Annotated in this window: 57 protein-coding genes, 1 tRNA gene and 1 other RNA gene (1 of these 59 running past the window's edge); 27 read left to right on the top strand and 32 right to left on the bottom strand. The window is 66.0% G+C overall.

Features of this window, described 5'->3' with window-relative positions; translation table 11 throughout:
- A partial coding sequence (locus tag V9E98_16225; protein MEI2718510.1) for a glycoside hydrolase family 3 N-terminal domain-containing protein occupies positions 1-935 on the bottom strand: 935 nt, incomplete at its 3' end.
- A 172-nt stretch (positions 936-1,107) separates the two neighbouring features.
- Positions 1,108-2,178 (bottom strand): patatin-like phospholipase family protein, encoded by a 1,071-nt coding sequence (locus V9E98_16220; GenBank protein ID MEI2718509.1) that lies wholly within the window; start codon positions 2,176-2,178, stop codon positions 1,108-1,110.
- 320 nt (positions 2,179-2,498) lie between these two features.
- On the opposite strand from V9E98_16220, the gene V9E98_16215 reads away from it, so the two are divergent.
- Positions 2,499-2,768, top strand: coding sequence for an acyl-CoA dehydrogenase family protein (locus V9E98_16215; protein ID MEI2718508.1), 270 nt, complete (start codon positions 2,499-2,501; stop codon positions 2,766-2,768).
- 987 nt (positions 2,769-3,755) lie between these two features.
- On the opposite strand, the gene V9E98_16210 is transcribed toward V9E98_16215, so the two are convergent.
- The 3 genes from V9E98_16210 to V9E98_16200 form a co-directional block, all read right to left on the bottom strand.
- On the bottom strand, positions 3,756-4,298 hold the full coding sequence (locus V9E98_16210; protein ID MEI2718507.1) for a DUF222 domain-containing protein: 543 nt from the start codon (positions 4,296-4,298) through the stop codon (positions 3,756-3,758).
- 2 nt (positions 4,299-4,300) lie between these two features.
- On the bottom strand, positions 4,301-4,792 hold the full coding sequence (locus tag V9E98_16205) for a hypothetical protein (GenBank protein ID MEI2718506.1): 492 nt from the start codon (positions 4,790-4,792) through the stop codon (positions 4,301-4,303).
- 337 nt (positions 4,793-5,129) lie between these two features.
- Positions 5,130-5,813: a biotin transporter BioY gene (locus V9E98_16200; protein MEI2718505.1), complete on the bottom strand. Its 684-nt coding sequence runs from the start codon at positions 5,811-5,813 to the stop codon at positions 5,130-5,132.
- 464 nt (positions 5,814-6,277) lie between these two features.
- Here V9E98_16200 and V9E98_16195 point away from each other — a divergent pair, with 464 nt between their 5' ends.
- On the top strand, positions 6,278-6,769 hold the full coding sequence (locus tag V9E98_16195; protein MEI2718504.1) for a DUF3145 domain-containing protein: 492 nt from the start codon (positions 6,278-6,280) through the stop codon (positions 6,767-6,769).
- 37 nt (positions 6,770-6,806) lie between these two features.
- On the opposite strand, the gene V9E98_16190 is transcribed toward V9E98_16195, so the two are convergent.
- Together V9E98_16190 and aceE are read right to left on the bottom strand one after the other, a co-directional pair.
- The gene (locus V9E98_16190) at positions 6,807-7,937 is read right to left on the bottom strand and encodes a VIT1/CCC1 transporter family protein (GenBank protein MEI2718503.1); all 1,131 of its coding nucleotides are present in this window, start codon (positions 7,935-7,937) and stop codon (positions 6,807-6,809) included.
- An 84-nt stretch (positions 7,938-8,021) separates the two neighbouring features.
- Complete coding sequence (gene aceE / locus V9E98_16185) at positions 8,022-10,727, bottom strand: pyruvate dehydrogenase (acetyl-transferring), homodimeric type (protein MEI2718502.1); 2,706 nt, start codon at positions 10,725-10,727, stop codon at positions 8,022-8,024.
- 246 nt (positions 10,728-10,973) lie between these two features.
- Between aceE and V9E98_16180 the strand changes: the two genes are divergently transcribed.
- Together V9E98_16180 and V9E98_16175 are read left to right on the top strand one after the other, a co-directional pair.
- Positions 10,974-11,369 carry a DUF3052 family protein gene (locus V9E98_16180; protein ID MEI2718501.1) on the top strand — a complete coding sequence of 132 codons (396 nt, stop codon included), beginning with the start codon at positions 10,974-10,976 and terminating at the stop codon, positions 11,367-11,369.
- A 58-nt stretch (positions 11,370-11,427) separates the two neighbouring features.
- Positions 11,428-11,501 (top strand) — tRNA-Val (locus tag V9E98_16175).
- Positions 11,502-11,698: 197 nt separating this feature from the next.
- Here the strand turns inward: V9E98_16175 and V9E98_16170 are convergent.
- Genes V9E98_16170 through V9E98_16155 form a run of 4 tightly spaced genes read right to left on the bottom strand, consistent with a single transcriptional unit; the run spans position 11,699 to position 14,158 of the window.
- The gene (locus V9E98_16170) at positions 11,699-12,832 is read right to left on the bottom strand and encodes a cysteine desulfurase family protein (GenBank protein ID MEI2718500.1); all 1,134 of its coding nucleotides are present in this window, start codon (positions 12,830-12,832) and stop codon (positions 11,699-11,701) included.
- Positions 12,829-13,059 (bottom strand): hypothetical protein, encoded by a 231-nt coding sequence (locus V9E98_16165; protein ID MEI2718499.1) that lies wholly within the window; start codon positions 13,057-13,059, stop codon positions 12,829-12,831. Before V9E98_16165 ends, V9E98_16170 begins: the two co-directional genes overlap by 4 nt.
- The gene (locus V9E98_16160; GenBank protein ID MEI2718498.1) at positions 13,059-13,409 is read right to left on the bottom strand and encodes a DsrE family protein; all 351 of its coding nucleotides are present in this window, start codon (positions 13,407-13,409) and stop codon (positions 13,059-13,061) included. Before V9E98_16160 ends, V9E98_16165 begins: the two co-directional genes overlap by 1 nt.
- Positions 13,406-14,158: a PIG-L deacetylase family protein gene (locus V9E98_16155; protein MEI2718497.1), complete on the bottom strand. Its 753-nt coding sequence runs from the start codon at positions 14,156-14,158 to the stop codon at positions 13,406-13,408. The genes V9E98_16160 and V9E98_16155 overlap by 4 nt, the downstream gene beginning before the upstream one ends.
- 91 nt (positions 14,159-14,249) lie before the next feature.
- On the opposite strand from V9E98_16155, the gene V9E98_16150 reads away from it, so the two are divergent.
- The 4 genes from V9E98_16150 (at position 14,250) to V9E98_16135 (ending at position 17,886) form a co-directional block, all read left to right on the top strand.
- A complete protein-coding gene (locus V9E98_16150; protein ID MEI2718496.1) occupies positions 14,250-14,921 on the top strand; it encodes a metalloregulator ArsR/SmtB family transcription factor in 672 nt (223 codons plus the stop codon).
- A complete protein-coding gene (locus V9E98_16145; GenBank protein MEI2718495.1) occupies positions 14,918-15,709 on the top strand; it encodes a nucleoside phosphorylase in 792 nt (263 codons plus the stop codon). The genes V9E98_16150 and V9E98_16145 overlap by 4 nt, the downstream gene beginning before the upstream one ends.
- Before the next feature lie 153 nt (positions 15,710-15,862).
- Entirely contained in the window at positions 15,863-17,275 is a 1,413-nt protein-coding gene (locus tag V9E98_16140) for a hypothetical protein (protein MEI2718494.1), read from the top strand.
- A gap of 239 nt (positions 17,276-17,514) precedes the next feature.
- Positions 17,515-17,886 carry a carboxymuconolactone decarboxylase family protein gene (locus V9E98_16135; protein ID MEI2718493.1) on the top strand — a complete coding sequence of 124 codons (372 nt, stop codon included), beginning with the start codon at positions 17,515-17,517 and terminating at the stop codon, positions 17,884-17,886.
- 20 nt (positions 17,887-17,906) lie between these two features.
- Here the strand turns inward: V9E98_16135 and V9E98_16130 are convergent, their stop codons facing one another.
- Entirely contained in the window at positions 17,907-18,482 is a 576-nt protein-coding gene (locus V9E98_16130; GenBank protein MEI2718492.1) for a MarR family winged helix-turn-helix transcriptional regulator, read from the bottom strand.
- Positions 18,483-18,584: 102 nt separating this feature from the next.
- Here V9E98_16130 and V9E98_16125 point away from each other — a divergent pair, with 102 nt between their 5' ends.
- From V9E98_16125 to V9E98_16110, 4 genes are all read left to right on the top strand, one after another.
- Positions 18,585-20,975, top strand: a complete 2,391-nt coding sequence (locus V9E98_16125; protein ID MEI2718491.1) for an MMPL family transporter — start codon at positions 18,585-18,587, stop codon at positions 20,973-20,975.
- A 122-nt stretch (positions 20,976-21,097) separates the two neighbouring features.
- Complete coding sequence (locus V9E98_16120) at positions 21,098-21,631, top strand: hypothetical protein (protein MEI2718490.1); 534 nt, start codon at positions 21,098-21,100, stop codon at positions 21,629-21,631.
- Positions 21,632-21,815: 184 nt separating this feature from the next.
- The gene (locus V9E98_16115; GenBank protein ID MEI2718489.1) at positions 21,816-22,769 is read left to right on the top strand and encodes a DUF4436 family protein; all 954 of its coding nucleotides are present in this window, start codon (positions 21,816-21,818) and stop codon (positions 22,767-22,769) included.
- 119 nt (positions 22,770-22,888) lie between these two features.
- The gene (locus tag V9E98_16110; GenBank protein MEI2718488.1) at positions 22,889-24,031 is read left to right on the top strand and encodes a serine hydrolase domain-containing protein; all 1,143 of its coding nucleotides are present in this window, start codon (positions 22,889-22,891) and stop codon (positions 24,029-24,031) included.
- Positions 24,032-24,044: 13 nt separating this feature from the next.
- Here the strand turns inward: V9E98_16110 and V9E98_16105 are convergent, their stop codons facing one another.
- Complete coding sequence (locus V9E98_16105; protein MEI2718487.1) at positions 24,045-25,538, bottom strand: AAA family ATPase; 1,494 nt, start codon at positions 25,536-25,538, stop codon at positions 24,045-24,047.
- Positions 25,539-25,629: 91 nt separating this feature from the next.
- On the opposite strand from V9E98_16105, the gene V9E98_16100 reads away from it, so the two are divergent.
- Positions 25,630-28,293 carry an alpha-glucosidase gene (locus V9E98_16100; GenBank protein MEI2718486.1) on the top strand — a complete coding sequence of 888 codons (2,664 nt, stop codon included), beginning with the start codon at positions 25,630-25,632 and terminating at the stop codon, positions 28,291-28,293.
- A gap of 51 nt (positions 28,294-28,344) precedes the next feature.
- Here V9E98_16100 and V9E98_16095 read toward each other — a convergent pair whose 3' ends face one another.
- On the bottom strand, positions 28,345-28,686 hold the full coding sequence (locus tag V9E98_16095) for a cupin domain-containing protein (GenBank protein MEI2718485.1): 342 nt from the start codon (positions 28,684-28,686) through the stop codon (positions 28,345-28,347).
- Positions 28,687-28,798: 112 nt separating this feature from the next.
- On the opposite strand from V9E98_16095, the gene V9E98_16090 reads away from it, so the two are divergent.
- A complete protein-coding gene (locus V9E98_16090) occupies positions 28,799-30,772 on the top strand; it encodes a right-handed parallel beta-helix repeat-containing protein (GenBank protein MEI2718484.1) in 1,974 nt (657 codons plus the stop codon).
- Positions 30,773-30,862: 90 nt separating this feature from the next.
- Positions 30,863-31,606, top strand: a complete 744-nt coding sequence (locus V9E98_16085) for a hypothetical protein (GenBank protein MEI2718483.1) — start codon at positions 30,863-30,865, stop codon at positions 31,604-31,606.
- A gap of 62 nt (positions 31,607-31,668) precedes the next feature.
- Here the strand turns inward: V9E98_16085 and V9E98_16080 are convergent, their stop codons facing one another.
- Together V9E98_16080 and V9E98_16075 are read right to left on the bottom strand one after the other, a co-directional pair.
- A complete protein-coding gene (locus V9E98_16080; protein MEI2718482.1) occupies positions 31,669-32,247 on the bottom strand; it encodes a DUF4190 domain-containing protein in 579 nt (192 codons plus the stop codon).
- Between the two features lie 3 nt (positions 32,248-32,250).
- Positions 32,251-33,609, bottom strand: a complete 1,359-nt coding sequence (locus tag V9E98_16075) for a patatin-like phospholipase family protein (GenBank protein ID MEI2718481.1) — start codon at positions 33,607-33,609, stop codon at positions 32,251-32,253.
- A gap of 241 nt (positions 33,610-33,850) precedes the next feature.
- Between V9E98_16075 and V9E98_16070 the strand changes: the two genes are divergently transcribed.
- Positions 33,851-34,660 (top strand): polysaccharide deacetylase family protein, encoded by an 810-nt coding sequence (locus tag V9E98_16070; GenBank protein ID MEI2718480.1) that lies wholly within the window; start codon positions 33,851-33,853, stop codon positions 34,658-34,660.
- A 67-nt stretch (positions 34,661-34,727) separates the two neighbouring features.
- On the opposite strand, the gene V9E98_16065 is transcribed toward V9E98_16070, so the two are convergent.
- From V9E98_16065 to V9E98_16055, 3 genes are read right to left on the bottom strand one after another with little or no spacing between them, the layout of a single operon-like run.
- Complete coding sequence (locus V9E98_16065; protein MEI2718479.1) at positions 34,728-35,693, bottom strand: DUF4349 domain-containing protein; 966 nt, start codon at positions 35,691-35,693, stop codon at positions 34,728-34,730.
- A 16-nt stretch (positions 35,694-35,709) separates the two neighbouring features.
- Complete coding sequence (locus tag V9E98_16060) at positions 35,710-36,222, bottom strand: hypothetical protein (protein ID MEI2718478.1); 513 nt, start codon at positions 36,220-36,222, stop codon at positions 35,710-35,712.
- Positions 36,219-37,046: a DUF2786 domain-containing protein gene (locus V9E98_16055; protein MEI2718477.1), complete on the bottom strand. Its 828-nt coding sequence runs from the start codon at positions 37,044-37,046 to the stop codon at positions 36,219-36,221. The genes V9E98_16060 and V9E98_16055 overlap by 4 nt, the downstream gene beginning before the upstream one ends.
- A 51-nt stretch (positions 37,047-37,097) precedes the next feature.
- On the opposite strand from V9E98_16055, the gene V9E98_16050 reads away from it, so the two are divergent.
- The 4 genes from V9E98_16050 to V9E98_16035 all read left to right on the top strand — a co-directional run bounded on the left by V9E98_16050 (position 37,098) and on the right by V9E98_16035 (position 38,972).
- Positions 37,098-37,349 (top strand): Nif3-like dinuclear metal center hexameric protein, encoded by a 252-nt coding sequence (locus V9E98_16050; protein MEI2718476.1) that lies wholly within the window; start codon positions 37,098-37,100, stop codon positions 37,347-37,349.
- Positions 37,350-37,555: 206 nt separating this feature from the next.
- A complete protein-coding gene (locus tag V9E98_16045) occupies positions 37,556-37,939 on the top strand; it encodes a hypothetical protein (GenBank protein MEI2718475.1) in 384 nt (127 codons plus the stop codon).
- On the top strand, positions 37,923-38,258 hold the full coding sequence (locus V9E98_16040) for a Nif3-like dinuclear metal center hexameric protein (GenBank protein MEI2718474.1): 336 nt from the start codon (positions 37,923-37,925) through the stop codon (positions 38,256-38,258). Before V9E98_16045 ends, V9E98_16040 begins: the two co-directional genes overlap by 17 nt.
- 30 nt (positions 38,259-38,288) lie before the next feature.
- Positions 38,289-38,972, top strand: coding sequence for a C4-type zinc ribbon domain-containing protein (locus V9E98_16035; GenBank protein ID MEI2718473.1), 684 nt, complete (start codon positions 38,289-38,291; stop codon positions 38,970-38,972).
- A 169-nt stretch (positions 38,973-39,141) separates the two neighbouring features.
- On the opposite strand, the gene V9E98_16030 is transcribed toward V9E98_16035, so the two are convergent.
- Complete coding sequence (locus V9E98_16030) at positions 39,142-39,390, bottom strand: hypothetical protein (protein MEI2718472.1); 249 nt, start codon at positions 39,388-39,390, stop codon at positions 39,142-39,144.
- 208 nt (positions 39,391-39,598) lie between these two features.
- Here V9E98_16030 and V9E98_16025 point away from each other — a divergent pair, with 208 nt between their 5' ends.
- On the top strand, positions 39,599-40,447 hold the full coding sequence (locus V9E98_16025) for a hypothetical protein (protein MEI2718471.1): 849 nt from the start codon (positions 39,599-39,601) through the stop codon (positions 40,445-40,447).
- 199 nt (positions 40,448-40,646) lie between these two features.
- On the opposite strand, the gene V9E98_16020 is transcribed toward V9E98_16025, so the two are convergent.
- The 4 genes from V9E98_16020 to V9E98_16005 all read right to left on the bottom strand — a co-directional run bounded on the left by V9E98_16020 (position 40,647) and on the right by V9E98_16005 (position 42,440).
- The gene (locus V9E98_16020; GenBank protein MEI2718470.1) at positions 40,647-41,054 is read right to left on the bottom strand and encodes a hypothetical protein; all 408 of its coding nucleotides are present in this window, start codon (positions 41,052-41,054) and stop codon (positions 40,647-40,649) included.
- A 166-nt stretch (positions 41,055-41,220) separates the two neighbouring features.
- Positions 41,221-41,598 carry a hypothetical protein gene (locus tag V9E98_16015; protein ID MEI2718469.1) on the bottom strand — a complete coding sequence of 126 codons (378 nt, stop codon included), beginning with the start codon at positions 41,596-41,598 and terminating at the stop codon, positions 41,221-41,223.
- Positions 41,531-42,118: a hypothetical protein gene (locus V9E98_16010; GenBank protein ID MEI2718468.1), complete on the bottom strand. Its 588-nt coding sequence runs from the start codon at positions 42,116-42,118 to the stop codon at positions 41,531-41,533. Before V9E98_16010 ends, V9E98_16015 begins: the two co-directional genes overlap by 68 nt.
- Positions 42,084-42,440, bottom strand: a complete 357-nt coding sequence (locus V9E98_16005; protein ID MEI2718467.1) for a phage tail tip lysozyme — start codon at positions 42,438-42,440, stop codon at positions 42,084-42,086. Before V9E98_16005 ends, V9E98_16010 begins: the two co-directional genes overlap by 35 nt.
- 247 nt (positions 42,441-42,687) lie before the next feature.
- On the opposite strand from V9E98_16005, the gene V9E98_16000 reads away from it, so the two are divergent.
- Together V9E98_16000 and V9E98_15995 are read left to right on the top strand one after the other, a co-directional pair.
- A complete protein-coding gene (locus V9E98_16000; GenBank protein ID MEI2718466.1) occupies positions 42,688-43,302 on the top strand; it encodes an L-threonylcarbamoyladenylate synthase in 615 nt (204 codons plus the stop codon).
- Positions 43,303-43,430: 128 nt separating this feature from the next.
- On the top strand, positions 43,431-44,321 hold the full coding sequence (locus tag V9E98_15995) for a hypothetical protein (GenBank protein ID MEI2718465.1): 891 nt from the start codon (positions 43,431-43,433) through the stop codon (positions 44,319-44,321).
- A gap of 73 nt (positions 44,322-44,394) precedes the next feature.
- Here V9E98_15995 and V9E98_15990 read toward each other — a convergent pair whose 3' ends face one another.
- Positions 44,395-46,596, bottom strand: coding sequence for a PAS domain S-box protein (locus V9E98_15990; GenBank protein ID MEI2718464.1), 2,202 nt, complete (start codon positions 46,594-46,596; stop codon positions 44,395-44,397).
- A 1,280-nt stretch (positions 46,597-47,876) separates the two neighbouring features.
- Between V9E98_15990 and V9E98_15985 the strand changes: the two genes are divergently transcribed.
- A complete protein-coding gene (locus tag V9E98_15985; protein ID MEI2718463.1) occupies positions 47,877-49,076 on the top strand; it encodes a hypothetical protein in 1,200 nt (399 codons plus the stop codon).
- Positions 49,077-49,158: 82 nt separating this feature from the next.
- Here the strand turns inward: V9E98_15985 and rnpB are convergent.
- The 6 genes from rnpB to map all read right to left on the bottom strand — a co-directional run bounded on the left by rnpB (position 49,159) and on the right by map (position 53,773).
- Positions 49,159-49,526, bottom strand: an RNA gene (rnpB, locus tag V9E98_15980) — RNase P RNA component class A.
- Between the two features lie 43 nt (positions 49,527-49,569).
- The gene (locus tag V9E98_15975; protein MEI2718462.1) at positions 49,570-49,884 is read right to left on the bottom strand and encodes a molybdopterin dinucleotide binding domain-containing protein; all 315 of its coding nucleotides are present in this window, start codon (positions 49,882-49,884) and stop codon (positions 49,570-49,572) included.
- A 5-nt stretch (positions 49,885-49,889) separates the two neighbouring features.
- Positions 49,890-50,267: a hypothetical protein gene (locus V9E98_15970; protein ID MEI2718461.1), complete on the bottom strand. Its 378-nt coding sequence runs from the start codon at positions 50,265-50,267 to the stop codon at positions 49,890-49,892.
- The gene (locus V9E98_15965) at positions 50,264-51,319 is read right to left on the bottom strand and encodes a molybdopterin-dependent oxidoreductase (protein MEI2718460.1); all 1,056 of its coding nucleotides are present in this window, start codon (positions 51,317-51,319) and stop codon (positions 50,264-50,266) included. Before V9E98_15965 ends, V9E98_15970 begins: the two co-directional genes overlap by 4 nt.
- Before the next feature lie 451 nt (positions 51,320-51,770).
- Positions 51,771-52,553 carry an ROK family protein gene (locus V9E98_15960; GenBank protein MEI2718459.1) on the bottom strand — a complete coding sequence of 261 codons (783 nt, stop codon included), beginning with the start codon at positions 52,551-52,553 and terminating at the stop codon, positions 51,771-51,773.
- Between the two features lie 347 nt (positions 52,554-52,900).
- Positions 52,901-53,773, bottom strand: coding sequence for a type I methionyl aminopeptidase (gene map / locus V9E98_15955; protein MEI2718458.1), 873 nt, complete (start codon positions 53,771-53,773; stop codon positions 52,901-52,903).
- A 39-nt stretch (positions 53,774-53,812) separates the two neighbouring features.
- Here map and V9E98_15950 point away from each other — a divergent pair, with 39 nt between their 5' ends.
- From V9E98_15950 to npdG, 3 genes are read left to right on the top strand one after another with little or no spacing between them, the layout of a single operon-like run.
- On the top strand, positions 53,813-54,079 hold the full coding sequence (locus V9E98_15950; protein MEI2718457.1) for a hypothetical protein: 267 nt from the start codon (positions 53,813-53,815) through the stop codon (positions 54,077-54,079).
- A gap of 26 nt (positions 54,080-54,105) precedes the next feature.
- Positions 54,106-55,248, top strand: coding sequence for a CaiB/BaiF CoA-transferase family protein (locus tag V9E98_15945; protein ID MEI2718456.1), 1,143 nt, complete (start codon positions 54,106-54,108; stop codon positions 55,246-55,248).
- 24 nt (positions 55,249-55,272) lie between these two features.
- A complete protein-coding gene (gene npdG, locus V9E98_15940) occupies positions 55,273-55,947 on the top strand; it encodes an NADPH-dependent F420 reductase (protein MEI2718455.1) in 675 nt (224 codons plus the stop codon).
- Positions 55,948-55,988: 41 nt separating this feature from the next.
- Here npdG and panB read toward each other — a convergent pair whose 3' ends face one another.
- On the bottom strand, positions 55,989-56,372 hold the 3' end of the coding sequence (panB, locus tag V9E98_15935) for a 3-methyl-2-oxobutanoate hydroxymethyltransferase (protein ID MEI2718454.1). Its footprint extends 459 nt past the window's final position; 384 of the gene's 843 nt are visible here — the last part of the coding sequence; the start codon falls outside the window, past its right edge; its stop codon occupies positions 55,989-55,991.

Here is a 56,372-nt window from a genome sequence, read left to right as displayed (position 1 = left end):
TTCAGGTCAGCGAGTCCTTCAGCGCCCTGATGCGATCTGAGGACTGCAGCAGTTGATCCCGATCGAGCGTTCCGCGGTCGATCGCGCGCTTGACGGCCTTGACGACTCCGATCGGATCGGTCGAGCAGGTCATCGCCCAGTCGACACCGGCACGCAAGGAGGCGACGGTGGCCTGGGCCTCGGTCAGCCCCCGCGCGGACGATGCCGCCGCCGATGGACAGAGAGTCGGTGATGATGACCGTGTCGGGTCCGGCCTGGCCGCGGAGCACGGAGATCGCCTTGCGCGACTGCGTGGCGGGAACACCGTTCGGCGTCAGGCCCCGCGACTGCACGTGCGCGACCATCACGGCGGGAACACCCGCGGCGAAGGCGTCCTCGAAGGGCACCATGTCGGCGCGCTCCTCAGTTGGGCGCGGGTCGCGGACGCGGGCCGCGAACTGGTGGGTGTCACGGGCATGGCCGTGGCCCGGCCAATGCTTGACGACCGGAGCGACCCCCGACTCTCTGCACAGACCACGAGCACCACGCCATGACGTCCTTGCCCACATGGCTCGGACTGGACCCGAAGGATCGCCCCAGATCGTCTGTTTCATGTAGGAGCCGGGCACCCGCAGATCAGCGACAGGAGCCAGACTCATCAGCACTCCCAGTTGCGCCATTCCACGACCGTATTTCGCAGCCACACGCTGCAGTTTGGCCACCGGCCAGTTGCCCATGGTCTCCGCCGACGGCAATGGGCGGATCACGGAGTCGAGCCGCTGTACTGAACCGCCCTCCTCGTCGGAGGCGATCAGGGGCTCATGCCCCTGCGGCGCCGCGCGTTCCACACGCGTCAACTGCCGCCGCAAGTCGCTGGGGGCGTCGTTGCCGAGTAGGACGATGTCCCGGCCATACCTTCCTTCGCCATCCGGCGTTGCATGCCGGCGTTCGCGCATGCTCGGTGCACCCGAACAGGACGTCGGCTGCCAGGGTCCGGTTGCGGACGCCTGCTCAGTCCCCGGCTTGCTCATCGACTGTCACAGTGGCGGACCCCGAGAGATCGCCCCGACACCGCACCGATCGACTCCCCGTGCGCCGCCGCGACCCCGGGCAGGAGCACGGCGACCGTCAATCCCGCTGCGGCGGCTGTGGTGATGCGCATGGCTTGGCCCTTCCTTCTGCGGTCCTTCTGCGGTCCTTCTGCGGCTCCCTGCGATTGTCCCCCGGAATCCGGGGTGCTCCGACCCAGTCACGTGTTCGGCGACTCATCAGCCCGGACGACTGCTCCCGGATGACTCGGGCGGCGAGTTCGCACGCGGCGAGACCGACGGCGGGCCGCTTGGCCAGGTCCATCGAGTTCAGCCCCATCAAATGGCGCAGATGAGAGTCGGGCTGAAACACGACTACGGGGGTGCCATGACGGGTGACCGCGGCGATCTCACGGTCAAGCTGGCGCCGCAGCGGTGACCGCGGGATGTTGCCCAACTCGAGTGCGAACGGATCGGTTGTGCTCAGCGGGGCGGAGACGAGGATCAGGTCCAGTGGGGGGCCGTCGGGCAGGGGCCCCGCGAGCAGGTCCAAGTTGCACACCGAATGCGCACCGCCGTCCACGTATCGCTCACCGTCGATATCGATCGGGCTGAAGTACCCGGGAATCGCGCACGAGGCACTGACCGCCAGCGGCACCGTCGTGACAGCATCTCGCCCGAACACTGTGCGCTGGCCGCTTCCCAGATTCACTGCGGTGATCCACATGGGTCGCTGCGGCCATTCCTCGAACAGCGGCCCGAATCCAGGGTTGACCTCATCGACCGAGATGGTGCCGGTCGGCAGAAGGAGCCGCGAGCGCCACCCCAGGGGGAACCTCAGAGGATTGCCCACAACAGCGCGAAGCAGCCGAGGGGAGGCAGGTCGCAATGGTCCGCGGCGACGTCGCGGTGGTTGCGGGATCGACCCGATGCGGTCGAGCACCCGAGAGGCTTCGGCTGAAACCGGGCGCCCCGATACTCGGTTGAGGTACTCCGCCGGGGGGAAGCCGGCACGCAGCAGTGCTGCGGACGTGGAGCCCGCGGAGGTGCCGACGATGACCTCCGCGTCGCGGGCGTCCCACCCCTGTTGGGCCAGTGCGGTGAGCACACCCGCGTGGAAGGCGGTTCCGGTGATCCCGCCGCCGCCGAGTACGAGTCCGATCCGAGGCACCCGCCCAGCCTGACACGTTGGCAGGCATGGGATCGTATGAGGGCACGCGAGCCGGAGGAGAGTCCAGTGCCCGATTTCCGTTTGTCATCCGAGCACGAGGATCTGCGCAAGACCGTCGAAGCAGTTCGCCCACGACGTCGTGGCTCCGGTCATCGGCGACTTCTACGAACGTGAGCGAGTTCCCCTACGACATCGTCGCGCCAGATGGGCGAGATGGGGCTGTTCGGCCTGCCGTTCCCCGAGGAGTACGGCGGCATGGGCGGCGACTACTTCGCGCTGTGCCTGGCCATCGAGGAGCTGGCCCGGGTCGACTCAGTCGCGTGGCGATCACGCTGGAGGCCGGAGTGTCGCTCGGGGCGATGCCGATCTACCGGTTCGGCACCGAGGAGCAGAAGCGGCAGTGGCTCCCGCGCTCTGACCTCGGGCCGGATGCTGGCGGCGTTCGGCCTCACCGAGCCCGAGCGGCGGCATCCGACGCGGGGGCAACCCGCACGACCGCCACGCTCGACGGCGATCGAGTGGGTCATCAACGGCACCAAGGCGTTCATCACCAACTCGGGCACCGACATCACCGGGCTTGGTCACCGTGACCGCCGTCACCGGGATCGACGAGCGACGGCCGCAAGGAGATCTCCGCCATCATCGTGCCGTCGGGTACGCCGGGCTTCACCGTCGGCGCCCGAGTACTCGAAGGTCGGCTGGAACGCCTCCGACACCCGCGAGCTGTCGTTCGCCGACGTCCGCGTGCCTGCGGCGAACCTGGTGGGGGAGCGCGGGCCGCGGCTACGCCCAGTTCCTGCGGATCCTCGACGAGGGGCGCATCGCCATCGCGGCGCTGGCCGTGGGCCTGTCACAGGGGTGCGTCGACGAACAGTGTCCAGTACGCCAACAGCCGCCAGGCGTTCGGTCGCACGATCGGCAACAACCAGTCGATCGCGTTCAAGATCGCCGACATGGAGACGCGCACCCACGTCGGCGCGCCTGTCGTACTACGAGGCGGCGGCCCGGCTGCTCGCCGGGGAGCCCTTCAAACATGAGGCGGCGATCGCCGAAGCTCTTCGCCACCGAGCGCAGCGATGGACCAACGCCCGCGAGGCCACGCAGATCTTCGGCGGCATACGGATTCATGAACGAGTACCCGGTGGCCCGGTTCTACCGCGACAGCGAAGATTCTCGAGATCGGCGAGGGCACGTCAGCGAGGTGCAGCGAATGCTCATCGCGCGCCAGCTCGGAGTCAACTGAGGGTCAGGCGACTCGTCGTCGCCATCTGTGTCTAGGCGTTGCCTCGACCGTCCAGTAAGGATCGCCTGGCCCGGGGTTCTGGGTCCGGATCAAGAGCCACCTGCCCAGATCAACTTGTCTGTGATGGCTCCAACACAACAAACACATGTTGTCCAAATCCGTGCCCCCACCTTCACTCCACGGGGTCACGTGGTGGGTCTGACACTCCGCGGCCGGGCGTTGACAAAGGAGGCAGCCAACGTCTCGCAGTGCCAGGGCGATTCGCTGCGCCTTGGTCGCGAGCCTCGTGTCTCGCCCCACCGCCAGCGGAACAGCAGGCGCGCCGACCAACGCGTCACTGATCGGGCCCCCGACCACCGCTCGGTCGTCGAGTAGGGCGCCGGTCGAGGGTGCCGTGGCACAACGCGAACCGGGTGGCGGCGTCCCCCAGGGTGGCCGCCGAGGTCGGCGTGGTGCCCAGTGCTCCCGGGGCATTGGCCGTGGTCACCAGATCGGTGAGGTCGACACCTGCGGCCCGGGCATGGCCGGCGGCGACGCGTTCGGCTTCGTGGATGCCCAGCGTGATGGTGGCACCAACAGGTAATCCCGAAGTCGAGGCGGGGACGTCTCCGTGCGCCGCCGCGGCGTTGATCAGGGTGACCAGGGCATCGGCACGGCGCTGTCCCCGGGTGAGCCCGTCTCCCTCGGTCCGCAGCGACTCGGCCACCGCGTTCAGTGCAGCTTGGATGGCCGCTCCCTCCAGTGCCGGCACTTGACCGTTGATCGTGGTGACGCCGTTCAGATCGGCGAACACCAGGTAGCGGCGGTCATGGTCACGCTGCTCAGCAGCGTCACGATCGTCTGGCCGGAGCAGGTCCACCGCTCGGTTCACCGCCATCTTCAGATGCCGCGAGACGACAGCCGGGGCAACGACGGCAATAGGGCCTTGACCACCTGCTCCACCTGGTGGGGAGCTAGCGCCCGGGTACCACGCGCGATCGCAGCCACCGCCTCGACGGAGACGCGCCCGCACTGCCATAACTCCATCAATGGCGGGTGGTTGTGCGCGAACCGGGCAGCGGTGACCATGGAGTCAGCCGCTGGGCCCGACCACGTGCACTCGTTCTGCAGGGTGGTGCGGGCCGTGGTGGGCAAGACGTCAGCTATCTGGGCGGCGCGGGTGCGCCGGGCGATCTCGGCATCCAACAGATGTTTGACCCGGGCCAAGACAGTCAGCGAATCGGCCAAGCCGACGCCGCCCGCCAGATCCGCCAGCACCGGCATCTCACCCAGCTCGACCGCAAGTTCGGCGAATCGGCGGACTGCCGGAGGAACGTGCTCTGCCCCCCGCAACATCCCTGCCAATCGGTCCGCCGCCGATATTTCGCTCATCCGAATCGCCCCCCGGACGTTGCTCACCCTGGGCCTATTCGAACATATGTTCGATACCGAATGGGGAGTTGTCCACCGGCAATTCAAGCGTGTCGCACCGTGATTCGCGGCCGGATGGTGGCGTGGTGCGGGGCGGGATAGTGGTGATTCCGAGGCGGGAGAGCCGAGTCCGCGCGCTGGGTGAGACCGATCCGCACGCGTGGCGCCCCCCGACGTGGGCGCTGGGCGAGTCCGCTACGGGCGCTGACCCAGCCCGAGGCGCGAGCTCCACCCCCAAACAGAACGGTGGCCCCCGAAACGCAGTCCGAGGGCCACCGTCGAGGCTCAGGCTGTCAGGTCAGTCGGTGGTCGACTTCTCGTCGTTGGTCTCAGCCACGCTCGTCGTGACTCCGTCGGTCAGGTCGACGGAATCCGCCGCAGCCTTGGCCTTGCGGCGCGGTGGGGCGAGGTCGCGGCGCACCAGCTGGCTCCACACCAGCGGGAACAGGCCGGCGGCCAAGGCGATCTTGAGGGCATCGCCGAGCAGGAACGGGGTCATGCCCATCTCGAGTGCTGACGCCCACGAAGTGGCCAGGCTGAACTTCAGCCAGGTCACCCCGACGCCGTAGATGATCACGTTGCCAAGGACCATGGCCAAGGCGGTATCCAAGACTGTACGGGTCCAGCCGCGTTCGGCGAGGAAGCCGACCAGTCCGGCGGCCACGATGAAGCCCAGGATGTAGCCGAAGGACGGCATCGCGAAGCCGCTCGCACCCGCGGCGAACCACGGGACGCCCACCAGGCCCGCCACGCTGTACAGCAGCATCGACAAGATGCCGCGGATCGAACCCAGCGCAGCCCCAGCGAGCAGGACGGCGAAAGTCTGGCCGGTGAGCGGCACCGGAGTGAACGGCAAAGGGATCGCGATCTGCGCCGCGATTCCGACGAATGCCGCACCACCGATCACGAGCAGTACGTCGCGGGTGATCGAGCGGGGCAGGACGTCGGCCAGTACCCGGGGGGCCGGGGTCGTGACAGCCATGTGTTCTCCAACTTCCGTGGGGGTATCGGTGATCCGATAGCCGGGGCCGGTGGCCCCACTGTAATTGCCTGGCCGGTCGCCCGGGGACAGGTCGTTGTGTTTTCGATTGTTCCGGACAGGTGGCACGCCGCGATGGCCGGGTCCCGCACGGTGCGTGGAGGGTCGGCGGGGAGTACCCCTGGGGGCCGCCTGTCGCCCGTTGGGAAGGCTCTTGGAAGACCTGCTGGGAAGCTCTTGGAAGACCTGCTGGGAAGCTCTTGGAAGAGTTGTCCAACCCAGTGACGCTTGTGGATTCGTGCGCTAAAGTGACAACGGTGTCACTGGGAAGTGACACACACAATTCGACTCAAGACTCTCGGGCCGACAGGCCGCAGACCTTCGTGAGGACGCTGGGGAAGGCGAATCTCGATGCGAAGGAGGCCATCATGTCGAGCGCCGTGGTGCCCCGGCACCCGTCAGACACCATGCCGACACGGGGCGTGGTCTTCATCCATGCCTGCCCTCGGGCGCTGAGCCCCCATGTCGAGTGGGCGATCTCCCAGGTCCTGGGTGTCGAAGTGTCCATCGAATGGACCGGGCAGCCGGTCTCACCCGGCTCGGTCCGCGGTGAACTGTCCTGGCAGGCGGCAGCAGGTACGGGTGCCGCGCTGGCCAGCGCTTTGGTGGGCTTCGCCCCCCTGCGCTTCGAGGTGACGGAAGAACCGACGACCGGCCGCGAGGGCGAGCGTTTCGCCGTGACTCCCGGCCTGGGCATGTTCCGCGGCACGATCGGCATCCACGGCGACATCATGCTCAGCGAGGACCGGATCCGAAGCGCCATGGCCGACACCGCTGGACCCGAGGAATTGGTCGGTCGTCTGCGTCATCTGCTCGGCGCCGAATGGGACGAGGAACTCGAGCCCTTCCGCTATGCCGGCGAGGGCGCCACGGTCCGCTGGTTGCACCGCGTCGGGTGATGCCCGGCGCGGGAGTCAGCCCAGCCTGCCGCCGCCCTTAACCCAGCCCGGTTCCCACGAGTTTGCCCAGGATGTATGTCACCGCCGCGGCCCCGGCGCCGACAGCGAACTGGCGCAGCGCGGAGCGGATCACTCCCAGCCTCGACAACTGACCGACGGTGCCGCCGACGACGAGCAGGGCGATACTGCCGAGAACGATCGCGATGATCAGTGCCGCGGTGCCGCCGGTGATCAGATAGGGAATCACAGGCACGATGGCGCCGACCGCGAAGGCACCGAAACTCGAGGCTGCCACTTTGACCGGCGAGCCGAGTTCGTCAGGATCCAGCCCCAACTCCTCGCGGGCCAATGTGTCCAGTGCGACGTCGGGGTCGGCCATGATGCGCTCGGCGGTCACGCGGGCGGTCTGCGGATCAAGCCCCTTGGCTCGGTAGATCAGCTCGAGCTCACGCTGCTCCTCCAACGGCTTCTCGCGCAACTCAGAGGCTTCCAGCGCCAACTCGCGACGAAAGACGTCGCGTTGGCTGGCCACCGACACGTACTCGCCCGCCGCCATGGAGAACGCGCCCGCCAGCAGGCCCGCGACACCGGCCAGCAACACCGTTCCGCGCTCAAGCCCTGAGCCCGCGAAGCCCATGACGAGGGCAGTGTTGGACACCAGGCCGTCGCTGACGCCGAAGACGGCGGCACGCAGAGACCCGGACTTGTCGGTGCGGTGCCATGACTCGGCGCGGTTCAAGCTCTCACGCACCTCGTTCGGTGACCGGGTCTTCTGCCGGTCGGACCGCAACTGCCGCAGCACCCGTTCGTGGACCCGCTCGTCATCGGCCATGCCCGCCAGGGCCTCGGGCTCGTCGTCGTACACACCTTGCGCGTCACGTTCGGCCTGTTCGAGATCAGGGAGCACGGCATCGAGGGACAGCGTTCGGGCCCGCTGCAGCAAAGCGGCGTCGGACGGTTCGAGAGTCGTGTCGTCCGGGGGAACCTCGACACCGCGTTCGGTCAGGAGGGCGAGCCAGTGGTCCGCATGCTTCTGCTCGATGTCCGCCAATTCGAGCAGTGCGCTGCGGCGGTCGCCACTGGTCAACTCGGCCAGCGAGCGGTACATGTTGCGCGCGGCGCGCTCGGAACTCAGGTACTGCAGGAATCGATCGGTGTCCTTGGCCACGCCGCCATTGTCCACTGTCGGCCGCGCGGTGTCGGGACCCCAACCTCCGCGCCGCGATGACGTCGAGAGTCCCGACTCGGCGGATCAGCCGCTGCCCTCTGTGTTGCCGGCGTCGGCCGCGCTCGGATCCTCCAGCCGATACCGCTGGATGGCCTGCGGGACGACAGCCGGATCGATCTCGCCGCGACGGGCGAGTTCCGCCAGTGTCTGAACGGTGATCGACTGCGCATCGACCAGGAAGTGCCGTCGCAATGCGCCACGGGTGTCGGACTGTCCCCAGCCGTCGGTGCCCAGGGACACGAAGTCGCTCGGCACCCACGGCAGGATCTGATCCTGCACTGCTCTCATGAAATCCGACACGGCCACTACCGGGCCCGCTTGACCCGTGAGCCGCTGGGTCACGTAGGGAGTGCGTCGGGGTTGGTCGGGGTGGAGCAGGTTGTGCCGGTCGCAGTCCAATCCGTCGCGCCGCAACTCATTCCACGAGGTCACCGACCACACGTCGGCGGCCACGCCCCATTCGGTGGCGAGCAGGCGCTGCGCATCCAGGGCCCACGGCACCCCGACACCGCTGGCGAGCACCTGCGCGCGAGGTCCGGGCAGGTTCGGTGCCCCGGAGATGTGGTGCATGCCGCGCAGAATGCCATCGACATCCACACCGTCGGGTTCCGCGGGTTGTGCGATGGGTTCGTTGTAGACGGTCAGGTAGTAGAAGACGTTCTCCGGTGTTTCACCGAACATGCGGCGAAGTCCGTCCCGCACGATGTGGCCCAGTTCGTAGGCGTATGCCGGGTCGTAAGCAACGACGGCGGGATTCGTCGAAGCCAACAGCAGCGAGTGTCCGTCCTGATGTTGCAGACCCTCGCCGTTGAGGGTGGTCCGGCCCGCAGTGGCGCCGAGGATGAACCCTCGTGCCATTTGATCCAGGCCCACCCAGAACGAGTCCCCGGTTCGCTGGAACCCGAACATCGAATAGAAGATGTAGACCGGGATCATCGGTTCGCCGTGTGTCGAATACGAAGTCCCCGCCGCCAGGAAGGACCCGACCGACCCTGCCTCGTTGATGCCCTCGTGCAGGATCTGGCCGTCGGTGGCTTCCTTGTAGGACAGCATCAACTCCCGATCCACCGCCGTGTAGGTCTGCCCGTGCGGCGAGTAGATCTTCGCCGTCGGGAACAGGCTGTCCATGCCGAAGGTGCGGGCCTCGTCCGGAATGATGGGCACGAATCGTCGGCCCATCTCGCTGGTCCGCATCAAGTCCTTCAGCAGGCGGACGAAGGCCATCGTGGTGGCGACCTGCTGCTTGCCCGATCCCCGTTTCACGACATCGAAGGTCGACTCGGGAGGCTGGGGGAGCGACCCGCGACTGTGGCGTCGCACCGGTACGGGTCCTCCGAGCGCTGCCCGCCGTTCCTGCATGTACCGGATGTGCTCGTGGTCGGGTCCCGGGGTGTAGTAGGGGGGTTCGTAGGCGTCGAGCTGTGAGTCCGGGATGTCGATGGACAGCCGGTCGCGGAACACCCGCAGGTCCTCCATGGTGAGCTTCTTCATCTGGTGGGTGGAGTTGCGGCCCTCGAAGTGTGATCCGAGGCTCCACCCTTTGATGGTCTTGGCCAGGATCACTGTCGGTCGCCCGCTGTGGGAGATCGCAGCCGAGTAGGCGGCATACAGCTTCTGGTAGTCGTGACCACCGCGCTGCAGCGACCAGATCTGATCATCCGTCCAGTCGCTGACCAGGGCAGCGGTGCGCGGGTCCCGGCCGAAGAAGTGCTCGCGGATGTAGGCCCCATCCTCGGCCTTGTAGGTCTGGAAATCGCCGTCGGGGGTGACATTCATCAGCTTGACGAGGGCGCCTTCGTTGTCGCGAGCCAGGAGTTGGTCCCAGGCCCGACCCCAGACGACCTTGAGGACATGCCAGCCAGCGCCACGGAAGAACGACTCGAGCTCCTGGATGATCTTGCCGTTGCCCCGCACGGGTCCGTCGAGGCGCTGCAGGTTGCAGTTGACCACGAACGTGAGGTTGTCGAGTCCCTCGCGCGCAGCCAGACCGATCGCCCCCAAGGTCTCCGGCTCGTCCGTCTCCCCGTCCCCGAGAAAGGCCCACACATGCTGATCTGACGTGTCTTTGATGCCACGGTCCCGCAGGTACCGGTTGAAGCGTGCCTGATAGATGGCATCGAGAGGTCCGAGTCCCATCGACACGGTCGGGAACTGCCAGAAGTCGGGCATGAGTCGGGGGTGCGGGTAGGAGGGCAGCCCTCCGCCGGGATGGGACAACTCTTGGCGGAAACCGTCCAACTGGTGCGCGGTCAGGCGTCCTTCGAGGAATGCCCGGGCGTAGAAGCCGGGAGAGGCGTGCCCTTGGAAGAAGATCTGGTCGCCTCCGCCGGGGTGGTCCTGGCCGCGGAAGAAGTGATTAAAACCGACCTCATACAGCGACGCCGAAGACGCGTAGGACGAGATGTGGCCACCAACACCGATGCCAGGTCGCTGCGCGCGGTGCACCATGATGGCGGCGTTCCACCGGATGTAGGCGCGGATTCGCTTCTCGATCGCCTGGTCGCCGGGGAACTGCGGCTCCCGCTCCGGCGGAATCGTGTTGATGTAGTCGGTGCTGCGCAGCGTGGGGATCCCGATGTTCCGCTCGGAGGCCCGCCGGAGCAGCGACAGCATGAGGAACCGGGCTCGGTCGGGGCCGACGGTGTCGATCAGGCCGTCGAACGACTCCAGCCATTCGCGCGTTTCCTCGGGATCCATGTCCACGTACTGGCTCGGCAAGCCGGCCGCCATCAGTGCCGGAAGGTCGGATGAGGAGTTCACCTGAGCCCCTTCGATCGGTGATGACCCACCCTATTGCGCCTGGCGTTCGACGGCGTGGTGAGGAGCGGATAACGGTTCCCCAGTCGATCAACGGTCCGCGAAGACCCCTTTCGGGGGGTGGACCGGACGAAACTGGTTGCGAAGTCGCACCCGGTGGTAGTGAACTACCACCATGCTGCACAGCGCCTTCGCAGCCCATCGTTGGGCGGGGGACCAGTGACCACGACGCGTTCCGATCGGGCCTTGGGTATCGAGCAGGGCACCGTCATCCAGATGGTGGGGTGGGACGACGACTGCGATCAACGGCTGATCGATAGTGTCACCGACGCTGCCGGCGCCCCACCCGTCGACGACGACTACGACGATGTTGTGGACGTTGTGGTGCTCTGGTGGCGCGATGATGACGGCGATCTGGTCGATGGCCTGCTGGACGCGATCGCGATGCTCGCGGAGAAGGGGGCCATCTGGCTGGTGACTCCCAAGCCCGGCCGCGACGGCCACGTCGAGCCTGAAGAGATCTCGGAGGCTGCTCCCACGGCCGGACTGAGGGTGACGGCCAACATCAGCGCTGCACCTGATTGGAACGGCACTCGACTGGTGCCACGGAGCTGAACATCCGATCCTCCGCGTGGCGGATGTGAACTGCGGATGCCGTAATCTCGACACGTCCGGGCGCATAGCTCAGTTGGTCAGAGCGCCTGCCTTACAAGCAGGATGTCGGGAGTTCAAGTCTCTCTGCGCCCACCTGCGCCGAAGACCCTCATTCACAACGGTTTCGGGGCCATCCCGCCGTACGACCATTGCCGCCAGGAAGCCTGCCGACAGGTCCGCATTTCGTGCGTAGTCAGGCGTAACCGTGCTTGTCCCTCCGCCGCGACTCTCCCCCCGTTGTCCCCCCTCGGTGCCGTGAACGTGAAGGAGCGAACTGTCGTGAATGTCTGTCAGGGTCGCGCTTCGTGGAATGCCTGGGTCAGGTTCCGTACGACCTGGACGATGTCTTGTGCAGTGTTGCCATGGCCGAGGGACAGGCGAACGGTGCCCATGGCGTCGGTGTGTGCGATGCCCATGGCGGTGAGGACGGCGGAGGGGCGCTCTGTCCCGGAGTGGCACGCCGAACCGGTCGACGCGGCGATGTGGGGGGCACGGGCCAGGACGTCGGCTCCGAGGACGCCGGGGAAGCTGACGGACAGCGTGTTGGGCAGGGAATCAACCGGCGTGTGCCGGGTGAGTCCGGGGATGCTCCCCGACAGGTCCTTCCAGAGTTCGTTCCGCAGGACGCGGTAGTGGTGGGCCCGTTGCTCGATGTCGGTGGCGGCGGCATCGGCGGCGGTGCCGAGGGCGACGATGCTGGCGACGTTCTCGGTGCCGGGGCGGATGCCCCGTTCCTGTGAGGCGCCGAGCAGGACTGGCCGGATCGGGGTGCCGCGTCGGATGTAGAGGGCACCGACGCCTTTGGGAGCGTTGACCTTGTGGCCCGCGATGGACAGCAAGTCGACGTTGAGGTCGTCGACGTGCACGGGGATCTTGCCGATGGCCTGGGCGGCGTCGGTGTGCATGAGTGCCCCTGCGGCGTGGGCGGCTTCGCCTGCCTCGGCGATGGGCAGCATTGCGCCGGTCTCGTTTTGGGCGAGCATGAGCGTGACGAGTGCGACGTCCGGGGTCATCGCGGCGGGCAGGATCGATGGGTCGATACTGCCTTCGCGGGTGACGGGCAGGCGGTCGATGGTCCAGCCCTGGGCCTCCATGCGGCGCAGGGGTGCCACGGTGGCGGGGTGCTCGACGGCCGAGGTGACGACTGTTCGCCGTGACGTGGTGAGCGCCTGGGTGGTTCCCCGGATGGCGAGGTTGTTGGCTTCGGTGCCGCCGGAGGTGAACACGATCTCGTCGGGGTGGCACCCGATCAGGTCGGCGAGTTGCCCACGTGCGGTGTCGACCGCCGCCCGTGCCCGGCGTCCGTGTGCGTGGTCGCTGGACGGGTTGCCGTACTCCTCACGCAGGTACGGCAGCATCGCGTCGACGACGCTGGGCAGCAGCGGTGTGGTCGCGTTGTGGTCCAGGTAGATGACCTCGGTCATAGCGAGGGGTCGGTGGAGAAGTCGCCGGACCAGTAGGCGGCGCGCCCGTTGCCGGTCTCGATGAAGCATCCGCCGTGGCCGTCCAACCGTCCGGTCTCGCCGGATACGGTGACGGCGGCCGTGACGGTGTCGGCGACAGCGTGGGCCTGTGCGTGGGCGAAGAACCCGGCGAGTGGGAGGGGTTTGCCGATGCCGAGGACCAGAACGGTCTGCGCAGGACCGGGCATCAGAAGACCAGCACCTTGTCCGCGGCCAGGGTCGCGTCGGTCAGGGCCTCCATGGTGGAGCGGGTAGCGCCCTCGATGAGCATCTGTTCGGTGATGCCGCGGGCATCCATGCAGGTGCCGCAGCACAGGATCCGGCCGCCGTTGCGCGTGACAGGGCTGAGCATCCGGTCGAGTTTGTAGTAGCCGTCGGGGGTCTTCTGCCCCGCCATGGCCGCAGTCACCCCGTCACCCATGAGGAACACGGTCACGTCGACCCCGTCGCGTTTGGACATCGACGCTGCCAGGCGGATGGCGTTGTAGGTGGAGTCCAGGCCGTAGGCCGAACCGTTGATGATCATCAGGACGTTCATGGGGTGCTTCCTTCTTGTGAGGGGTTCTTCGATGAGTGGCCGGCGTCGTTGGTGGTGTCGGGGTGATGCAGCCAGCGCAGGTGCTCGCGCGGGCCGAGTAGATCGAGTCGGCGCCACAGCACGCTGCCAGGTACTGCTTGGCTGGGGTGGCAGGCGACAGCCAGTTCCTGGGTCGAGCGGTCCACGTCGATGACGAGGTCGACCTCCGCTTGGGGGTGGCCGCTGAAGCCGGCGCCGGTCTCGGTGTTCAGGGTGGCGGCCACGTCATCGGGCAGAGTCCAGCCCAGCACCGGGATGCTTCCCGTGCGGGCGTATCCGAGGGCGGCCTCGGTGGCGCGCTGATGGTCGGCGTGCCCGGTGATCCCGCTGGGGTCGAAAACCACGATCCCGTCCGGGGGCGAACTGCCCGCAAACGCGGCGATCTCGGCGCGGAGGTCGTCCAGCGGGACGTCTGCGAGTGCACCGTCGGGGTACTCCCGCAGGCCCACGCGAGTCAGACCCAGAACCTGCCCTGCCCGCTGCAACTCCTGTGCGCGCACCTGCGCGAGGTCACCCTCGACTCCCTGCACGGTAGAGGCCTCGCCGCGCGTGAGGCACAGGACCGACACCTCGCTGCCGACAGCGGCGAACGCTGCCAGGACCGCGCCCAGTCCGAACGACTCGTCGTCCGGATGTGCCACGACCGCGAGGACGCGACGCCACGACGGCAGCGCCGTGTTCCTTGAGACGTGCCCGACGGCCGATGTCATCGCCATTCTCCCTATTCAAAACATCAATTGAATATGGCGACGCTACCAGTCGGTCCCCGTACTATTCAAGCGAAACCTTGAGGAGCAAAGCATGGACCCACGCGAGTACAAGGACGAAGTGTTCGGGCACTTCGCGCGCATCGGCGCTGCGTTCGGGCACGCCAAGCGGGTGGAGATCGTCGACGTTCTCGGCCAAGGTGAGCGCACCGTCGAATCGCTGGCCGGCCAGATCTCGGCCAGTGTCGCCAACACATCCCGGCACCTGCAGATTCTCGCCGGTGCCGGGCTGGTCACCCGTCGCGTCGAGGGCACCTCCCGGGTCTATCGACTCACCGACCGGTCCGTGGAGGCCGGGTACCGCAGTCTCGTCGCCCTGGCCGAGCAGCACATCTCGGAAGTCGCCGCACTGACCGATGCCTTCTTCGAGCAGGCCGACGGCGCTCGACCGATTAGCTTCCTGGAGTTTGACGAGATGACACGATCGGGTCACGTGCTCTTGGTGGACGTCAGGCCGGCCAGCGAGTTCGCCGCCGGGCACGTCGACGGGGCGGTCAACATCCCCGTCGCCGACCTCGCCACGCGCATCAACGAACTACCCGACGACGCCAGCATCGTCGCCTACTGCCGCGGGCCCTACTGCGTGATGGCATCCACGGCTGTGTCCCGCCTACGCGAGTCCGGCTTCGTGGCCGCGCGATTGGAGGGCGGCTACCCGCAGTGGCGTGACGCCGGCCGGCCCATCGCCGCACGAGAGTCGGCGTGACGGTGCAGCCAGCAGATCTGCCGGTGAAGGCCTACGACGAGGCATCGGTATTCCAGCCGGCCAACCTGTTACGCGAAGCGCGTCGTCAGAAGAACCTGTCCGACGACGCTGTGCCCCGCGTGTGCCTGCTCGACCCCGACGGCGACATCGCCGCTCACCTTGCCACGTCCACCAACGCACACAGGCATCCGGGGTGGGCTTGCTACCACACCGACATGTGGGTCACCCAGGTCTCCGGCACAACCATCGGTGTCGTCGGACGCGCCGTCGGCGCCCCCTTCGCGGTGCTCGTCGCCGAACAGCTATTCGTCAGCGGCGCCGAACTTGTCATCTCGATCACCTCGGCGGGCCAGCTCCAGCCGCTTGCCCAGACCCCGTACTTCGTCCTCATCGAAGCCGCTCTGCGCGACGAGGGGACCAGTCTGCACTACCGGCCACCGGGTACCTGGAGCCCGATGCGCCTCCACCTTCGCCAATCCCTGGGAGCCACGCTCGACAACCTCGAAGAGCCGATCATCACCGCACGGTCATGGACAACTGACGCACCGTACCGCGAGACACCAGCCGCCATCTCCTCGGCCACCGAAATGGGCGCCGCCTGCGTCGAGATGGAGGCAGCCGCACTCTACGCCCTCGCAGAGGCATGCAACCGTGACATCGTCTGCATCGCCCACATCACCAACACCATGGCCACAACAGGCGACGACTTCGAGAAAGGCGACGCCAACGGCGTACACGCAGCCCTCGCCCTCACTGCCCACCTGGCACACGAGTTGCAGCGTTCCTGACCGAACCAGCCCAGCGGGAGGGCCTCCGCTTGTTGAGCACGGCTCGCACCGGCGCCCGTCCGTGCACCAGCGACAGCGGTGCGACGTGCCCTGGATCGTGACAGGCCGTAAAGTTCGATGCACGGTGGAAGGCGGGACGACGAGGAGTAGCGCATGCGCAAGCGAACAGTGGGAGCGATCGGCATCGCTGTAGCTGCGATCATGACCGCTGGTGGGCTGACACCGGCGACGGCGGACGATCTGGTGACGCTCAACGGCTACCGAGCACCGGGAACCCCGGCGCAGTACAACAAGGTGCAAGTGCTCAAGCAGGGCCCGGCCGCCGCTGGTCATGTGCTGGTGCTCGTCCCGGGCACCTCCGCGGGCGCGGCGAACTTCCGGCCGATGGCCCGGGCCCTCCTGCAGCGACTCGACGGCGACTGGCAGGTGTGGTCCATCGAACGGCGCGAGAATCTGCTCGAGGACCACTCCGTGCTCAAGCGGTACCGCGCCGGCCAGGCCACGTCCGAACAGCTCGTCGATTACTACCTGGGCTGGCTCACGAACCCGGGGCTGACCCCGCGGTTCCAGCCGAAGACCACCGACGAGACCACGTTCGCTCGGGACTGGGGCCTGAAGGTGGCCGTCAAGGACATCCGCCGGGTCGTCACGAAGGCGTCCGCCGGTGGCCGCACCGTGGTGCTGGGCGGCCACTCCCTGGGTGGCCGCATCACCACTGCGTACGCGACCTGGAACTTCGCCGGCAAACCCGGCGTGAGGGATCTGTCGGGCCTGGTGTTCATCGACGGCGGCGGCTCCTCGCGGGAACTACCGACCGCGGCCGAGGCCAGGGCCGACCTTGCGGAACTGGACGCGGGCAGCCCGTGGTCCGATCTGCTGGGACTCGGCCTGCCATGGGTAACCGGCATCTTCAACGTGCTCGGGTCGACGACGGCCGTCACCGAGCCGGACCGGCCTTCGGCGCTGCAGCCCTTCCCGCTGGTTCCTGATGCCCTGAAGGCGCCGGTACCCGCCACGAACCTGGGCCAATACGGGTACAGCGTGGACAACGACACGTCGCCGCAGTTCCTCGCCCTCGTGCACAGCCACATCGGCAACCTTGCCACCAGCGGCGAGCCACGCGGGTGGCAGGACGGCGAACTGGGCAGCGCCCGGCGGGCGGCACAGGTCTTCGCCGAGTACGACGGCTACGACGGGACGTCGTGGTACCACCCGCGCCGGCTGAGCCTGGACGGATCCTCGGTGAACAACGGCATCGCGAACCCGGCGCAGAAGGTGCTCGGCGTCCGCTCGGTGTTCGGCAAGAGGATCGACGTCCCCCTGTTCTCCTTCGACGCGGCGCTGGGCGGTGGCCGGGTCGCCGACTCCACCCGAGCGCTGGCGGCCCAATCCGGACTGCCGCGAAGGGCCGTCACGACTATCGACCGGTCGAGTACCTTCGCCCACATCGACCCGCTCAGTGCAGCGTCGGACCGAAACACCTTCGTCATGCGGCTCGCCCCCTGGCTCAAGCGCATCGCCGCTGTGTCGGATCCTGACCAGAAGCCTGTGCGGGGGCGTGGCTGACATCGCCTCAGGTCGTCGAGCGTTGCCGCCCGTTTGAGGCCGCCACGCTGTGCAAATCCGCCACGAAGGTCGGCAATGACATGCAATGAAGCGGCCATCCGGCATGCCCAGCGGTACCGCGCTGGCGCCTGCACCATACCCTTGGGGGTATAAGTTGGCATCGGACCGTGCGCTGCGATGCAGCGCTATTGGGGCCTTTGTCGAAGTGAACGGACCTGTCACCTGAGGAGAGCGACATCATGAACTACGGCCAAGCAATACAAGACGAGTTGCGCCCACAGAGTCGGGAACTACGTCGCATGATCCCCGACGTCTACAAGGGCTTTGCCGCCCTGCACGGGGCAGCGCTGGTCGATGGCGTTCTGGATGCCAAGACCAAGGAACTCATCGCCTTGGCGATCTCGGTCAATACGCAATGCGACGGCTGCATCTCGGCCCACGCCAAGGCGGCGGCTCGTCTGGGCGCGACCCGCGAGGAGGCCGCCGAAGCGATCGGGGTGACGATGCTGATGGGTGGTGGCCCGGCGTCCATCTATGCCCCGCGCGCCTTTGACGCCTTCTGCGAGTTCCACGCCGCGCTGCACCCCGAGGACGCAACGCCGGTCAACTGAACCGCGACCCACTCGACTCGTCAGTGCTGTTCGCCGGTGAGCCCGAAACGCTCACGTGCCTCGCACATGAGGTCGGGCATACGTTCTACGAGGGTCTGTGCCATCCGTTCGAGCATGATGGCCAAGGTCTTCAGATCCTTCTCGGACCATTGGTCAAAGGCCTGGCTCATGGCCCACGTCCGCATCGCGATGCTGTCCTGCAATACCAAGCGGCCGATGTCGGTCAGGGACACGGTAGTGCGGCGGCGGTCCTCGGGGTCGGTCCCGCGCTCGACGAGGCCATCGGCTTCGGCTTCGCTCAGCAGTCGGCTGGCGGTGGAATGATCCAACTGCATGAATGCGGCGACGTCCTTGACCGTCGATACCCGGTGCCCGTCGGGGCCTGTGGGAGCGCCATCAACGGCGCCCTCTGCGATCGCCATGCAGGCGTGCACCTTCGCGAAATCAACAGAACGGCCCAGTGACGGCATCGGCATGGACAACTCGGGTGGCTTGACGATGACGCGACGCATGCGCATGACCGCACGATTGATCCGGAGCAGTAGTTCGGGTTCCGGGGCGTAACGCGACGACTCCAACCGTCTCTTGAGTGGCATCCGAAACCCTTCCTGCGATCCGCGATTTCGATCTTCGATTGCATGTGTCACACACATAAGTTGCATGTGCAACACATGGATCGTACTGTCATCAGTACTTGTGTGACACATGCATATGAGCAAGCGCCGCCGAAAACGACCACACCTCTGGAGTTGACCGTGGGACCGATCTCTCGATGGGCCGTTCACAAGCCCAAGAGCGCAATTCTCGCCTGGCTCATCATGGCGGCGGCCATCTTCGCCCTGGCGGCCACAGCCGGCGGCACGTACAACAACTCGTTCTCGTTGCCCGACACCGAGTCGGCAACCGCCCAGGAATTGCTCGAACAGATCCCAGGCGCGCAGGAGTCGCTGACCGGCGCGACGGCTAAGGTCGTCTGGAGCCCGGCGTCGGGTTCGGCAACGTCGCCCGCCGTGGCGGAGACGATCACGCAGACCCTGAATACCATTTCCGAGGTTCCTGGCGTCACGTGCGTCGTGACCCCTTACGGCGAACCGCTGGGTTCGGACTGCGAAGCCGCACGCAAGCGGGCCGCCGCCCAGGAGACTCCGGCGGGACAAGGGCGCCAACCCGTTTCGCCGTCTGCCGCAAAGGTACTCGCCGGTTCCGGGCCGGCAGGCTTCAGTGTGGATGAACACGTCGGCTTTGCGACGGTGACGTTCGAGGGCGCTGTCGAGGACGTGTCGCCCGCCTCGGCAACGGCGGTCCTGGACGCGGTCGAGGCCGCCAACGGAACCGACAGCCTCACCGTGGGCGTCAATGGACAAGCACTTGAGTTCGCCGGTCAAGAGCCGCCGAGCAGTGAGGGCATTGGCATCACGGTCGCCCTCGTGATCCTGTTGTTCACCTTCGGATCGCTGGTGGGCGCGTTCCTGCCGGTGTTCTCGGCGATCCTGTCACTTGCAGTGGGTCAGGCCCTCGTACTTGTCACCGCGAGCTTCCTCGATGTTGCGACCTTTGCCCCCACCCTGGCGGCAATGATCGGACTAGGGGTCGGAATCGACTACTCGCTGTTCGTCATCAACCGCTACAAACAAGCGCTGGACGCCGGTCGCGAACCGCGTACAGCCGCCCTGGAGTCGGTGCGTACCGCCGGGCGTGCAGTGCTGTTTGCTGCTGCCACCGTGGTCATCGCGTTGCTGGGGTTGTTTGTCCTTCGAATCGAGTTCTTCAACGGCTTGGCTATCGCGGCTTCGGCCACGGTCGCCATGATGATGATCGGCGCGACGTTGCTGTTGCCCGCTGTGCTGTCACTGCTTGGTCGCAAGGCATTCGCGATCAAGCTGCCGTGGGCCCGCAAACCCAAGGAACACAATCCCGATGGCAACGTGTTCGCCCGCTACGGCGCTTGGTTGGAGCAGAACTTCCGCTGGTTCGGCGCCGTCGCGCTGGCCGTGATCCTGGTGATCGCCGCTCCAATAGCCTCACTGCGGCTCGGCTTCACCGATGACAGCGGCAAGTCCCCGGAAGCCTCAGCCCGTATCGCCCATGAACAGTTGAGCGAGGGTTTCGGGCCCGGCAGCAACGGACCGTTCCTCGTGGCGATCGAGACCAGCCAACCTGGCGATGACGCGGCTGTCCAACAATTGGCGGGCGCCATCTCGAGCGACCCCGGCGTGGCCGCGGCCATTCCGTTCCCACTGGCACCTGGTTCCACGGTCACGGCCATGCAGGTCGTGCCCACCACGGCTCCGCAAGACGAGGCCACCACGGACCTGCTCAACCGCTTGCGCGAAGAGATCATCCCGGCGGCATCGGGAGACACCGTCAGGGCATACGTGGGTGGCACACAGGCCATCACGTCGGACTTCACCTCGGTGTTGCAGGACGCCCTGCCGCTGTTCCTGGCCGTAGTGATGGGGCTGGGGTTCCTTGCCCTGGTGCTGCTCTTCCGTTCGATAGTCGTCCCGTTGACCGGTGTCATTACGAGTCTGTTGTCACTGGCTGCAGCCATGGGCGTCACCGTGGCGGTGTTCCAGTGGGGGTGGTTGGCGGAGATCATCGGCATCACGGGCACCGGTCCCATTCAGCCCTTCTTACCCATCATGGTGTTCGCGATCCTGTTCGGGCTGTCGATGGACTACCAGGTCTTCCTGGTCAGTCGGATGCAGGAGGAGTGGGGTCACACTCAAGACAATCGCAAGGCGGTTCGCCGTGGATTGGCCGCCTCGGGCCGGGTCGTGGCCATTGCGGCGGCGATCATGTTCAGCGTCTTCGGGGCGTTCATCCTGGGCAGCGACTCCACCATCAAACTGTTCGGCCTGGCACTCGCCTCCGCGGTGCTGTTCGACGCATTCATCGTGCGCTTGATCATCGTTCCGTCGCTGATGTACCAGTTTCACAACGCGAACTGGTGGCTGCCCGGCTGGCTGGGTCGGACACTGCCGCGCGTTGCGGTCGAGTCTGAAGAGGACGTTCGATTCGAAGAGGCCGAGATCGATGACATCCCCGAGAGCGAGGGACTGCCCGAGCCAGATCTCGCCCGCTCGTAAGCTGCCGGCGGTGGAGGAAGCGGTCACCGCTGGTACCGACTTCCCCCGACTCCCAGTGCTACGTTCGACGTGTCCGGGCAGCCATCCTGGTGCCCCACCTGACCCCCGATGAAGGGACGTCCATGAGCGACGAGACACCCGCCCCTGAAGCGGCCCCCGACAATGATCCGTTGATGATCCTGTTGGCGGAGTACGACGATCCAGCGGCGGCCGGCAAGGACTTCGAGACCATCAAGGCCAAACACGATCTCAACCATTTCAAGACCTTCAACTGCGCGCTGATCGAGCACCGCGGCAAAGAGCACCAGGGAAAGCCCCGAATCATTCGCTACGAAGAATCGGCCACCCGCGGGATGGCCATCGGAGCAGCCGCTGGGCTGGCGGCCGGGCTGGTGTTCCCGCCGTCCATCGTCGGATTCGTCCTCATCGGAACCGGGGTCGGTGGGCTCATCGCGCACGGCGAGCACGGGTCGGACGAGGATGTCCTCAAGGCGCTCGCGGAGACTCTGCCTGATGAGAAGTCCTTCGTCATCGTGTCCACCACGGATGCTGCGCACGAGGACACAATTCGTGGCTACCTCGCTGACGCCGTCGCCATCCACAAGGGCACCGAAGGAGACGATGCCGCCCAACTGGAGTCCGACCCCACCAACTGACGGACCTGTGATCGGGCGGACCCGGCCTCGTGATCGGGTCCTCGAGCGGGCGCGCCCGGAAGGGGCAGGCTGACGAGGCAACGCATTGGCCTGTGAGGCGCCTCCGCTTCGCGTAAGTTGCGGCCTTGTGACGGATGAACGAGCGACAGATTCAGCTTTGACTTCCGAGTCGACGAATAGTGCCGTGGACTCGCTGCCGTACGACTCGCTGGCGGCCGCTCCTCTGCCGCGGTCTTTCACGCCCCGTGGATGGGTCGTCTTCGGGGCTCTGGTGGGCGTTTTCGCGATCGTGTGGCTGATCGTCTTCGCGACCTACAAGGTCGCCGGTACCACCGAGGGAGAGACTGCGCCACCCGCAGAGCCTGTCGACGGCATTGGAATCCTCCTCGAACCCAGGGCGTTCGATCCCGCGGAGAACGCGATGACGGTGCGCCTGCAGTTCCTTCCGACCGGCGAACTGATGAATCCCGACGGCTCCCTGACCCAGGATGTCGTCGTCTCGTTCGAGAGCTTCTCCGGACTCACCGAAGTCACACTCGCACGGGGCCGGCAAGCGGCTACCCAGGAAATCATGATCGGGACCGAGGGCAACTACGCCACGTACCCGCTGGATACCTACAACGCCTCCGTCGGGGTTATTGCCGACGCGGTCGTGCGCGATGACGGAGGACAGATCACGGACAAGGTTCCGATCCCGATCGCCACCCAGATCACCGGATCGGTGGACGGGTGGGATCTCATCGTCTCCAATCCGAACCCAGGCCCCACGGACTACGTCGAGGCCACCATGAACCTCGACAGGTCCGGGAACACTCTGCTGTTCGCCTTCTTCCTGCTCGGACTCATGACGATCCTGGTAGTCGTGGGCATCGCGCTTGCCACCCTGACGGCGACCCATCGGCGCAGCCTCGGTGTCGATCTCCTGGGCTGGTTCGCCACCTTGCTCTTCGCCCTTCCGTTTCTTAGGCAGGTCCTGCCCGGAGCGCCGCCGGTGGGAGCGGCCATCGATGTGTACGTCTTCTTGTGGCTGCTCGCGTTCACCCTCGTGTCCACGGTCGTCGTTGTGGTCGCCTGGCTGCGGCAGAACCGGGCGACGCTACTCAAGGCGCATCACACGCGCGATCACCACGACAGTTGAGGGGCTCGGCGGTCCCGGCGCGGACTGGGACTGTTCCCGGCTCGCGGACATTACGGATCCCGTACGGATCCGGGCTGATTGCCTGTGCTCACTGCCACAGGTACGGGCAGACTGGCGCAATGAGCATGCCCCAAACGTTGCCGCCGGACTTGGTCGAAGCGCTCAACACTGCGGCCGGAGCCGCCGTCGATCAGTCGGCTGGAACACCGGGGGCGGTTGTCGGAGTGCGCACCGACACGGGTACCTGGCTCGGGACATTCGGTACCGCCGATCCCAGCACCGGGAAGGCGAACACTCGGGACACCCACTTTCGGATCGGGTCGGTCACCAAGATGTTCACGGCCACGCTGCTGCTCCAGATGGTCGAGTCTGGCGGCCTTACCCTCGCTGACCCGATCGCGGACTATGTCCCTGCTGTGCCCGGTGGCGACCAGATCACACTGGATCTCCTGGCCCGCATGCGCAGCGGCCTGGCGAACTACACGTCCGTGCCGGAGGTCGCGGCGCTGATCGTGGCTGATCCAGCGGCCCCGCAGGAACCGGACGCGATGATTCGTCTGGGCCTGTCCCACTCGCCAGTGTTCGCACCTGACGAGAGGTTCGACTACTGCAACACCAACTACCTACTGCTGGGTCGGGTGATCGAGCAGGTCGCCGACAGCGATTTCGGTTCGCTGCTGTCGGAACACATCCTGAAACCGCTCGGCTTGACCGGCACATGGTGGCCAGGTGACTCAGCCGAGCTGCCCCATCCCTTCGCCCGAGGTTTCACCCTGCTGGTCCCGTCGGGCACGCCAGGTGAACCTGTCGACGCCACCGATTTCAATCCCTCGTGGGGGGGCGCCGCAGGTTCCCTCGTCTCGACGGCCGACGACTTATTGGCGTTCAGCTCGATCCTGGCCACAGGGAATGGGCTGTTGGGCGCGGGCACCCAGGCCCTGAGACTTGACTCCTTCGCACCCGCCCCGAGTATGGGCCCGGGGGTGAGTTACGGGCTCGGCCTCATGCAGATCGACGGGTGGATCGGACATTCGGGGGACATCCCTGGGTACCGCGCCGCCTGTTACTACCACCCCGACATCTCGACCAGCGTGGTCGTGCTCACCGCCAGCGACATCGTGGCTGGTCGCTGCCCCGAGGCGAGTGCTGCCGTCACCATGGCATCTGATGCCGAGTGCATGTCGCCCACGGCTCGGATCTTCGACGCGGTGTCGAAGGTGCTGGGCCGCCCGAGTTCCACCCCGACCGGCGGCGCGAGCTGAGTTGGCCGAGGGCTCAAAGAATCATGGCGGGCGTTGTGGGTGGCGGTGTCCCTCCAGCGGGCCGGGCGCGGCCGACAGCCCATTGGCGCAGCGCGGTGATGTCTTCGGCGCGGTTGACCGACAGAGGAACCGTGCGGATCAGTTCGGAGGCAAGGCTGTCGCTGTCCAGGTCCACACCCCGCTCGAATGCGCTGTACAGAGCCGACGTGATGGCGCTTTCGATCTCCGCTCCGGAGAAGCCGTCGGATTGCGCCGCCAACGCGGACAGATCGAACGCCCCCGGATCTCGGCGACGGGTCGTCAGATGATGCGCCAGGATCGCCTGACGCTCCAGCGGGTCGGGTAGGTCGACGAAGAACAACTCGTCGAAGCGACCGCGCCTCGTCACTTCGGGTGGCAGCGAGGTGACGTCGTTGCTGGTGGCAACCACGAACACACCGTCGGGGCGCTCCTGCAGCCAACGCAGCAGCACCCCCATGACTCGCTGGGACACCCCTCCGTCGTTCTGCTCGCCGTCGGCGAAGGCCTTCTCGATCTCATCGATCCACAAGACCACCGGGGTCATCGCCTCGGCAGCAGCCAGAGCCTGGCGCAACCGGCTCTCAGACTCGCCGACCAGAGAGCCGTGGAGGCGACCCGCGTCCAGCGCCGCCAACGCCATACCCCATGTGCCGGCGATGGCACGGGCGATCAAGGACTTGCCGCATCCGGGCACGCCCGTGAGCAGAACACCCCTGGGAGCGTCGAGGCCGAACTCCTTGGCGGCCGGTTCGAAACCGCGGGCGCGCTGCGTCAGCCAGGACTTCAGCGCCGCCAAACCAGCGACATCGGCGAACGTGACATCCGGGTCGATCAGATCCAGAGGACCCTCCGACAGCAGTTCGGCGCGGGCACGCTGGGCCGCGGCGGCGTCGGAGTCGTCGAGTCGGCCGTCGACGACTGCCTGCTGCAACAGGACCTGCTCTGCCTCTCGCGGGGTCAGTCCCAGAACCGCATCGACGAGGCGGCGCGGATCGCTGACCTCCATCCGCAAGCCCATATGGGGAAGTGACACCATGAGCCGCTGCACCACGAGGCTCATCTGTTCGCGATCCGGCGGGGGCATGACCCACGAAATCGCCAGACCTTCGAGTGCAGCGGGAACGGGTGGGCCCAGCCCGGTGGCGACGAGGGTCTGACCCGCCGTTCCCACGGCGAGGTCTTTGAGCATTCGCGTGGCCACCGGGTCATCGAGGATCGGGTTGGCGTCGAGCAAGAGAGCCACCATCGGGCGGCCAAGGTCCCGCAAGAACGCCAGAGCCTGGTCGGGGGAACGGGTGTTGGTCTGTGGTGGGGAATGGGGCACGCTCAGCCCGGCCGCTGGAGTCCATTCCCAGACCGGCATCTGCAACTGCCGGGCGACGTCGGAAACGACGGTCCGCAACGACTCCTCGTCACGGGTGTCGACGAGGATCAGGTTGTGCCGACTGGCGATCAGTGCGCGCAGATCCGCCATTGCTGTGGCCACGGCCACAGCGTATTGCCGAGGTCGAGCAGTGGCGCGTCTGCCGCGACAGCGCGGGACATGGCCGATGCCGACGACTAGCGTTGGGTCCGTGATGTGGACGACACGGCAAGGACCATCTCGGTGGCACCAGCGACTTCTGTTCGCGGTGCTCGGCGTATCTCTGGCGCTCGGCGCCGTCTCGGTATCGACTTCGGCGGCCTCCGTTGGCGAGGAACGCGCGGTGAACGCCGCCGCGTCCGACCTCGCCATCACCGTCGCGTCCGCCACGACACTGGTCGGCGACGAGAACTCCGCGACCGTTCAGATCACCCCGGCAGCCCGGCGTGACATCGAACTCCAGATCCGGTGGACCAACAGTGGCTGGACTACCACCGACCGGGTCCAGACCGATGCCTCCGGACGTGCGACCGGTACATGGAAGGCATACACGGGGGATGACTACCGGGTGCGCGCCGTTGCGCCGGCGGCGAACGGGCAACCCAGGATCGTGAGTTCCGTCGCGGTGGTGACCGTCAACTACGGCGACACGGTGCCGCCGGACGAGTACGACCCGATGGTGCCCGGTCGCCTGACCGTCAGTCCCCGTGCGCAGAGCACCCTCAATCTGGGTGCCTACCGGGTGCGGGTCACGGCAGGCGTACCGGGCAACGGGTCTCCTCGGGGACAGCGGGGAGTGGGCGTCACCGTCACCGATCGACGTGGCAGAGTTGTGTGGGCCAGCGACCCGGGACGGGCGTTCGTGGGGGCCAGTCGGAACACGGTCAATTGGTACAGCCGGTCGAAAGCCGGTGCGTTCTGGCCGGACGTCGAACGCTCGGCGCGACTGACGAGGCAATCCATCGGCGATGTCGAACGCTCCGGGAACTCAGTGACCATCAGCGGCAAGGTTCGAGGCAGCGGCGAAAGCGCCCGCTACACCGTCGCATTCAAATCCGCCCAGCGTTCGAGAACTGTGACTGCACTGGATATCTCGGTCCGCTTCGCCAGGACGAGTACCGGCCGACGCGTGGACAGTGTGCAACTGACCTCCGGGCGGGGTCGCGATGCAGCGGTGCACGGTCTCGGCGAGCAGTTCCGCCCGTTTGACCTGTCTGGTGAGATCATCCCGATCCTCGTCCAGGAGCAGGGCGTGACCCGAGGTGAGGAACCGGCCGCGCGCATCGTCGACTTCGCCACGTGGGGTGCGGGGAACCTGAACACCACCTACGCGCCGTGGCCCAGTTATGTCACTGCCCAGAAGCGATCGTTCGAGTTGGTGGATGATCTGCGCAGCGGGGCTTTCGCGACGGTCGACATGCGTCGGTCCACACAGATCGCACTCGAGTCGTTCCAACCGGTCATGAACGCGCGGGTACAGGCCGCCGGCACTCCGAAGAAACTGATTGCGGCCCGGGCCGCCGGAACCAAGCGGCCCGAGTTGGCCGGATGGATTCAGCGAGGTGCAGTCCTGGGATTGCAGGGCGGCACCGATGCGGTTCGTCAGATCGTCGCAGACATGCAGGCGGCGAAGACCAAGATCTCCGGCGTGTGGCTTCAGGACTGGGTGGGCAAGCGGGTCACCGACTTCGGTGAGCAACTGTGGTGGACCTGGCAGCTCGACCGATCCACCTACCCCGGCTGGAACAAGATGGTCAAGGATTTCGACAAGCAGGGCATCAAGGTGATGACCTACATCAACCCGTCCGTCATCGACGCCGGCGAGGTCAACGGCCACCCGATCAAGAACTACCTGAAGATCGGGGAACGCAAGGGATACCTGGTCAAGAACCAACTGGGGCAGACCTACATCGTGCAAACCGTGGGCTTCCCGACGGCGATGGTCGATCTCACCAATCCCGCCGCTCGTGACTGGTACGCAGACATCATCGCTGACAACCTCCTCGGGGTCGGAGCGTCCGGTTTCATGGCCGACTTCGGTGAGTACCTGCCTTTCGACAGCGTCCTGCATGAGGGAACCGGAATGCAGCAGCACAATCGGTATCCGCAGTTGTGGGCCAAGACAGTGCGCGAGGGCTGCAAGCGCGGTGGTGTTCCCGATTGCGTGGCGTTCTTCCGCTCCGGCTACACCGGCAGCCCCAAGTACGCCCCACTGATGTGGGCCGGAGACCAGATGGTCAACTACGCGGTCGAGGATGGCCTGAAGAGCGTGATCAAGGGAATGTTGGCCGGGGGCGTGTCCGGTGCTCCCTTGTGGCACAGCGACATCGGTGGCTATACGAGCGTCAACACCGGAGTCACCGACTTCATCCGCCCGCCGAACCTCAATGCGCGCTGGGGTGAACTCGAGGCATTCGGTGTCGTGATGCGTTCGCACGAAACCAACCGTCCGCGGCGCAACCAGCAGATCTACAGCACTGCGACCACCCGGCAGCAGTTCGCTCGTTCGTCGCAGATTTATGCCGCCTTGCACAAGTACCGCGCCGGCGTCATCGATGAAGCCATCGAGCGTGGCATCCCCGCGCGGCGTCACACGTGGCTCGTGTATCCGGGGAGCAAGGCAGCGCGTCAGGACCTGCAGTTCTTCTTGGGTGATCACCTGTTTGTGGCACCGGTGTACGAAGAGGACGCCACGACCGTGGATGTCACGTTCCCTCCTGGCGAGTGGCGACACATCCTGACCGGCGAGGTGTTCCGGGGCGATCGGATGGTCACCGTGGATGCCCCCATCGGGACGCCGGCTGCATTCGTGGAGGTCGGCGATCCGACCGGTGAGGACATCATCAAGGCCATCAAAGCGGCGGGCCTCGATCAATAGCCGGGCTTTCCGGGCGGTGAGGCTTTCCGGGCGGTGGCGTGTGAATCGCGGTCAGTCGCGGTCCTGATCGACGAGGACCAAGGTGAACCGACAGGGTGTCTGCGCGACCAGCGCGTGCCGCTCGCCGGGAGCCAAGTAGACGACGTCGCCGGCAGTCAGTAGGTACTGATCCGTTCCCACCGTGAAACTCAAGTCGCCCTGCATCATCTGCACGGTGACGGCTCGTGGGGATGCGTGGTCGGTGAGCTCCTGGCCCGTGTCCATGGCGAACTGCACCACGCGCAGAAGTTTGTTGTTCACCACGACCCTTGACGTGGTCGCTTCCGCCGGAATGGGAAGTTCGGACCACACCCCAGTCCGTGCCACCGATTCATCCACTTGGCTCGTTGTCATCATCGCTCCCTGATCTCGTCGGCCATTGGTGGCTAATCCATCGTGCGCCCGCTCAGCCGGGGAATGCACGGCTAGTGTGACAGCCTGAAGATCACCCAGGATCGGAGACATCGTGCGCCGTACCTCAACGACCGCCCTCATCGGATCTTTCGCGGTTCTCGCCAGTGGGCTGGCAACAGTGCCATATGTGACCGCCAATGCCGCGACGGGGTCCGCCATGGTCACGACCGTCGCAGACAGCGGCCCCGGTTCACTGCGCGATGCGATCATGCAGGCGAACACGGCCGGTGGCCCGTTCACCATTCAGTTCGGCGTCACTGGACGTATCGCCTTGACCTCCGCCCTGCCCGACATCACCAGTGATGTGGTCATCGATGGCACGACAGCGCCGACGTACGTCTCCGGTGGGCCACCGTTGGTACAGATCGACGCCAACGGCCACGGAGGACTGGTTTTCGGGACTGCCGCGACCGGGAGCATGTCCGCCCTGTCCGTCACCGGGGCATCTGGCGACGGAGTGCAGATTCTCGGCTCGGGCGTTGTGTTGGCGAGCAACTACATCGGTCTGACACCCGCTGGAGTGGCAGCGGGCAACGGCGGCGATGGTGTCGAGCTGGCCAGAGGCTCGGGTGCCAACATGATCGGTGGCAACACCGCCGAAGTCTCGGGCGCCGTCAGCAACGTCATCTCCGGAAATGAAGGTAGCGGCATCCGGATGGTCCGGTCGTCGCAGAACACGGTCCAGGCGAACTACATCGGCACCGACCCGGCGGGGGCGACGGCGGTTCCCAACGGCATCGACGGCATAACCCTCGCCGACAAGTCCACCCGCAACACCATCGGCGGGCGCGCGTTCACCGACTCGGCTACCGGCCAGTCGAACAACCCCACCGGTTCAGAGGGATCCACCACACCGGTGTTCGTCGTGCCGCCGCTGGGCAATCTGGTGTCGGGTAACGAGCGGCAGGGCGTCACGATCAGCGACAGTTCCAGCCGGAACGTGCTGAACGGGAACTTCATCGGTACGACAGCCGGCGGAGACGATGGTCTGGGCAATCGCGGCAATGGCGTGCTGATCGAGGACTCCGACGACAACAAGCTGCAAGGATGCCGGTTCCAGGACGACCCCTTCGTCTACTACAACATCCTGAGTGACAACGGGAAGAACGGGCTGCGGATCTCGAACTCGGACGGAACGGTCGTCCAGGCGAACTTCTTCGGTGTGGCAGCCGACAACACGACACTGCTGGGCAACGGCGGCAACGGCTTGGTCGTCGATGGTGACTCGACAGACACGCAGGTCGGCGGAGTGATCCCGTTGGGCAATGTCATCGCCGGGAACACGGAGAACGGCATCGTGGTCAAGGGCAAGGCCGGAGGCTTCACCACCTTCAACACTTTCGGGGGTCTGCTGGCCTTCAAGGGTGCCGCTCCGAACGGCGAGAACGGGATCCTGGTCACAGCGACCGGAGGCGACATCCTGCTGCGTACGAATGTGTTCTCCGGCAATGACGGCAACGGAATCGAGATCGGCGGTCGGGCCACCGACGTCACGGTGGACCCCAACATCGTCGGACTGAACACCCGAGGTGACGGAGTCCTGTCCAACGGGGCCAACGGGATTCTCGTCACCGACAAGGCCCATCACAACACCATCGGTGGCGACCTGAGGTCGGTCATCCGCCAGAACACACTGTCGGGCAACGACCGCTACGGTCTGGTGATCAAGGGCGAAGCTCACCACAACAAGGTGTTCGACACGTTCATCGGATCCAACATCCAAGGCATCCACAAGGGCTCCTCTTGGCCCCTCGTCGGCAACGAACTCGGTGGTGTTCTCGTCTCCGGAAAGGCGCGCAACAACGTCCTCGGCTACAGCGGTAAGGGTCAGGTGTCCAAGCTCATCAGCGGCAATGACGGCCCCGGCGTCACCTTGAAGTCGAAGACAAAGGACAACAAGGTCGTGCACAACTACATCGGGCGGGATCGTCGCGGTGACTGTCTGCAGAACGAGCGCGCCAACGTGATCGACAAGGGTCGCGGCAACAAGGTGAAGGGCAATTCGACCTGCCGTGCCCTGCGCTGAACCATTGGGCTGGGGAGTGATCAGGCGTGCTGGTGCAGGTCACCCGTGCTCAAAGGAGTGAGGGCTAAGGTTCGCCGAGTGGAGGGACCGATGATCAGGGGACTCGTCGTCGCCACACTGGCGCTCGGACTGTCGGCCTGCGCCGAATCGCAGAACGTGCTGCCTGCGACGACGCTGAGCGCCACCGAATCCGCACAGCCCACGAAGGCCGTGGGTTACCTCGATGCCTGGGCGGACAACGATGTGCGGGCGATGCGACGACAGTCGGCACCCGGTTCACCAGCGCGCGACTTCGCGGGCTACTGGGGTGAGACCTTGGCGGCTGGACGTGTCGATACAGACAGCCCTTCAGTCGTCGCCTCCACTGACATGGCCACCATCCGCTACTCCGACGGAACCGAGTACTACTTCCGCGACTTCGCATTCGACCGACGGGACCGGCTGGAGGCCTGGACTTCGGATCCGGGTGGCCCGCTGGCCGCTCGGATCGTCGGGGGCCCACCGGTGAATGGTCAACTGGGACCGATCGTGGTCCGAGTTCGCTACCAGTACCGCAACACCGACGACGACCTGAGAATCACAGCCGCAGTGATCAACGAGTCGGGGCGCGCCGTGGAGGTGGGAGCACGCGGATACGTCTCCCCGGGGGGTTCACGGGCCAAGGCCGCCATCGGATCCGAGGCTCGTACCGGAATCGTCACCGTGCCTGCTGCGTCCTCCCGACCGGTTGTGATCGCGGTTCCCGATTCGCGGCCAGGTGGGCGCCTGTCGCTCTTCGCCTATCGGGGAGACGGGACGCGGGTCGGAAACGCAGTCATGCAGCTCCCGCAGTGACGACGACCGCCGACGGTGACACGGCGGAGCTGAGCAACCCCTGCCTCCACGCGTCATCCGGGTCAGCCCGCGTTCAGGATCGGCAGCGCAAGCATGGCGGGCACCATCACGACGGCGCCCACACAGATGCTGAGGTAACCGACGATCAAGCCGATCACTGCCAATGTCGTGCCCCGTTGCGGCACTGGGTTCGCGCGGGAGCGCTCGATCGTGTTCAGTGCTCGGTGGCCCACAACGACGGCGAGCACGGCGATCGCGAAACCGACGACGACAGCCAGCAGGGGCAGACTGACCAGAGCCAGTACCAAGCAGGTGACGGCAAGCGGGTTGAATCGCGCAGTGAATGGTCGCCCGGGAGCGTGTGATGCCATGTCGGACCCAGGAATTCCGATGGGGACGTGGTCGACCGATGATCCTGCGGCTGCTGGAATGCCGCTGGACAGCGTGGCTGCCCCGGTATTCACCTGCGCAATCGTTGGAGCGAGCTCGGGCGCCGGAATCCACCTGCTCTCGGCCGGAATCCAGACTTCGGCCGCGCCCGGGATCTGGCCGGAGTGGAGCATGGTCCTGATCTGACCCCCGGAGTGGGGTCCGAAACGACGACCGTGGATCGAGACCCAGTAGCCCATGTCCTGCTCCAACGGTCAGCGTGCCGGCTTCGGTGTCGGCGTCGGTTTTGTGGCCCAACTCGATGCCGTGGCGGGCACCGGCAAGCCGAGTGCCGTCCACTGCGACAGTGAATCCGACACCAATGAGCGGGCGCTGACTGCTGACTTGTCGTGCGCGGCGCCTGACCCCCCGAATCCATTGTCCAAGTACCAGGATCGCAGCCGGCCGATGGTGAGGCGGTCCGCGAGGCCGTGGGCTGTCGTGCGATCCGCCTCAGCGAGTTCGGACGTCTCGCCGGCGGCCCGGAGCCAGCCGTAATCCATGTTGATCTGCAGCAGGTCCCCTTCGGTCTCGAACGTGCTCACCGCGACCACTGTCGGGTCGATCGTCGTCATGGTCACATCGGAAGACAGCGACCGCGCAACGTCGCTGTGTTGTTGGGTGTAGAACGACACGGTGCTTTCAGCTCTGGTGAGGACCTCGAAGAGGTTCGCCGAACTGTAGTCGCACGTCGGTGGCGGACAGTCCAGGGGATCGGCCAGGATCAGGAACACGTCTTGAGCACCGAGGCTCAGGGCGGGTTCGAGCGGGATGTTCATCACGACGCCGCCATCGACGTACACATCGGATCCGATGGGTCGGGCGGGAAACACAGCCGGGACGCTCGACGATGCCAGCAGACCCTCGATCACGCCTGGGACCGGGGATCCTTCCGCCGGTGTCACGGCGTCGCTGTCCACCACGGCGCCGGATTCCGTGACGAATCGTGGACACCCGTCGTTGAGAGCTGTGATCGTGAGGCGCAGCTGCAGATCAGGTCTGGCGATCGCCTTTTCGTCGATAGGTGACGGACCCACTCCCGGTGATTGGCCGCGAAGCGCCTTCTCGAGCGGATCGAGCAGCATCAGCGAGCGATTGTCCGAACCGAGGCTCTTCAATGCGCGGTGCTCGGCGGGCAGGTTGGTCACCAATGAGCGCAGGTCGTCCCACACCTGGCGAAAGGTCAGGGTTGGTGGGCCTCCGGTCGCCAGCACGTCATCGGACATCGTGGGATCAGGTGGGATGACCGGTCGGGTCTTGCCCCGGATCACTTTGGTGATGTCATCGCCGGCCGCGGTGCCATCAAGGGCGGTGAGCCAGGGCTGCTTCGCGAAAGTCGCATCGGGGAGGCTCATGCGCATGATGTCGTCACGCAGCACTCCCGCCAGCCCGGAGAACTCCGCAGCCGAACGCGCCTGGGCGAGAACTGCCGCGCAGATCGACCCGGCCGAAGTGCCGGTGATGATGCTCGGCAGTACGCTCCGCTCGCGAATCAAGTAGTCGACTGCTCCGGCGGAGAACGATCCCTTGGCGCCACCACCCGAGAACACGAACCCGACGCAGCGATCGGCCATTAGTCGTCCTCTCTGCGGTCCAGTTACATTGTCGACCCATCGGCACGCGGGAGTGTGCAGTGGGATGCGGACGTGTCCGGCATTGATGGCCGCGTCGATGCCTCCATCGGACGACTGTGTCTGGCTCGGCGGTCAGGTATCCGATCGGTTGTGGCCGCACCGCGTGGTCCGACGGGATGGGTGACGACCGGAGTGAACCGATGTGGCTGACTGCCGAGGGCGGTCGGGCCATGATGGTGATGTGCTCAGATTCAATCCCGCTGCCCTGGTGATCGCTCCCGCTGTCACGGTGGCGGTGATCGCCGGTACGCCCCATGCTCAGGGGGCAGTGAACACCGTGGGTGTCTCAGCAGGACTCCAGGCGGCCAAGGTCCTGTCGGACTCGATGACAGTCGGTCGCCTCCCGGAACGGTGGACGGGGCGGAGTCTTACCCGACTGCCGACGCACCGCAAAGTCGTCGCCATGACGTTCGACGGCGGTGCAAATGCTGCCGGCGTGCGCCCGATCCTGCGGTCCTTGAGTCGACACGATGTGGCCGCCACATTCTTCGTCACCGGCGATTTCGCGCGTGGTCACCGTGCCGAGATGCGTCGCATCGTGGCCGCCGGACACCGGGTCGCCAACCACAGCGTCAACCACCCTGACTTCCAGGACCTCAGCACGCGGCAACGGGTGCGGCAGATCCGTACCGCGGGACGGCAGATCACGGCGATCACGGGACGTACTCCGGCTCCGTGGTTCCGGTTCCCTTTCGGCAGCTACGACCAAGCGGCGGTACGGACAGCAAATGATCTGGGATACGCCGTGATGGGTTGGACTGTCGACACCCTGGGGTGGATGGGTACCAGCGGTGGTCAGTCAGTTCGGTCAGTCACCCGCAAGGTCATGGCCGGGGCGCGGCCGGGCGCGATCATGATGATGCATCTGGGTTCGAATCCCGACGATGGCAGCACCCTCGACGCGAAGGCCCTGCCCCGAACGCTCTCGAAACTGAAGGCGGCCGGGTACGGTTTCGTGACGCTCGACGAGGTGCTTGCCGCGCGATCCTGACCTCGGCTCGCAACTGTGAGCTCCGGCATGAGGCTGGCTGGACCGGGCTCGCGATACGGCTCAGGGCTCAGGGCTCGTCACCGGGGGATACCGGTGGCTGTTCGGGTGCCGGCCACTTGGCATGGGTGCGGCGCCGACGTCGCACGAACCACATCACAAGTCCTCCGATGATGACTGCCGCGATGAGTAGTGGTGACAGTGCAGCGGCCGTCACGAGCAGTACCTGCCACGACTGGGTGAACGCCGCTGCTGGGGCGTCCCACCAATGTGGGTCCTGTGGTGTGACCTCGCTTTGCAGATCGGTGGGGACCAGAGCAACGGTGATCGTGGCCAGGGCAACGGCATCAGCGAGTTGCGCACGTTGCGCGAGCAGTGACTCCAGCTCGGCCTGACGATCGGAGAGCTCCTTCTCGATCTGCACGACTTCAGAGAGGTTGTTGGCCTGCTTCATCAGTTGTTGCACCCGGGCGACACTCGCGCGTTGGGCATCGATGCGGGCGTCGAGGTCGGTGACCTGTCCGGTGACATCGTCGGCGGTGACATCGACGGCGACCACCTCGCCGAGTTCTCCGATCTGGGCAACAGTGCCGTCGTAGGCGGATGCGGGGACTCGCAGGACGATGGTCGTCACACCGAGTGGGCTCTGCCGGTCGTCGGGAAGCAACGTGCACGGCCGCTCGGGCGTGCACCCGCCATCACCGTTGCCGGTGTCGACGCTTTGCACGTAACCCTCGGCGTCGTCCGTGATGCGGGTAAGTGTCGCAGCTGAGGCCTCGGTGTCTTCGACGACCACGGTGAACCGAGCAGTACGGATGACTTCACGGTCCACCTGCTGACTGTTGGCCGCAGGATTGTTGCCCGCCTGGTCCGTTGACCGGTCGGCCGTGGTGGGAGCCACCAGGGGTGCGGAGTTCTCCGCTGGTGCCGAGCTTCCCGATGTGGCGGTCGAGCAGCCGGTGAGCACAGCCAGGACGGCCACGCTGGCCGCTGCGATCCGAAGGTTCGTCATGGGAGTTCGACGTTCTCCAGGCATGTCAGGATCCCTCGATTCACGTGAGCGTGGGCGGCGATGTCGGGGTGGCCGGGTTGTCACCCCAGGCCCCGGCGGAGTGGTAGGCCGCCAGTAGCAGTGTCGCGACCTGGGGCGCGAGCGCCTCGGCCACAAGGTTGAGCATGATGTCGCGATACCCCTGATCGTGGCCGCTACTGCCGTTGTGATGCCAGTTCACGTGGTGGGCGTACTCGTGCAGCAGGACAAGTTCGGTCATGGCCCAAGCGGCATCTTGTGGCAGGGCGATGGTGTCCGGCGCCATCCAGTGAGCGCGTCCCGGACCCCGACGGTGGCGCAGGTTCGGTGCTGGAGTGTCCGAGTATCCCCAGGAACATCGGCGTACCGCGTTCAGGTAGGCACTCGCCGCCGTGAGATCGCCGAAGCGGCGCTGCCGTGGCACATCGAAGGTGGATCCATGGAAATCGACCACACCACCGCGGTCGAGCACTGCGATGACTTGGTCCTCCGCGGAGTAGACACCGGCACGGGAGGTGTCCCGGGGCGCGTTCATTGCGGCAGGGCCGCCCGTCGACCACCCACCTGCGTGGCCGACCCGAGACGGACCGCGTGCGCATCGCGGGAACCCGCGGCCGATGCCGAGCGGGAGCGACCGATCACGCTGGAGCCCCCCGTCCAGGTGCCGCGAGCTGTGGACGACTGCCGGTAGAAGGAACCGACGGCTTCGTCCTTGGCCCGGAGCGCGAGTGCGGCTCCCGCCTCGGATCCGACGGACTCGGATCCCGAGGACTCCGAGGCTAAGGACCGGTCGGAGACCGCCTGCTCGTCGGCGCGTTGCACCGCGCGGTCGTGGGCCTCGGCCAGCCGCAGGCGAATCGTGTCGATGAATGACGCGTAGTAGGTGGCCCGGGCCGTCTGCTTCGTCATCGGTCGAACGTGACCCCACCCGGCACGCACCACGATCCGTTCGTCGCTGCGCCAGGTGTCGGTCGCCAGGTACTGCTCGCCGAAACGAATCATCTGCGTGGCGATGTGACTCCACAGTTGTTCGGCGGCGTCGATGTCATCCGGGAAACCGTAGGCGATCACATAAGTGGAGTTGTGCGCGATGTCGACGCGCAGGCCGTTGACGGAGGCGACGGCGGCCATCAACGCGATGAGGTGCCGATTGGCGTGGCGCCGCGGCTCACCGATTCGGATGGTGCGGTTGACGGGTTGGGGGGCCCGGACGTCACCGGGGTGCTGCAGGCGGGCCCGTGCCAGCGAAATGGAGTGAGCGGTGGCCAAGGCCTGGGCCTTGTCGAAGTACAGCTGGGCTTCTTCCGGGGTGGCGGAGCGCTCGGCCTTGTTGAGCAGTTTGGCGATGCGTTCGATCATGGGTGAATCCTGCGCTGGGGGTCCGACGGAGGACTTGGTTAGTCTGCGAGTGTGTCCGAGATCCCCACCTTGTCACAGGTCCTCGCTCTGCTCGACCGGCGCGCCGACCCGGCGACGGCGGAGGACTGGGATCGTGTCGGACTCGTCGTCGGGGAGCCGACGGCCAGAGTGGCAACAGCGATGTTCGCGGTGGATCCGCGCCCTGACGTCATTGCGGATGCTGTGGCCTGCGGGTACCGATCTGCTGGTGACCCATCATCCCCTCCTGCTCCGCGGGGTGCATTCGATCGCAGAAACAAGTAGCCGGGGCCGGGCTCTGGCCGCCTTGGTCAAGGCGGACTGCGCCCTCATCACGATGCACACCAACGCCGACCAGGCGCCCGGTGGTGTCAACGACGCACTGGCCGACGCTGTGGGGATGGCTTCTGAACGTGTCCCCCTGCGGGCTCGTCTCGAACCCGGGCCGGTGCGTGTCGTGGTGCACGTTCCGGCGACATACACCCGATCGAGTGGCTCTGGCGCTGTCCGATGCGGGTGCGGGTCGGATCGGTCACTACGACCATTGCGCGTTCTGGGTTGCCGGGACCGGCCAGTTTCAGCCGATGCCCGGCGCCGATCCGCGGATGGGCAGCGTGGGACAGCTTGAGCACGTCGCCGAGGATCGCCTCGAGATGGTCGTGCCCCGGTCGCGCCTCGACGACGCGATCACCGCTTTGCGGGCGGCGCACCCCTACGAGGAGCCGGCCTTCTCGGTGGTCGACAGTGTGGCTCTGCCCAGTCCGACCGGACTCGGTCGTGTCGGAGACGTCCCGGCGACCGACTTGCTGACATTTGTGCAGCAGTTGGCGGCCGACTCTGCCGCCCAATCACTCCGGAGTGAAGTTCGCCGGTGATCCGCGTCGTCAGGTGCACCGGGTCGCGGTGTGCGGCGGCGCGGGGGACTCACTGTTCGAGGACGTGGCCACCGCAGGGGTTGATGCGTTCGTCACCAGCGACCTGCGCCACCACCCCGTCAGCGACTTCATCGCGGACAACGATGTGGCTGTTGTCGACATCCCGCATGCCTCTGGCGAGGCCTTGTGGCTGTCGGCGTGGGCGGACCAACTGGTCGCCGATGCCGCTGCCGAAGGGCTGGCAGTGTCGGCCGCTGCCAATCCGCGCAACACAGATCCGTGGGCCGGACACGTCGCCACTGTCGGGAGATCATCATGAAGGCACGTCCCGGAACAGCGGGCACTGCTGTTGGACCTCCAGGCCATCGACACCGAACTGAATCGGCTGCGGCGCGCCACTGCCCAGCGACAGCAGGCCAACCAGGTGAAAGAGCTCGAGGCGCAACGAGACGACGTGCAACGAGCGGCAGTCGAGGCAGAGATCGCCGAGTCGGACCTCAAAAGGGCCATCGATCGTGCCGAAACCGAGATCGAGCGAGTCCGGGCACGACTGGCCCGTGACCTCGAGATGGCGAACTCGGGTGCTTCGGCCAAGGTCCAGCGCGAACTTGAGCACGAGTTGGGTTCCCTGGAGCGCCGGTTGACGGAACTCGAGGATGCCGAGTTGGAGATGCTCGCCGAGCAGGAGCGGATCGCTGCCCGGCTGGTCCGGCTGCAGGAGCGCGCCGGCGAAATCGCAGGATTGGTGTCCGACGCCCGTGTCGACTACGAGGCGGTGGCCGACGACAGCCGGAGCAAGACGGGTCGGCTCACCGAGCAGCGGTCGGCTCTGACCGCGCGCCTGGACCCGGCACTCGTGGAACGTTACGAGCGCATCCGCCGCGATACGCCTGTGGCGGCGGCACAACTCGTCGGGACCCAGTGCGGAGGTTGTCGCCTGGAGCTTCCGCCCGGCGATCTCGACGCCCTGCGTTCCGCCCCGGAGGACGAGATCCGATACTGCGAGGAATGCGGCTGCATCCTGTTGCCGTGATCGGGCACGGTCGCGGCTGCTCTGCCAAGGTGGGGTAATGACCACGCGACAGGTTCGTCTCGCGGATCGACAGGATGGCCGCGTGCGGGCCGGGCTGCGGGAGGTTCGTACAGAGCTCCAGATTCCCTCGGACTTCCCGGCCGATGTCGCGGCAGCGGCATTAGCGGCGTCACACCGGCACGTTCAATCGGGGCAAGAGGCCCGTGACGCGACCGATGTCCCGCTGGTCACTATCGACCCGGAAGGCTCGGTCGACTTGGATCAGGCTGTCCACGTCGAGCGCAGTGGGACCGGCTGGCGGGTTCGATACGCCATCGCGGACGTCGCCCATTTCGTCAGCGCTGGTGGAGTGATCGACGCTGAGGCGCGGCGGCGTGGACTCACGTTGTACGCACCCGACGGTCGAGTGCCGCTCCACCCGGTGACGTTGGCGGAGGGGGCAGCCAGTCTGCTCCCGGGCCAAGACCGCCCGGCGGCGCTGTGGGACTTCCGCCTCGACGCCGACGCTGCCCCCATCGATGTCTCGGTCACACGAGCTGTGGTCCGGTCCCGAGCGCAGTTGTCCTACGGCGAAGTCCAGACCCGATTGGATGACGGAACCGCGGACGAGATCCTCACAGGGTTGCGTGACTGTGGGCTGGTTGCGCCAGGAGTTGGAGCGCGCCCGCGGGGGAGTCGATCTGCCGGTACCCGAGCAGGAGGTGACCTTCGATGGGGAATCCTGGCACCTATCGTTCCGCGCGCCACTGCCGGTGGAGGGCTGGAACGCCCAGATCTCCCTGATGACGGGGATGGCTGCGGCCGATCTGATGCTGTCCGGCGGTGTGGGCATTCTCCGGACGATGCCGCCGCCTCACCCGCAGGACCTTGCGAGGGTCCGCCGGACTGCCGCAGCGCTTGGCCTCCGCTGGCCGACCGAGGGATCCTACGCGGAGCTGATCCGGGGAGCAGATCCCCGGGAACCGAGTCACCTGGCCTTCCTGTCGCTGGCGACAACGCTGCTGCGCGGGGCAGGTTACACCGCGTTCATGGGCTCCGAACCGGAGTTGTCGACACACGCCGCAGTGGCGGCCCCTTACGCCCATGTCACAGCACCGCTGCGGCGGCTCGTGGACAGGTTCGGGACCGAAGTCGCGCTGAGCGTGTCCGCGGGCCAGGAACCCGCGGGCTGGGTCACCGAGGCCCTGGCTGAACTGCCTGATCTCATGGCGTCCGCGACCCGTACGGCTCGGGCGCTGGAGCGAGAGTCCATCAACCTCGTCGAAGCAGTGCTCCTGGCCGATCGGGTCGGAGAGGTGTTTCCCGCAGCGGTGGTGGATCGCGACAAGCGGAACATATTCTCGATCGTCATTGCCGACCCAGGTGTGCGGGCCAAAGCACGGGGCGATCTTGTCGTGGGGACGAAGGCGGACGTCACCTTGGTGACAGCCGAGCCCGAGCAACGCGCCGTCATGTTCGCCGGCCCTGGCTCCTGACGTTTGTCGTCCGGGCTCAGCCCCCGACTGGTGATGACCCGCGCCGCCGTGATCACTGTTCGAATCCAGCGACGGCGCCATGGGCCATCACCGGTGATCCTCGGTTGCGCAACGCGCCCACCGCACCGCTGATCGGGTGGTTCCCGTCAGTTCACCGAAGTTCGGACTTCGTGTGAGGGCGCCCCCCATGGTCTGCCGGTCAGAACACCGACGGGTTCGACTCACACTGCTCGCCGATCTTGATCATGTCATCGGGGACTGGCGCACCGGTCGCGGCGTCTTGGTCGGCGGCCAGGAAGTCCTCGAAGGGCACGGTCTGCTCGATGCCTCGGTACCAGCAGCCGCACAGGGACTTCGCGGCGGCTTGCGTCATGCCCCCGGCAGCAGCCTGCGTGGTGCAGGCGTCGACGAAGTTCTTCTCGGTCTCCGCGGAGTACCCCGATGCGGTGGTGGGCTCCGCGATGGTGGGCGCTGCCGTAGGCGCTGCGGCGCTGGTGGCGGGCGCGGAACTGGCGGTTGTCGTGCTGCTCGTGGAGGAGCATGCGGTCAAGCCTGCGAGTGCGATGACGCTACCGGCCAATCCGAGTGCCAAACGGGGGTGGATCATGGGGTCTCCTTCGTTCCCCGCATCCTAGGGGCGCTCGGAACGCTCAGGCGCGGTGGACGCGCCAAGCGACCGACCGGGGCCCGGTGAGGGCCAACCAGGTCGGTCGCTCGTCGCGCGCCCAACTGGGAGTTCACTCCCCGAGAGATCGCTCAGCGATTCAGACAGGTCACCACGGCTTGCCGTCGGGGTTCAGACCCGGGGTCAGGTCACTGTGGGCGTAGCCCCAGTTCTTGCCGGTGTCGTAGCCACGAGTGCGCTTGCCGAAGTTGCCGACTCCCGCATACACGCTGGCGTGCACATGATCGAAGTGGGTGTTGACGCAGTCCCCGTTGTTGTAGTTGTCCTGCCGCCAATACTTCAGGGGCTGCCACACGGATTCGCCGGCGTGCTCGCGGGGGTTGCGGATGCTGTCCTGCCAGATCACGTAGTCGACGCCGATTCGCGAGGCGTTGTCGATCAAGTAGCGGGTGAGCCGGTCACCGACAAGGACATCGTTGGGGTCGTTCGTGTGGGAGCCGCCGGCATTGCTGCAGCTGCTGGGCACGAAGAAGTCGAGAGCCTGTTTCCACACCGGCACTGTGTCCGCCGTAGGTCCCGTGTGCGGTGATGTAGGGGAAGTTGACGTACACGCAGCGGGACATGCGCTGGGTGTTGATGTTCAGCCGATCCCAGGAGTATCCGGTGTAGTTCGCGAAGTTGCGCTTGAACGAGCGCGGCACCATCGGGCATTGATCGACGCTGACGCCGGTGGGCACGCATGGCACCTGGATGCCGTTCGTCAAACCCGGTTCGATGTCGGTGCTGGGAAGGGCGCTGAGAATGGTGAACCACTCCTGTGCCTTGCTGCTCAGGGCCACAGGATTGGTGTTCGGGGTGGGGTTGAACGTGCGCTCGAACACCTTGGCTGCGTCACCCGCATCGGTGAGTGTCTTGAAGCCCTCACTGTCGAAAGAGACCGGATTCGTCGCCATCTCGGTGATGAGGAACTCGATCTGTCGCTTGGGACTCCAGCGGTTACCGGCTTCGTCCTCAGCGATCGACACCAGGGTGCGCCACCGCTCCAAGCGGCCACTGCGCGATCCCGTAGCCCGTGCCGTCGGTGGCGAGGGCCATCGGCGCGAGCGCGGATCGATAGTCGAGGTAGCCCACGACCCCGGCAGCCGCCGCGGGGGAGTACCCAGCCGCCGTGAGTTGCGTGAATGCGTAACGGGCGCGCGGCGTGGCGTACGGGGTCACCGCGGTGTCGGTGCACACGACCGGGGCGGTGTTGCGCGGCTTACGCTTCGACGGAGCGGCATCGGCAGCTCCGGGAACCAAGAAACCGCCCAGCAGGACGGCTATGGTGGTGGCGACGGCAATGGCGAAGGCGTGGGTGCGGTGAGTCATCCGCAGGACCGTAACAAGGTCATGTAAGCCCTCTGCAAGTTTCCACTCATTTGTGCCGCAATTTCCTCTCATTCACGCTCACCTGGACGCCGATAATCGGAGGTGGGACACGTCACACTCCGAGAACGGGGTCTGATCCGGGTCAGAACCGCGGTGGAAGTAGCAGCGGCTGGCCTCCGGCTTACACAAATGGTTCTTGGCCTCGCCACGTAGCGGTCCGACTCATAGATTGTCGGGCGTGAACCGCATGATCGAGATTCATCCGGACAATCCCCAGCCGCGCCTGATCGCCCAGGTCGCCGACTCGTTGCGCGAGGGAGCGTTGGTGGCCTACCCCACCGATTCCGGTTACGCCTTGGGGTGCCAACTCGGCAACGCCGCCGGAATCGAGCGGATCAAACGGTTACGTGACTTGGACGACAAGCATCACTTCACTCTCGTGTGTGCCGATTTCGCGCAGTTGGGGCAGTTCGTGCGAGTCAGCAACTCGGACTATCGGTTGATCCGATCCTGCACCCCAGGTCCGTACACCTTCATCCTGCCGGCGACGCGAGAGGTGCCCCGTCGCCTGATGCATCCGAAGAAGAAGACCGTAGGGGTCAGGCTGCCGGATAACGCGGTGGCGCTGGCGCTGGTCGCGGCATTGGAGGAGCCGTTGATGTCGGCCACCTTGATCCTGCCCGGCGACACCGATCCGCTGTCCGACGGAGCGGATGTGGCCGAGCGGATCGGTTCTCAGGTGGATGTGATCGTCGACGCCGGGTTCTGCGGAGGCGAGCCGACCACCGTCATCGATCTGTCGCAAACCCCGCCCGAGGTAGCGCGGCAGGGTTCCGGGGACACCTCACGCCTGTTCGGCTGACGGTTTCCCCCCGTCGCAGTCCAAGGAAGTGGTTTGCCCGTTGGCATTCGGCTGCCGGCCATTTCTGCAGCACGAAGCGTCCCCGTTTGCTCCGACAACGCGATCAGTCGTGCGGCAGGATCGCACCTGTGAAGATGCATCGACTCGGACTGCTCCTGGGGCTCCCTCTTCTGGCCGGTTGTGGTCGGCTGGATGAGCTGAGCTACGACCCACCGATCACACCGCAGCAGTGGTGCGAGGACCGGCCGTGCGTCCAGGTGGGCGACACGATCCTCAACGAGCCGTTGGGCACGTTCCTGGTATTCGCGTTGGCGGCGCTCTGGGTCGGTGTCGGGGTGTACTTCCTCGTCAGTCGGCGCTCACAACGGTCTCGGCTGTGGCTGGGGGTCGCGCTTGTCCTCGGTGGCCTTGGAGCAGCGCAGGCCGGCGTCAGTTACCAAGCCTTCAGCTACGAACTGAAGTGCGCGGGCCAGGAGTTCTGCCGCTACACCAACGGCTTCGAAGTCGGCTATAGCGTCACGCAGGCGTGGAGCGTGAGCGCGATGCTCATCGCTGTCGCGTTCGTCTGCACCCTCGGTGGTGCCCGGCGGGCACTGATCGGCTACGCGATCCTGAACGCACTGGTGTACTGCGTGGTCGCGATCGCTGGGGTGATGATCCCGAGCAAGGTCCTGCTGTCGTTCGAGGTCCTCATGCTTTTCGCGTTGCCGGGCATCATCATCGTCATCGCGGTGGCCGCCAGGCGACTCCGCCTACATCACGGAGAGGCGGAGAAGTGGATCCTGTGGGCAGCCGTGCTGCTCGTCGTCGTGCAGGTGGCGTACTTCGCCTACTACGCCGCCGGCATCACCCAGCTGTTGTGGAACGACGGTGCCGGTTTCTACTTCTCCGAGAACGACGTACTGCACGTGGGCATGCTGCTTTGGCTGTGGTTGGTGGCTGCCAAGTTAGGTCCGACGCTGACGGACCGCATCCCCGACGAAGAGGCGGCCCAGCCCTCCAGACCGAACGCGGCATAGGTCTTCGAGGCGGGTCCGGTCGGTCAACAGCGCCTCATCGACCACTGCTGGCCGCGCATCGCCGAGTAGTGGCTCAACGCGGGTCTGATTCCCCGGCTGCACTGGCCGGCTGGCGGTCGACCACGGTGCGGTTCCGTCCCTCATTCTTGGCCTGATAGAGAGCGGTGTCTGCTCGTGTGAGAGCGGTGTCGGCGTTATCGCCGGGAGCGATCAGCGTCAGCCCGATGCTGAGTGTGATGGGGATCGTGTGGTCACCGGTGTGGATCGGCGCATTGAACTGGGCATGGATCTTGGCGGCGACCCGGCCCGCGTCATCCAGGGTCGTGATTGCGGTCAAGACGATGACGAACTCGTCTCCCCCCATGCGGGCCACGACGTCAGCGTGACGCACCGAGCGGCGCAGTCGCTGGGCGACGGTGGCAATGACCCCGTCCCCGACGAGATGGCCGTAGGTGTCGTTGATCGATTTCAAGCCGTCGACATCGATGAACAGAACGGCGACGTTCACGCCCGCTCGAGGTTCGTGGGTGAGGCGCTCATCGATCTCTGTGATGAGTTCACGCCGATTGACCAGATTGGTGAGGGGGTCGTGAGTGGCCAAGAACTGAAGTTGCTCACGGGCCTGACGAGCTTGCGTGACGTCGACGAACTGGCAGACGAACGACGTGACCTCTCCGCTCGAGTCGTGGAGCACGCCGATCGACTGCTCCACCCAGATGTGCCTGCCATCCGAGCGCAGCATCTGATGCTCCCACGACACGAAGTTGTCCCGTGCGGTGAGGCTCTCAGCTCCTGCGAGGGTCTCCGGGCCAGCGAAGCCTTCCGCGCCTGCGAGCAGGTGGTCTCGCATGCGGCGGTCCAGTTCGGCGTCGGCCTCAGTCAGGACATCGACGACACCACGGCCAAGGAGCCAATCGGGCTCCGCGCCCAGGATGCGGCACAGAGCCGGGTTTACCTCGGTGAACGAGCGTTGCAGGCTCATGAGCGCCATACCGGCGGGAGCGGACTGCATGGCCGTTCGGAATCGCTCTTCGCTGCTCGCCAGCGCCTGGCGGGTGTTTCGCTCGTCGTCGATGTCCTGCCAGCCGGACACTCGGGCCGTCACGGCCCCGGTGTCATCAGTGATGGGATTCGTCCGGCCCCGGAACCAGCGGTATTTGCCGTCATTGCGTCGGATTCGCAGTTCAACCGTGACCGACTCCCCACGTGCAGTCTGTTCCCCGGCGCGACGCAGGATCACCCAGTCGTCGGGGTGGACGAAACTAGTGAACGGTTGGCCGAGAACGTCACGGGGAAGGTACCCGAGCCGCTCGATCGAGGGAGAAACCCAGCCCACGACTGCATCCATGGCGTCCAACGCCACCAGGTCGGAAGCGTTCTCCGCCAGAAGGCGGTAGTGCCTCTCCGACTTCGCCAATGCTCGTTGAGCCTCAACCTCGGCGGTGACGTCTCGCCACGTCGCGACGACACCGGTCGGCGTTCCATCCTCGGCCCGCAGCTCTCGGGCCACACCGCCCACGCACCGGTAGGACCCATCCGCACAGCGCACTCGCGCGATGACCTGACCCTGCCCCGTTTCCGACGAGTGCATCCGCTGTTGCGCGTCCGCGACCAGGGCGAGGTCGTCGGGGTGCACCTTGGTCAGCATCGTCGTACCGATGAGTTCTCCAGGATCCCAGCCGAGAAGGTCCCGCACTGCCGGCGACACGTAGGTCAATGCCCCATCCGAATCCAGTGTGACGACGACGTCCACCGATGCCTCCGCGAGTAGGCGATAGCGAGCCTCCGACGCGGCGATCCTGGCGGCCTGTTCTGCCCTATCGGTGACATCACGCCATGTGAGAGAGATCGCATCGCCCACCTTCACGCCGCGGATGTCGAAGTGACGGGGCTCGGCCATGATTTCGTGGGGATACACGAAATCGTCCAAAACCAACGGAACCCCGGTGTTCACCACGCGGATGTACTGGTCCAACAGTCCCGTTGCCTGATGGGCGGGCAACAACCCCATGACCGTGGACCCGATCAACTCCTGGCGCTCGACCCGGTTGTAGGCGCAAGCGGCTTCGTTGGCCTCGACGTAAGCGAAATCGACCACCTTGCCTGAGTCGTCTCTCACTGCCTGCAACAAAACGTGGGGATCCAGCATCGACTGCAGAGTGGCGACCCGCAGTCTGGTGCGAGACTCGGCCACCCACTGTGCGTTGTACTCGGCACCGACGTCACGCCACGACGCGATCCATCCGATGGCTGTTCCCTGTTCATCGGCTCTCACGCGAGCGCTGCTGCTAACCCACCGGTACCCAGCTCTCCCGGGCTCGAAGGCGCATCTCAACCGTTGCGTGGCCCGCCTGCGTCAGTCTCGACTGAGCCTCTTTGACGGTAGCCACGTCGTCAGGATGTACGAATTCGAGGAGCGGGTGGGCGAGCATGTCAGCCACCGGCCAGCCCAGCACCCTCGTCACCGACTCCGAGATCCACTCGATCGTCCCGGTCACGCTTCCGACTGCTAGTACGTCGGAGCCGATACCGGCCCACAGTTCAGTCCAAGCGCAGGCAGCCTCCGCAGCGGAGGAGGGGACCGCTTGAGGAGTTGAGACGAGACACCCCCTTGACAAGACGCAGAATGTGCGTGTTGGTCAGAGTAGCCCCTGACGCCTCCCGGCACGGGCGATCCGGCCGTGGTGGGACGCGACCTGCGTCGCCCACGAAGTGGCAGGTGCGTCGGAGACGACTGCGCCCTCTGCGATTTTCGCTGCGTGAATCCGAGTCGACTGTCACCACACAACTACGTAGAGTGAAGTAGGGGTCCCGGGGCTGCCAGTTGCTGACCACGAGGGGCACTGCGACAAGTCAGGCGCACGGTGCATGAGCGCCACGGTGCATGAGCGATGGTGTGCAGCGAACGCCGATCTATGGGTCGTGGGGTCCTGGTCGCCGAGAAGGCGGTGGAGATGATGGCCGACACAGATCGAGCCTCGAGCCGACCGCAGGGTGCACGTCGCTCCCCGGGCGATCGGCCGGGAGGGCTTGCGTTTGGGTCGAAGATGCTGGTGGTCGCTGCTGGGACGCTGGTCGCGTCGATGCTGGTGGTGACACCAACAGGTGCACTCGAAGGCGATCCAGTCGCCCGTGCGGGGGTAGGGACGAGCAGCCCTTCGCCGGATCGACCCCGGGCCGCCGCCCCGGGAGTTGGTGACTCCATGGCCACCAAGCGGAACTCTCCAGCCATCGTGTCGCTTCACCCCGGTCGATTTCGCGTGGGGGACTTGGTCCGGATGCGCACTCGGCCCCGGCTGCCTCACGGAAGTCAAGGTGCGAGTCCGAGGTGTCAGTCGCTTCGGAACGGCAGTGATTCGCACGCGGCCTGTCAACAACGGCGTGCGGGTGCGGGTCCCGGACAGAATGCTGGCCCTTCTACCGCCAGGCGGAGGGAGAGGGGCTTGGGTTCGATTCCGCCTCGCCACCGGCAATCGCCTCGGTCCGCCCAGCCCGAGGGCCAGGCTGCTCCCTCCAACGCCCGAACCACCCGTGGTTCCAGCGCCGGACAATCCGGTGGCAGTCCCGCCTGCCCGCGAAGTGCTGTCGTATTCGGACTTCGACTACCTCGGTGCCTTCCGGCTTCCCGAGCACGCATGCGGGTGGACCACCGCCTACAGCAGCAGTGGAATAGCCATTCGGCGGGTCGGATCTGAACTGCGCTTCTTCTCGGCGGTGCACGTCTACAGCGGAAGCCTCGTCTACGAGGTTGCCTTTCCGGGGGTCGGCACAGATCCCAGCACCTGGCCCACGGCAACTGTCGCAGCGGAACCATGCGACCTCTACGGGGGGCGCAAACATCTCGGAGACGCTCCGGAGCCGTTCGACGGAAGCACCTGGACTCACGGTCTGTTCTTCGATGACCAGAGCCATCGTCTCTACTGGAGCTTCGGTGACGTGTACAACGCCGACACATCGAACGACCACTTCCTCGGCGCCACAGTCTTCTCAGACGCAAGTTCGACGCGCTCGCTTGGTCCCTGGGTGACATCGGATCCCGAGAACGCGCACGCTCAGCGGGTTCGAGGTGGGGTGCTTCGAATCCCTCAGTGGTTCGCCGACACCTACATCGGCGGGCGCACCCTCGGGATCGGGTTCGGCGGGTACTTCTCGATCATCGGGCCGGGGAGCATGGGCCCCACTCTCTTTGCGACCACCGAACCAGGAGAGGCAGAACTCGTCGACCCCGTGCCGTTGCTGGCTCACCCCGTACCGGTGGCCCAATCCGACCAGTGGGCCCTACGGCCGACGAACTACTCGATTGCCGCGAACCTGGACTGGGGGCGGGGGCCGGACTCGCGCGGCTACTGGGCCCCCGGCGACTCGATCGAGGGGGGCGCGGTGTGGATCGACGAACCGTCGCGGCACGGTGTGCTGTACTTCGCGGAACTGAATACGGGACGGATCGCGTACGAGTTCGGCGGACTTCAGGCGGACGATCACCGTCCCTACTGGTACATCTACGACCCGCAGGACCTTGCAGACGTGGCGCTGGGAAACCGGCAACCCTGGCAGGTTGACCCCGCAGAGATCTCGGCCGTTGATTATCCGGCCACCGGTGAGGGGCAGGACGCTTCCACCGGAGCAGTTCGTCGTGTCGCCGGCGCTGCGTATGACCGCGTCTCCCACACCCTTTACGTGGAGGTCCTCAATGGGTTCCAAGGTGACGGTGAACAGTTCCCTGTGATTCACGCCTATCGGCTGAAGAATCCGTAGCGCAGCTCGCCCGGGCCGTGGGGGACGACGGGGGACGACGAGCCACCAACAGCGCAGATTCACGCTCGAACGAAGGGGATTGGGGACGAGTCGGTCTGTAAGCCGGATTCTGTGACGCTTGCACGCCGACGGCCATCCATCTGCGACCGGCGTTGCCGCCGGCCTGGTGCGGTCCACCCGCGGACTCGAGCGGGCAACTCTCGAACGTCCGCGCAGGCGCCGAAGCGCCCTCTTGACCTTGCTCCGGGTGGGGTTTGCCGAGCCGACCGGGTCACCCCGGCCGCTGGTGGTCTCTTACACCACCGTTTCACCCTTACCGCTTCGCAGCGGCGGTCTGCTTTCTGTGGCACTGTCCCGCGGGTCACCCCGGGTGGCTGTTGGCCACCACCCTGCCGTGTGGAGTCCGGACTTTCCTCGGTGGCGTACCACCGCGACCGTCCGACCGACTCGTCCACGTCCACTGTAGTGGGCGGAACCACCCGCACCAGACCTGTCAGGCGCGGGTCAAGCGCACCGGCACGGACTTGAAGGCGGGGGTGTGAGACTGCGGGTCCAAGACCTGGGGCACCAGGACGTTGGCTTCGGGGTAGTACATGGCCGCGGAACCGACGCTGATCCCAGTGATCGCCACGCTGGCGGACATCGAGCCGCAAGAGCTGCTGACCAGCACGCGATCGCCCTCCACCACGCCCCAGCGCTGTGCATCGGCCGCGCTGATCATCACGACATCGCGGGCGGTGTTACCGCGGTAGAGGTCCTCGTCGTCGTACACCACGGTGTTGAACTGCCCCTCGGAGCGTACGGTCATGAGGATCAACTGGTCCGGGTCTGCGGTGACGTCGGGCAATGCGACCGCGTGGAACGTGCGCTCGCCCGTCTCTGCGTCGGGAACTCGGGGGAGTGCTGGACCCGCCCAGCGACGGAGAACTCGCGACGCTGCGATCGGCGCAGCCCCGGCCGATGGATGTCCTGGTAACCCGGGACGACCTGAGAGATCGCCCGCCGCAGTGCCTCGTGCGAGCGAAGCGCAGACCACTCGAAACGATCGGGAGGCAGAATCTGCTCGGCCAACCCCGCGATGATGTCAACCTCAGAACGCATCTCACCGGCGACCATCGGTGTGCCTCCGCATGAGAACCGCACGTAGTTGAACATGGACTCCTGGGTGGTGGGTTCTCGCTTCTTCGTCACGCGTGAGCGCCGGGACGATGATTGCCGCCTGGCCTCGTCCGCGGAAGTGCCCGGGGTTGAGTTTGGTGGTGATGGACAGACTGAACGGGATCTGGCGCAGCGCCTGCGTGGCCCAGCCCGAGTCCGGGTTGCTCCCCCAGAGATTGCCGCCCAACAACACACACGCGTCGATGTCGCCGGCGTGCGCTGCCGTCATGGACGCGTAGGTGTCCTGGCCGGGGGGCATTCCGAGGGTCGATCCCGTACAAGTGTTCCAGTCGGGTGCTGAACTCCTTCTTCAGAAGGGGAGAGACGCCCATCGAACCGACGCCTTGGACATTCGAGTGGCCGCGGATGGGCAGCAGCCCCGCGCCCGGTCGTCCCAGCCAGCCGCGAGCCAGAGCCAGATTGGCCAACGCGAGGATGTTGTCAGTTCCGTGTGCATGATGAGTCAGACCCATCGCCCACATCAGGATTCCGGACTCGGCCCCGGCGATCAGATCCGCACAGCGATCAATATCGCTGCGTGTCAGTCCACAGCCCGTCAGGAGATCCTCCCAGGGTGTTCGTCTGACATGGTCGAGCGCGGCGTCCCAGTTGCGGGTGTGTCGTTGGATGAAGTCATGATCGAGCCCGTCCAACTCGATCAGCCGTTTCAACACTGCTGTCAGCAGATGTACATCGCCGCCGACCCGCGGCTGCACATACAGATCACTGACGGTTGAACCGGCCACGAGGCTGCGGGCATCCGATGGGAGCCGGAACCGGCGCAACCCCAGCTCAGACAGCGGGTTGATCACGATCACCCGTCCGCCTCGTTCGCGCAAACGAATGAGTTGGGTGATCAGTCGGGGGTGGTTGCTGGCCGGATTGGCGCCGATCACAACCGCCAAGTCGGTGCGGCTCAAGTCGGTGAGATCGACCGACGAGGTCCCGGATCCGTACACCTGGGCCAGTGCCACGGATGAGGCGTTGTGGCAGTAGTACGAGCAGTTGTGGACATTGTTGGTTCCGAACGCTCGCGCCACCAACTGCGTCAGGAAGGCCGCTTCGTTGCTGGAACGGCCGCTCAGGTAGAAGAAGCTTCGATCGGGCGTCGGTGCTCTTCAGCGCGGTCCCCTGCGGCTTGCAGCGCAACCGACCACGACATCCGACGGAACGTCCGATCCCCCGGTCCGATGGCAATCGGAAAGGCAAGACGACCGAGACGTCTCCGCCTCGCCGACTCGTCAGCCGCTCCAGATCGGAGATGTCGGTACGGGCGAAGAACTCCTCGGGGATCGGCGGGGCCATGTCACCCGCTTGGGCTTGGACCGATTTCTTGCAGACCTCCGGGAAGTGACCGACTTCGTTGACCATGCCACCGAGGTCGCCGCCCATGCCCAACGCGCACGTCTTGCACGTGTTGCCCGATCGAACACGCGCCAGCACCTCGAGGGGACGGCCCGTGCCGCGAGCCTTGTCGAGGACGTAGCGGATTGCGGGCAGACCTCCCGCCGCATCGACCTCAGGTTCCGCCACTGGTCAGGGGGCCAGATCCCACACTCGTACCCCACCTGTGATACCGGCGGAGTTAGGGACGACCTGCGCCTTGGCCGGGAGGGTGGCGGCATCAAGGTGTTTCGCATTGCCTCCACCGACGTAGATGGTGTCGAAGAACAGCATCTCGTCGAACCAGTGGATGGCCTCGAGGACCAACTTGCGCCACTTCTTCTTGCCCATCGACTTGCGCCCCGCGTTTCCGAGGACGAGATCGAAGGTCGACTTCTGGAAGGGGCCGTGCGACAACTCGAGGTGATCGAGCAGCTTGCCGTCGCTGAACAGGGCCGTGCCGACCCCGGTGCCCAGGGTCATGACGAACTCGAAGCCCTCGCCTTGCGCGACGGCGCATCCCTGCATGTCGGCATCATTGACGACCTTCGTGGGCAGGCCGAACTTCTCGGACAGCGCCCCAGCCAGATCGAACCCACGCCAGCGCTCCGCCATGGCGGAGTCCTGAGGACCGCCGTACTCGAGCCGGGACAGCGACGGCACATGGATGACCTTGCCGCCGCGAACGAGTCCGGGGAAACCAACCGAGACGCGATTGGCTTTGGGCAGGTTCGATACGACCTCTTCGATGGTCGCCACCAGGGTGGGGGGAGGACAGGGGTAGGGAGTGTCCTGCCGGACCCGCTCGGTGATCATCTGGCCGTCCTGGTCCAAGACCGACGCCTTGACTCCGGAGCCCCCGATATCGATGCCCAAGGTGGTGACGTTCTTGGGCCATGTGGCGCTGACGACCTTCTGCTGGACCTTCTTGGCCATGGATGCTCCTCACGGTTCGATGGCCCCACTCTTGCAGTTGCGTCGCCGGGAAGCACGGCAATCGGCCCTCGGTAGGCGTGGGTCCTGGCTGCGGCATGGGCTTCTTCTCGGCTTCTCGCGTTGTCGGGTTGTCGGCTGAGTTCTCGGCCTGGTTCGAGGGTGGGTTGTCGTCCGGGGTCTGACCTGGGGTCGCTCGGGAGGCCGTTCACACGCTCACTCGCGCGTCCGACGCAACAGCCTCCATTTGGCGGGCGAACGGCATTGAGTGCGGAGGGGGTGCGACTGGCGCCGCCGCTCGGTCGGGGGCGGCGCTCGGCGGGGGTTCGGATCGGTCGGGGGCGACTCAGTCAGGAGGTAGGGAGCGTGAGGATCTGCGACCCGGAGGCCGTGACGAGGATCGTGTGCTCGAACTGGGCGGTGCGCCGTTTGTCCTTCGTGGTCACCGTCCACGTGTCGTCCCAGATGTCGTAGTCGTACGTCCCCAAGGTGAGCATCGGTTCGATGGTGAAGGTCATGCCGGTCTCCATCATGACCGACAGGTCGGGGTCGTCGTAGTGCGGCACGATCAACCCGGTATGGAATGACGTGCCGATGCCGTGTCCGGTGAAGTCACGCACCACGCCATAGCCGAATCTGCGTGCGTATGACTCGATGACCCGCCCCACGACGTTCAACGGACGTCCTGGGGCGACCACCTTGATGGCCCGCATCGTCGCCTCGCGCGTGCGGTCCACCAGCAGGCGGGATTCCTCATCCACATCCCCGACGAGGAAGGTCGCGTTGGTGTCCCCATGCACGCCGCCGATGAAGGCGGTGATGTCGACGTTGCAGATGTCGCCGTCCACCAGAATCGTGGAGTCGGGGATGCCGTGGCAGATGACCTCGTTCAGCGAGGTGCACAAGGACTTGGGGAAACCGCGGTAGCCCAGCGTGGACGGATAGGCGCCGTGGTCGAGCAAGAACTCGTGGCCCACTCGGTCGAGTTCATCGGTGGTGATGCCGGGCCGGATTGCGGCACCCACTGCGGCCAGGGCGTCAGCGGCGATGCGGCCGGCGACCCGCATGCGTTCGATGGTGTCGGGGTCCTTCACTTCCGGCCCGCGATAGGCAGCCGGAGCAGGGCGGCCGACGTACTCGGGGCGTTCGATCGAGTCGGGGACCGCGCGTCGCGGCGAAATCCGACCCGGTTCCAGGACCCGGTCAGTGGTCGATGAGGACATGCGGCGATTCTGGCATGTCCGGTCTGGCAGAGTGGAGCCGTGGATCGCCCCGACTGGGCGGCAGTGAAGGGAGTTCGCGTGGCGCAGTGGTGGTACTGCCTGGTGCACAACAAGGTCGAGCCGGACGAAGGCTGCCCCAACTCCGAGCGACTGGGGCCTTTCGACTCCGCTGAAGACGCTTCTCGTGCGCTGGAGATAGCGGCCAAACGAAATGAGCAGTGGGACCAGGACGAGGACACCTGGGAAGGTGTGACGCCCAAGGTCGACCCGGAGTTCGGAGTCGAAGAGTCAGGAGAATCGACCTGATCCCGAACGAAGACCCGGGTCCGACAGTGGAATCGAACGTGCGGCAGGGCCCTCTGGCGGGGCTGAAGGTCGTCGAACTCAATGCCATCGGACCGGTTCCCATGGCTGCTGGGCTCCTGGCCGACCTCGGAGCCGACGTGCTTCGGATCGAGGCGCCCGGGCCCGGTTTCGACGCTGTGGATGTCGAGAAGGCGGTTCACCTGCGGGGCCGTTCCTCCGCACGGGTGAACCTGCGGGATCCGGAATCGGCTTCGGTTGTGCGCGACCTGGTGGCCCGGGCGGATGTGCTGCTCGAGGGCTTCCGTCCCGGCGTGCTCGAGAAGTTGGGGTTCGCTCCCGACGACTTGCTGGCCGACAACCCCGCTTTGGTGATCGGTCGCATGACCGGCTGGGGTCAGGACGGTCCGCTCGCCCAGCGCGCGGGGCATGACATGAACTACATCGCCGTGGCCGGGCCGCTGCGTCACTTCGCACGGCAGGGCGAACGCCCCGTGCCGCCGGTGAATCTTGTCGCCGACTTCGGGGGCGGGGCGATGTTCCTGTTGCTCGGGGTTCTGTCAGCTCTGTTCGAGCGGAGCCGGTCCGGCAGGGGTCAGGTCATCGACGCCGCGATGGTCGATGGGTCCGCATATCTGATGATGCTCGTGTACTCGCTGGCCGCGCAGGGTCTGTGGAACCCCGATGCGCCGGGGACAAACCTGCTGGACACCGGTGCGCCGTTCTACGACGTCTACCGGTGCGCCGACGGCGAGTTCTTGTCGGTGGGGTGCCTGGAGCCGAAGTTCTACTCGGAGTTCCTCGAGGTTCTCGGTCTGGACGACACCGAGTTGCCGAATCAGTTCGATGTGGCCCGGTGGCCGGAGCTGCGTACGGCGTTCACCGACATCATCGCGACCCGCACCCGCGACGCATGGGACGACGCGTTCCGCGGAACCGACGCCTGCACTTTCGGGGTCCGATCCATGGTGGAGGCGAGTGAAGACCCCCACCTGAAGGCACGCGGCACGTTCCTGCCCGACGAGCCGTTGCAGCCCGCTCCCGCCCCTCGGTTCTCGCGTACACCGGGGCAGGCCGTGCCGCGCTCGGAGTTCGGGCACGGAGCCGCTGCCCTCGAGGCGTGGGGAGTCCCGGCGGAGTTGGCAGAACGCACGGCACTGCCGCACTCCTGACTGGCAACTGTCACCATGGTCCCCATGTCCGAGAACTCCGCTCCCGCATTGCCCGAACACCCCACCATCGCCGTCCTCGGCGGCACAGGTGATCAAGGTCTGGGACTGGCCTACCGCTGGGCTCGCAGCGGTCTGCCGGTCCTGATCGGCTCCCGGGACCGCGAACGTGCCGAGGCCGCGGCCGCACAGGTGGGGCACGGCGTGATCGGAGGCACCAACGACGACGTGGCGGAACGTTGTGACGTGGCACTGGTGGCGGTGCCCTGGGCAGGACATGCGCCGTTGCTGGAGTCACTGCGGGAACCGCTGCGGGACAAGTTGGTGATCGACTGCGTCAATCCGCTCGGATTCGACAAGCAGGGTGCTCATTGTCTCGACGTCGCCGAGGGGTCGGCGGCGCAGCAGGCGCAGGCCCTGCTGCCCGACAGCGTCGTCGTGGGGGCCTTCCACCATGTCAGCGCCGTCCTGCTCCAGGACCGGGATCTCGAGTCTGTGCCCGACATGGACATCTTGGTCCTCGGTGACGTGCGGGCCGCGACCGACGCCGTGCAAGAGCTGGCCGACAGAATCCCCGGGCTGCGGGGCATCTACGGTGGCCGTTTGCGCAACTGCGGACAGGTCGAGGGCCTGACCGCCAACCTGATCTCGATCAACCGTCGCTACAAGACCCACGCCGGAGTTCGCATCACCGACGTGTAGCGGTGCTGCTTCACGTGTAGCGGTGGTACGTCAGTTGTGCGTCAGTTGTACGAATGGTCGAGGTCGGGGTACTCACCTGAGACGACATCGGCGGCCCAGGTCTGGACTGCGGTCGTCATGATGCCGCGCAGGTCCGCATATGGCTTGACGAACTTCGGCGCGCGTCCCGGGGTCAGACCCAGCAGGTCCTGCCAGACCAGGACCTGGGCGTCAGTGCTGTTGCCCGCTCCGATGCCGATGGTGGGGATGTCGAGCTCCTTCGTGACACGCTCGGCGAGGTCGTGAGGGACCACCTCCAACACCACGGCGAACGCGCCCGCTTCTTGGACGGCGAAGGCTTCATCGAGCAGAACATGGCCGGCTTCGCCGCGCCCTTGCACCTTGTAGCCGCCGATCGTGTTGACGGACTGAGGGGTCAGCCCGAT

Source organism: Candidatus Nanopelagicales bacterium, assembly GCA_037045355.1.
GTDB lineage: Bacteria > Actinomycetota > Actinomycetes > S36-B12.
The sequence above is the reverse complement of the archived record's forward strand: the minus strand, read 5'-3'. Positions and strand labels throughout refer to the sequence as shown.

Coding starts and splice junctions, on each gene's coding strand:
- V9E98_16065 (MEI2718479.1), bottom strand. CDS start 35,693: ATGCCTGGAGAACGTCGAACTCCCATGACGAACCTTCGGATCGCAGCG.
- V9E98_16055 (MEI2718477.1), bottom strand. CDS start 37,046: ATGATCGAACGCATCGCCAAACTGCTCAACAAGGCCGAGCGCTCCGCC.
- npdG (MEI2718455.1), top strand. CDS start 55,273: ATGTCCGAGAACTCCGCTCCCGCATTGCCCGAACACCCCACCATCGCC.
- V9E98_16150 (MEI2718496.1), top strand. CDS start 14,250: ATGGACCCACGCGAGTACAAGGACGAAGTGTTCGGGCACTTCGCGCGC.
- V9E98_15960 (MEI2718459.1), bottom strand. CDS start 52,553: ATGGCCAAGAAGGTCCAGCAGAAGGTCGTCAGCGCCACATGGCCCAAG.
- V9E98_16120 (MEI2718490.1), top strand. CDS start 21,098: ATGAGCGACGAGACACCCGCCCCTGAAGCGGCCCCCGACAATGATCCG.
- V9E98_16095 (MEI2718485.1), bottom strand. CDS start 28,686: ATGACAACGAGCCAAGTGGATGAATCGGTGGCACGGACTGGGGTGTGG.
- V9E98_16165 (MEI2718499.1), bottom strand. CDS start 13,059: ATGCCCGGTCCTGCGCAGACCGTTCTGGTCCTCGGCATCGGCAAACCC.
- map (MEI2718458.1), bottom strand. CDS start 53,773: ATGTCCTCATCGACCACTGACCGGGTCCTGGAACCGGGTCGGATTTCG.
- V9E98_16075 (MEI2718481.1), bottom strand. CDS start 33,609: ATGGCCGATCGCTGCGTCGGGTTCGTGTTCTCGGGTGGTGGCGCCAAG.
- V9E98_16000 (MEI2718466.1), top strand. CDS start 42,688: ATGATCGAGATTCATCCGGACAATCCCCAGCCGCGCCTGATCGCCCAG.
- V9E98_16005 (MEI2718467.1), bottom strand. CDS start 42,440: ATGACTCACCGCACCCACGCCTTCGCCATTGCCGTCGCCACCACCATA.
- V9E98_16160 (MEI2718498.1), bottom strand. CDS start 13,409: ATGAACGTCCTGATGATCATCAACGGTTCGGCCTACGGCCTGGACTCC.
- V9E98_16135 (MEI2718493.1), top strand. CDS start 17,515: ATGAACTACGGCCAAGCAATACAAGACGAGTTGCGCCCACAGAGTCGG.
- V9E98_16060 (MEI2718478.1), bottom strand. CDS start 36,222: ATGAACGCGCCCCGGGACACCTCCCGTGCCGGTGTCTACTCCGCGGAG.
- V9E98_16200 (MEI2718505.1), bottom strand. CDS start 5,813: ATGGCTGTCACGACCCCGGCCCCCCGGGTACTGGCCGACGTCCTGCCC.
- aceE (MEI2718502.1), bottom strand. CDS start 10,727: ATGGCGGCCGGCTTGCCGAGCCAGTACGTGGACATGGATCCCGAGGAA.
- V9E98_16170 (MEI2718500.1), bottom strand. CDS start 12,832: ATGACCGAGGTCATCTACCTGGACCACAACGCGACCACACCGCTGCTG.
- V9E98_16130 (MEI2718492.1), bottom strand. CDS start 18,482: ATGCCACTCAAGAGACGGTTGGAGTCGTCGCGTTACGCCCCGGAACCC.
- V9E98_16110 (MEI2718488.1), top strand. CDS start 22,889: ATGAGCATGCCCCAAACGTTGCCGCCGGACTTGGTCGAAGCGCTCAAC.
- V9E98_16195 (MEI2718504.1), top strand. CDS start 6,278: ATGCCGACACGGGGCGTGGTCTTCATCCATGCCTGCCCTCGGGCGCTG.
- V9E98_16205 (MEI2718506.1), bottom strand. CDS start 4,792: ATGAGCGAAATATCGGCGGCGGACCGATTGGCAGGGATGTTGCGGGGG.
- V9E98_16100 (MEI2718486.1), top strand. CDS start 25,630: ATGTGGACGACACGGCAAGGACCATCTCGGTGGCACCAGCGACTTCTG.
- V9E98_15975 (MEI2718462.1), bottom strand. CDS start 49,884: ATGACCGTACGCTCCGAGGGGCAGTTCAACACCGTGGTGTACGACGAC.
- V9E98_16210 (MEI2718507.1), bottom strand. CDS start 4,298: ATGGCGGTGAACCGAGCGGTGGACCTGCTCCGGCCAGACGATCGTGAC.
- V9E98_16140 (MEI2718494.1), top strand. CDS start 15,863: ATGCGCAAGCGAACAGTGGGAGCGATCGGCATCGCTGTAGCTGCGATC.
- V9E98_16155 (MEI2718497.1), bottom strand. CDS start 14,158: ATGACATCGGCCGTCGGGCACGTCTCAAGGAACACGGCGCTGCCGTCG.
- V9E98_16085 (MEI2718483.1), top strand. CDS start 30,863: ATGATCAGGGGACTCGTCGTCGCCACACTGGCGCTCGGACTGTCGGCC.
- V9E98_16020 (MEI2718470.1), bottom strand. CDS start 41,054: ATGATCCACCCCCGTTTGGCACTCGGATTGGCCGGTAGCGTCATCGCA.